Raw genomic sequence first — 55,853 nt, 5'->3', positions numbered from 1 at the left:
TGTGCGCCACGTTCACGTATCCGTGCTGGGCGGCGATCGTCTCCGCCCACTGCTCCACGGCCGGGCCCTCGACCTCCACCGCCTTGCCGCACATCCGGCACACCAGGTGGTGGTGATGGTCGTCCGTCGAACAGCGCCGGTACACCGACTCGCCGTCGCTCGTGCGCAGCACGTCCACCTCGCCCGCGTCGGCGAGCGACTGGAGCGTGCGGTAGACCGTCGTCAGGCCCACCGAGTCGCCGCGGTGCTTGAGCATGTCGTGCAGCTCCTGCGCACTGCGGAACTCGTCCACCTCGTCCAGCGCCGCCGCTACCGCGGCACGCTGCCGGGTGGACCGGCCTCGCACCGGGGCGGTGTTCCCGCCGGTTGGCGCCGTGGTCACAGGAGCCTCCTTGCCTCGCCCGCACAATGTGTCGGGCCATTCTGCCAGGCCCGCGCTCAGACCTTGACGTCGTCACTCGGCCGTCGCGTACCCGGCATGTCCGCTGTGCACTCGGCGCCGCCCGCCGCCGGTTTCGCCCGCAGGCGCGCCAGTGGCAGCGCCAGCGCGGTGAGCACGACGAAGACGGCGATGGCCAGCAGGACAATCGTCGCTCCGGGCGGCACGTCCTGGTAGTAGGAGGTGCTGGTTCCGGTCAGGGCCACGGCGACCCCGATCCCCACCGCGAGCGCGAACGTCGCCCGGAACGAGCGCGTCACCTGCTGCGCGGCCGCCACCGGCACCACCATCAGCGCGCTGACCAGCAGCAGGCCCACGACGCGCATCGCCACGCTGACCGTGACCGCCGCGGTCACCGCGACCAGCAGATTCAGCGCGCGGACCGGCAGGCCGGTCACCCGCGCGAACTCCTCGTCCTGGCTGATCGCGAACAGCTGCCTGCGCAGCCCCAGCGAGACCAGCACCACGAAGCCGGCCAGGATCGCGATGGCCGTCAGGTCCTCCGGCGACACCGTGGACAGCGAGCCGAACAGGAAGGAGCTCAGGTTCGCCGTCGACCCGGTGTCGGAGAGGTTGACGAGCATCACGCCGCCGGCCATGCCGCCGTAGAACAGCATCGCCAGCGCGATGTCGCCGCGCGTGCGCCCGTGGGCGCGGATGAGTTCCATCAGCACCGCGCCGAGCACCGACACCAGCGTCGCCATCCACACCGGGTTGGTGGACAGCAGGAAGCCGAGGCCGACGCCCGTCATCGCGACATGGCCGATTCCGTCGCCCATCAGCGCCTGCCGGCGCTGGACCAGATGAATGCCGACCGCCGGGGCGGTGATGCCGACCAGCAGCGCCGCGAGCAGCGCCCGCTGCATGAACTCGGTTTCCAGGATTTCCATGATCAGGTCAGCAGTCCCGTGCGGAGCGGCTCGTCGGCCGCGTGCGGATGTACGTGGTCGTGGCCCGGCAGGGCGTGCTGGCCCACCGCCGTCGGCGGCGGCCCGTCGTGCACCACACAGCCGTCGCGCAGCACCACGGCCCGGTCGATCAGCGGCTCCAGCGGCCCCAGCTCGTGCAGCACGAGCAGCACCGACGTGCCGCCCGCGACCTGGTCGCGCAGCGTCGACGCGAGGATCTCCTGGCTCGCCAGGTCCACTCCCGCCATCGGCTCGTCCATGATCAGCAGTTCGGGCTCGGAGGCCAGCGCCCGCGCGATCAGCACCCTCTGGTGCTGGCCGCCCGACAGCGCGGTCACCGAGTCCCCGGCCCGGTCGGCGAGACCCACCAGAGCGATGGCCCGCTCCACGGCCGCCTTGTCGGCGCGCGAGGAGAAACCGAAACGGGTGCGGGAGAGGCGGCCCGCGGACACGACCTCCCGCACGGTCGCCGGCACGCCGCTCGCGGCCGTCGTCCGCTGCGGCACGTAGCCGACCCGCGCCCATTGCCGGAAGCGGCGCAGGGGCGTGCCGAACAGCTCGATGGAGCCGCTTGTCAGCGGCACCTGGCCGATCACGGAGCGCACCGCGGTCGACTTGCCGGAGCCGTTGGCGCCGAGCAGCGCCACGACCTCACCGCGCCCGACGGTGAGGTCCACGCCGCGCAGCACGGGGCGCGTGCCGAGCGTGGCCCGGGCACCGCTGACGGATATGACCGGATCGACGGCCGGGTCCGTGACGGGCTCCATGGCGTGTGCCTCCGTTGCGTGCGGGGTGGGTGTCGCGTCGTGCGGGATCACTTCGCGCCGAGAGCCTTCTGCAGCGCGGCGAGGTTGGAGCGCATGACCTCCATGTAGTCATCGCCCTTGGACCTGTCGGTGATTCCCTCCAGCGGGTCGAGGACGTCCGTCCTCAGGCCGGCGTCGTCCGCGAGCGTCTTCGCCGTCCTGTCGCTCGCGAGGGTCTCGAAGAAGACCGTGGTGACCTTCTCCTCCTTCGCGATCGTCTGCAGTTCCTTGATCCGCGCCGGGCTGGGCTCGGACTCGGGGTCGACGCCCGCGATGCCCTCCTGGTCGAGGCCGTAGCGCTCGGCGAGGTAGCCGAAGGCGGAGTGCGTGGTGATGAACGTCTTCGTGGACGAGTTCTTCAGGCCCTGCTCGAAGTCGGTGTTCAGGCCGTTCAGCTTCGAGACCAGGGCGTCGGCGTTCTTCGTGTAGTCGGCGGCGTGGTCCGGGTCGGCCTTGCCGAGGGCCTTGCCCACGCCCTCGGCGACCTCGGCGTACTTCACCGGGTCCAGCCAGATGTGCGGGTCGGCGCCGGCCTCGCTCTCGCCATCGTGGCCGTGCTCGTCCTCGTGGGCGGCCTCTTCGTGGCCGCTCTCCTCGTGCCCGTGGTCGTGGCCGGCCCCGGTGCCGTGGTTCTCCAGCGTCGTCAGCGTGGCGGCGTCGACCTTGTGCTCCACCCCGGACTCGGCGATCGCATCGTCGACGGCGGGCTGGACGCCCTTGAGGTAGAGGATCAGACCGGAGTCGTTCAGCTCGGCGGTCTGGCGGGGCTTGAGCTCGAGGTCGTGCGGCTCGACGCCGGGCTTGGTGAGCGTGGTGACGGAGACGTTGGCGCCACCTATCTGCTCGGCGAGATACTGCATCGGATAGAAAGACGCCACGACCTTCAGCTTGCCGTCGCTGCCGCCCTCGGCAGCGTCGGAGGAGGAGCACGCGGAGACGGCCACGAGGCCGAGCGCGACGGCTCCGGCGACGGCGGTGGTGGGTATGAGGCGTCGTACGTTCATGACAGTCATTTTCAACAAAATCGGAAACGATTGTCAATAAACCTTGTGGCCTGGCCATTCACCGGACCGATTTGATCCGGGGGGTGCGGCCGCCGGTAACCTGAAGCATTCTCCGTTCGTCGTCGTCGTAATGAAGAGAGCACCGTGGCCGCCGACAAGATCGACACCATCGTCAGCCTGAGCAAGCGCCGTGGCTTCGTCTACCCGTGCAGCGAGATCTACGGCGGCCAGAAGGCCGCCTGGGACTACGGACCGCTGGGTGTCGAGCTCAAGGAGAACATCAAGCGCCAGTGGTGGCGCTACATGGTCACCTCCCGCGAGGACGTCGTCGGTATCGACTCGTCGGTGATCCTGGCCACGGAGGTGTGGGAGGCCTCCGGTCACGTCGCCACCTTCACCGACCCGCTCACCGAGTGCACCTCCTGCCACAAGCGCTACCGCGCCGACCACCTGGAGGAGGCCTTCGAGGCGAAGCACGGCCGCCTCCCGGAGAGCCTCGCCGAGGTCAACTGCCCCAACTGCGGCAACAAGGGCCAGTTCACCGAGCCCAAGCAGTTCTCCGGCCTGCTCTCCACCCACCTCGGTCCCACGCAGGACTCCGGCTCCATCGCCTACCTGCGCCCCGAGACCGCCCAGGGCATCTTCACCAACTTCGCCCAGGTCCAGCAGACCTCGCGCAAGAAGCCCCCGTTCGGCATCGCGCAGATGGGCAAGTCCTTCCGGAACGAGATCACGCCGGGCAACTTCATCTTCCGCACCCGCGAGTTCGAGCAGATGGAGATGGAGTTCTTCGTCAAACCGGGCGAGGACGAGCAGTGGCACGAGTACTGGATGGAGCAGCGCTGGAACTGGTACACCGGCCTCGGCCTGCGTGAGGAGAACATGCGCTGGTTCGAGCACCCGGCCGAGAAGCTCTCCCACTACTCCAAGCGCACCGCCGACATCGAGTACCGCTTCCAGTTCGGCGGCAACGAGTGGGGCGAGCTCGAGGGTGTCGCCAACCGCACCGACTACGACCTCTCCGCGCACTCCAAGGCGTCCGGCACCGACCTGTCGTACTTCGACCAGGAGGCCGGCGAGCGCTGGACCCCGTACGTCATCGAGCCCGCGGCCGGTGTCGGCCGCACCATGCTCGCCTTCCTCCTCGACGCCTACAACGAGGACGAGGCCCCCAACGCCAAGGGCGTCATGGAGAAGCGCACGGTCATGCGCCTCGACCCGCGCATCGCGCCCGTCAAGGTCGCCGTGCTCCCGCTGAGCCGCAACCCGCAGCTGTCGCCGAAGGCCAAGGGCCTCGCCGCCGACCTCCGGCAGAACTGGAACATCGAGTTCGACGACGCCGGCGCCATCGGCCGCCGCTACCGCCGCCAGGACGAGATCGGCACCCCGTTCTGCGTCACCGTCGACTTCGACACCCTCGACGACAACGCGGTCACGGTCCGCGAGCGCGACACCATGAAGCAGGAGCGCGTGTCCCTGGACCAGATCCAGGGCTACCTGGGCAGCCGCCTGCTCGGCTGCTGACGTTCGTCCGACGTTCGTCACGAAGCCCCCGGTTCCGGGTACGGAACCGGGGGCTTGTGTGCACACTGGGGCCCATGGTGTCGATGACCACCAGCAAGGTCAGCAGATGGGACGGGCACGGCAGGGAACACGTCGTGCGCGTCCAACGGTCCGGTGTGCAGCGGCAGTTGCGCTGCGACACCTGTGGGTGGCGCAAGAGCGCCCAGTTTCTTCCCTGGCTGAAGGCGGAGGAGCATCTGGTCCGGGAGCACCAGGCGACGGTCGACCCGACGGCCTCCTAGCGGGCGCCGTCAGGCGCGCAGGCCGCGCAGCAGGAGGCCCACCACGGCGTCGAACTCGGCGTCGACGGTGGGCTTCCGCCACTCCGGCGCGTACGCCGGGTCGTGGAAGCGGGTCGTCGCGTCGAACAACGCGCGGGCGGTGGCCGCCGGGTCGTCGGCGGTGAAGTCCCCGGCGCGGACGCCTTCTTCGACGATCTGCCGCAGCTGGCCGATCAGGGCCTCCAGATGCCGGTCCACCACGCCGCTGTTCTCGTCGATCAGCACGCCGTACGTGGCGAAAAGCTCGGGGTCGTCGCCCGCCTTGTGGCGCTTGGCCTCGAAGAGCGCGGAGAGCCAGTCGGCGACCTTCTCCGTGGCGGTGCGGTCCTTCGCCTCGGTGAGCGCGGCGAGAGCGACCTCGGCACGGGCCAGCCAGCGGTCGGTCACCGCCTCGCGCAGCGCCGCCTTCGTGCGGAAGTGGCGGTAGACGCTGCCGTGGGAGACCCCGAGCGCCCGCGCGACGTCGACGACCGTGGCCTTGGCCGGGCCGTAGCGTCGCAGCACCTCCTCGGTGGCTTCGAGGATGCGCTCGGCGGTCAGGGTCTCGGTGGGCATGGTGTGACAGTACCCGGCGTGGCAGCGGGGTCAGCGCTCGCTGTCCAGGTGGGCCATCTGGGCCGCGGGGTAGCGCTCGCCGGCCGCGGCACCGGCCGGAACCGCCTGCTCGACGGCCGCCAGGTCGTCGGCCGAAAGCTCCACGTCCAGCGCGCCCAGCGCCTCGGCCAGGCGCGTACGGGTACGGGCGCCGATCAGCGGCACGATGTCCTCGCCGCGCGAGAGCACCCAGGCGACCGCCGTCTGCGCCACGCTCACACCCTTGTCGTCGGCCACCTTGCGCAGCTGCTCCACCAGGTCCAGGTTCCGCTGGAGGTTGTCGCCCTGGAAACGGGGGCTCATCCCGCGGAAGTCGCCGGGGGCGAAGGAGTGGTCACGGGTGAAGTGGCCGCTGATCAGCCCGCGTGAGAGCACGCCGTACGCCGTGACGCCGATGCCCAGTTCGCGGAGGGTGGGCAGGATCTCCTCCTCGATGCCGCGCGAGATCAGGGAGTACTCGATCTGGAGGTCGGCGATCGGGGCGACGGAGGCGGCCCGGCGGATGGTCTCCGCCCCGACCTCCGACAGTCCGATGTGGCGGACATGGCCGGCCTCGACCAGCTCGGCGATGGCGCCGACGGTCTCCTCGATCGGCACGTCCGGGTCCACGCGGGCGATCCGGTAGATGTCGATGTGGTCGGCGCCGAGGCGCTGGAGGCTGTACGCGGCGAAGTTCTTGACCGCGGTCGGCCGGCCGTCGTAGCCGCTGAAGCCGCCCTCGACGGTGCGCAGCGCGCCGAACTTGACGCTGATCAGGGCCTGTTCGCGCGCGGACGTGCCCGCGCTGCGCAGGGCCTCGTTGATCAGCAGCTCGTTGTGGCCCATGCCGTAGAAGTCGCCCGTGTCGAGGAGCGTGACGCCGGCGTCGAGGGCGGCGTGGATCGTCGCGATCGACTCGGCGCGGTCGGTCTCGCCGTAGAGGGCGGACATGCCCATGCAGCCGAGGCCCAGAGGGAAGACGCGCGGGCCGGTGGTGCCGAGGGGACGGAGGGCGTGCGGGACGGAGGTCATGAGGAGCTCCCGGTTCGTCGGATCTCGTGCTGACGACTATGGCATGACGGATGACAGATTTCAATATCTGTCATTCCAGAGTGGTGCGGAAAATCGGGTGCTCCGGAGCCGGCCGCGCGCTACCGTCCGTGCCATGTCTTCGTTCTTCCAGATCTACGAGTGAGACGGCGGGGCCTGCCCGCCCCCCGGAATCCGAGTCACTTCTCACCCTTCTCACCTGATGGGAGAACCCCATGGCCAAGAGCCGGAACAACCTGCTCGGCGTGGGCGGACAGCGCAAGAAGCTGTCCCGCGCCGACCAGCACGGAAACGGACCCGCGCGCAGCGCGGACCGCAAGGCGGCCGCCGACCAGAAGCAGGAGCTGCTGCGCAAGATGCGCGAGCGCGCCCAGGGCGGCCAGGAGCAGCCGCAGGAGGACGCGTCCTGATCGCATGAAGAGGCCCGGACCGCGAGCTGCGCGGTCCGGGCCTTCGCGTGTCCGGTCTCAGGCCACCGGGCGCGGCAGGCGCAGGCTGAGCAGTGTCGTCGGCACGACGACGCCGGGCTGCGCCGGCGGCGTGACCTACGGCCGCCTGCTCTGCGACCCGTGGCGGGTCACCGGTGGGCGCGGGCGTCCTCGGTGGGAGGCGCGAGGAGCCGGGCCGTGCGGCGAGCGGACTCCTGCGCGCGACGGCCGCTGGTGAGCGCGCCGACGACCAGCACGCACAGGCCGCAGCCCGCGATGATCCACCAGGCGGGCCGGCTCGCGGCGACGAAGCCCTCGCTGGGCGCGGTGGCGGGGACTCCGGCAGCGAGTACGGCCCCGATGACGGCGACGCCGAGCGTCTGGCCGATCTGGCGGCTGGTGGAGGCGACGGCGGCGGCGACTCCGGCCTGGGTGCGGGGCATGCCGGCGACGGCGGTGTCGGTGATCGGCGTGTTGACCATGCCGAAGCCGAGGCCGAACAGCACGAAGGCGGTGAACAGCAGCACCTGTGAGGTCTCGGCCTCGAACGCGGCGAACAGGATTCCGCTCGCGGCCATGGTCGTGCCCGCGATCAGCAGCGGCAGGCGGGTGCCCCGGCTGCCGACGAGCCTGCCCGACAGGGGCGCGGACACCAGGGTGAGGCCCGCCATCGGCAGCATGTAGAGGCCGGTGTGCAGGGCGGAGTAGCCGCGCACGTCCTGCAGATAGAGGGTGTTGACGAAGAGGAAGCCGGCGAGCGCCGCGAACGCGCACACCGCGATGACGGTGGCCCCGCTGAACGGCGTGCTGCGGAAGAAGCGCAGGTCGATGAGGGGATCGCGGCGCCTGGGCTCGTAGAGGAGGAGGCCGGCCAGGGCCGCGGCCGAGAGCACGGCGAAGGCCGGATCGGTCTCGATGATCGCGTACGTGAGCGAGCCGAGCAGCACGATCACGAGGATCTGGCCGACGGGGTCGGCGCGGCGGGGCCGGGGGGCCCGGGACTCCGGGACATAACGCCAGGTGAGCAGGAGGGCGGCGAGGCCGACGGGCAGGTTGACCCAGAAGATGGACCGCCAGCCCACGGAGTCGACGAGCACGCCGCCGACCAGCGGTCCCGCAGCCATGGAGATGCCGACGACGCCGCCCCAGAGGCCGATGGCGCGGGCACGTTCGCGCGGGTCGGTGAAGGTGTTGGTGATGATCGACATGGCCACGGGGTTGAGCATCGAGCCGCCGACGGCCTGCACCATGCGGAACGCGACGAGCAGGTCGAGGCTGGGCGCCAGCGAGCAGAGCAGGGACCCGAGGGCGAACAGCACGAGCCCCGCCTGGAAGACCCGGCGGCGGCCGATGCGGTCGGCGGTGGAGCCGGCGAGCATCAGCAGCGAGGCGAGGACGAGGGTGTAGGCGTCGATCGTCCACTGCATCCCCGCGACGGAGGCGCCCAGCTCGTCGCGCAGAGAGGGGAGGGCGACGTTCAGGACGGTGTTGTCGAGGCTGACGATCAGCAGGCTGGTGCAGCAGATCGCCAGGATCAGGATCCGGTGCCGGCGGCCGATCTCGTCCATGGGCGCATAGTACGGCTGACTGAGGGCCGTTCCGGTGAGCGACAATGGGGCCCATGACCACGCTCGCCCCTGCTGTCGCCACGCTCCGGATCGGGCCGCACACCGTGCAGCCGCCGGTGGTGCTCGCTCCCATGGCCGGAATCACCAACGCCCCCTTCCGCACCCTCTGCCGCGAGTTCAGCGGGGGGAAGGGCCTGTTCGTGAGCGAGATGATCACGACGCGGGCGCTGGTCGAGCGCAACGAGAAGACGATGCAGCTCATCCACTTCGACGCGACCGAGACTCCGCGCTCGATCCAGCTGTACGGAGTGGACCCGGTCACCGTCGGCAAGGCCGTGCGCATGATCGTGGACGAGGACCTGGCCGACCACATCGACCTGAACTTCGGCTGCCCGGTCCCCAAGGTGACCCGCAAGGGCGGCGGCTCGGCCCTGCCGTACAAGCGGCCGCTGCTGCGGGCGATCCTCCAGGAGGCCGTGACCAACGCGGGTGACCTGCCGGTCACGATGAAGATGCGCAAGGGCATCGACGACGACCACATCACATATCTCGACGCGGGCCGTATCGCGGTCGACGAGGGCGTCACGGCGATCGCCCTGCACGGGCGCACGGCGGCGCAGCACTACGGCGGCACGGCCGACTGGGACGCGATCGCGCGTCTCAAGGAGCACGTCCCGGAGATCCCGGTGCTCGGCAACGGCGACATCTGGTCGGCGGACGACGCGCTGCGGATGGTGCGCGAGACCGGCTGCGACGGGGTGGTCGTGGGCCGCGGCTGCCTCGGGCGGCCGTGGCTCTTCGGCGACCTGGTGGCGGCCTTCGAGGGGCGCACGAACGCCTACGCGCGGCCGTCGCTGCGCGAGGTCGCGGACGTGATGCTGCGGCACGCGACGTTGCTGGGCGAGTGGATCGGGGACGAGTCGCGCGGGGTGATCGACTTCCGCAAGCACGTGGCCTGGTACCTCAAGGGCTTCTCGGTCGGTTCGCAGATGCGCAAGAAGCTGGCGGTCACGTCGTCCCTCGACGAGCTCGGCGCTCAATTGAGCGAGCTCGATCTGGACCAGTCCTGGCCGGTGGGCGCGGACGGGCCTCGGGGCAGGACGTCGGGCAACAACCGTGTGGTGCTGCCGGACGGCTGGCTGAGGGATCCGTATGACTGCGCCGGGGTCACCGCCGATGCTGAACTGGACACTTCGGGCGGCTGAGCGCTCGTCGGCGCCTCCCGGGCCGGTCCGGATGATGGAATTCCGTCAGGTTCCCCGGCGTGATCCTCGCCACCCCTGATAGGGGGTGCGCTCAGATGAGCGACAATCGGACGACTGCACCTTTCAAAGGATGGCACTCAGTGCCATCCTTTTGGTCTTCGCCTCCTGGACCCTTCACTTGCTCTCTGTCGATGGCCACGGCAAGAGTTGTCACTCTTTGTTCTGATGACTTCAGGACTTGAAGTCATGCGGCTGCACCTCAGGAGCCCGCGGGCACTTTCGATCTGCTGGCGGACGAGTGGTTAAGGCCGTATGACGCGCAAGTGGACGTACCGAGGTGCCTTCGATCTGGGTATGTTCCTCGCCGTCAGGGCAGCCATCGAGTCCTCGAGGAGTCGAGACCCGTGTCGGAAAACAAAGATCACAAGTTCGTCTACGACTTCACCGAGGGCAACAAGGACCTCAAGGACCTGCTCGGCGGGAAGGGTGCGAACCTCGCCGAGATGACCAACCTCGGTCTTCCGGTCCCTCCGGGCTTCACGATCACCACCGAGGCCTGCAAGGTCTACCTCGAGAGCGGCGAGGAGCCCCCGGCGCTCCGCGACGAGGTGACCGCCCACCTCGAGGCCCTGGAGCAGTCCATGGGCAAGAAGCTCGGCCAGGCCGACAACCCCCTGCTGGTATCCGTACGCTCGGGCGCCAAGTTCTCGATGCCCGGCATGATGGACACCGTCCTCAACATCGGCCTCTCCGACGAGTCGGTGGCGGGCCTCGCCACGCAGGCCGGCGACGAGCGCTTCGCCTGGGACTCCTACCGCCGCCTCATCCAGATGTTCGGCAAGACCGTGCTGGGCGTCGAGGGCGAGCTCTTCGAGGACGCCCTCGACGAGGCCAAGGCCGCGAAGAAGGTCACCGTCGACACCGACCTCGACGCCGCCGACCTGAAGAAGCTGGTCAAGCAGTTCAAGAAGATCGTCAAGGCCGAGGCAGGCCGCGACTTCCCGCAGGACCCGCGCGAGCAGATGGACCTCGCCATCCACGCGGTCTTCGACTCCTGGAACACCGACCGCGCCAAGCTCTACCGCCGTCAGGAGCGCATCCCCGGCGACCTCGGCACCGCGGTCAACGTCTGCTCCATGGTCTTCGGCAACCTCGGCCCGGACTCCGGCACCGGCGTCGCCTTCACCCGTGACCCGGCCTCCGGCCACCAGGGCGTCTACGGCGACTACCTGCAGAACGCGCAGGGCGAGGACGTCGTCGCCGGTATCCGCAACACCGTGCCGCTCGCCGAGCTCGAGTCGATCGACAAGAAGTCGTACGACCAGCTGATGCAGATCATGGAAACCCTCGAGACGCACTACAAGGACCTGTGCGACATCGAGTTCACCATCGAGCGCGGCCAGCTGTGGATGCTGCAGACCCGCGTCGGCAAGCGCACCGCCGGAGCCGCGTTCCGCATCGCCACGCAGCTCGTGGACCAGGGCCTGATCGACGAGGCCGAGGCGCTCCAGCGCGTCAACGGCGCGCAGCTCGCGCAGCTGATGTTCCCGCGCTTCGACGACACGGCGAAGACCGACCTGCTCGGCCGCGGCATCGCCGCCTCCCCGGGCGCGGCCGTCGGCAAGGCCGTCTTCGACTCCTACACCGCGGTCAAGTGGTCGCGTTCCGGCGAGAAGGTCATCCTGATCCGCCGCGAGACCAACCCGGACGACCTGGACGGCATGATCGCCGCCGAGGGCATCCTGACCTCGCGCGGCGGCAAGACCTCGCACGCGGCCGTCGTGGCGCGCGGCATGGGCAAGACCTGTGTCTGCGGCGCCGAGGAGCTGGAGGTCGACACCAAGCGCCGCCGGATGACCGTGGGCGACCAGGTCATCGAGGAGGGCGACGTCGTCTCCATCGACGGCTCCACCGGCAAGGTGTACCTCGGTGAGGTGCCGGTCGTGCCGTCCCCGGTCGTCGAGTACTTCGAGGGCCGCATGCACGCGGGCGCCGACGACGCCGACGAGCTGGTCGCCGCCGTGCACCGGATCATGGCCTACGCGGACCGGGTCCGCCGGCTGCGGGTGCGGGCGAACGCGGACAACGCCGAGGACGCGCTGCGGGCGCGGCGGTTCGGTGCGCAGGGCATCGGCCTGTGCCGCACGGAGCACATGTTCCTCGGCGAGCGCCGCGAGATGGTCGAGAAGCTGATCCTCGCCGACACCGACGACGAGCGCGCCGAGGCCCTGCGGGCCCTGCTGCCGCTGCAGAAGAAGGACTTCGTCGAGCTGTTCGAGGCGATGGACGGGCTGCCGGTGACGGTGCGTCTGCTCGACCCGCCGCTGCACGAGTTCCTGCCCGACATCACCGAGCTGTCGGTGCGCGTCGCGCTCGCCGAGGCCCGCAAGGACCCGCACGAGAACGACCTGCGTCTGCTCCAGGCCGTGCACCGGCTGCACGAGCAGAACCCGATGCTGGGTCTGCGCGGTGTACGCCTCGGCCTGGTCATCCCCGGCCTGTTCACCATGCAGGTGCGGGCGATCGCGGAGGCCGCGGCCGAGCGCATCGAGGCCAAGGGCGACCCGCGCGCGGAGATCATGATTCCGCTCGTGGGCACGGTCCAGGAGCTGGAGATCGTCCGCGACGAGGCCGAGCAGGTCATCGCGGAGGTGCAGGCGGCGACGGGCGTCGAGCTCAAGCTGGCGCTCGGCACGATGATCGAGCTGCCGCGCGCCGCGCTGACCGCCGGTCAGATCGCCGAGGCCGCCGAGTTCTTCTCCTTCGGCACGAACGACCTCACCCAGACGGTGTGGGGCTTCTCGCGGGACGACGTGGAGGCGAGCTTCTTCACGGCGTACCTGGAGAAGGGCATCTTCGGGGTGTCGCCTTTCGAGACGATCGACAAGGACGGTGTGGGCTCGCTCGTGCGCAGCGCGGTGGCGGCGGGCCGGGCCACGCGCCCGGACCTGAAGCTCGGCGTGTGCGGCGAGCACGGCGGTGACCCGGAGTCGGTGCACTTCTTCCACGAGGTGGGCCTGGACTACGTCTCCTGCTCCCCGTTCCGCATCCCGGTGGCGCGCCTCGAGGCGGGCCGGGCGGCGGCCCAGTCGACGGGCAGCGACTCGCGCTGACGCGGGGCGGTGCTCGGCCGATGGCGTCCGAGCACCCCATGCGTCCGAGCGCGGACACATACTTCCGGGGCCGTCATCCGGGAGCGGGGCACGAAAACCCGCAGTCCGGAACCTCGACCCTCACCGGCGTCCCGGTGACGGTCCCGGAACTCCAGCGGAAGGGGCAGGCGCCCTGTGCGAGGCGCCTGCCCCTTCCGCGTTGTCCGTTCGGCCGCTTCGTCCGCCGAGGACTGTCCGAGAGCTGACCGCCGAGCGGCTTGCCCTCCGCCGAGAGCTGACCGCCGAGCGGCTTGCCCTCCGCCGAGAGCCGACCGCCGAGCCGCGTGCCTCCGCCGAGGGCTGTCCGTCGGGCTGCCGGCCTCCGAGAAGCGCGGTCCGTGCCGCCGCGTTCCGGCCCTGCTGACCATTCGTTCATTTGAATTTCGTACGTCCAACGGGAATCGAATTCTCGACATTCTCCGCACGAAGAAACCGGCGGAGCGCGGCCGGCGGATCCCCACCCGCCGACCGCACCCCATTACCCGTGCCGGACACGGAGCCGCAACCTCCGCCACCGCCGCCGGACGCGAAGGCCCCCCACGGTCCTTGCTGCGTCACATCGGTGAAGTAGGTTTCATGCCCGACGCCGTACAGCCTTTCGGTTGCCCCCGTGCTCCCGCGAGGCGTTTCAACTGTGGCTGAAACACCGTGGTAACAACCTGTGATTGCATGCATACTCAGTGATGGGGGCGATTGCAGGTGCAACAAGTGGGGGTTCGGTGCTTCGAATTCATTTCAATGCGGACGACCTGGCGAAAGTGCGCATGGCCGCCAGGCCCGACGCGTTGTGGGAATCCATTCTCAGTTTTCACCGATTGCGCGACCGCAGAGGCGCACTCACCTTCGGTGAATGGCGCTCGGAAGCCCGCGCCCGGTTGAAAGGTGAAACACGCCTGCTCGCACAGCTCGTGCCGCCGCGGGGTTATTTCCCCGACTTTCTGACGCCGGCGGAGGGCCGTGACGGCCTCGAAGCCGGGCTGGAGGCGCTCCGCGCCACTCCGCCCGCACGGCTGCACACCGAACTGGCCCTCGCGGTCGCCCACCGCTCGCCGCTGCGCGTGCTGCCCGCCCGGCTCCTCGCCCTTGCCGAGGGCCGCGCGGAGGCCGTCGCCCGTCTCGTGGCCGCCCTGCGCGCCTACTACCGGTCCGCCGTCGAGCCGTACTGGCCCCACATCCAGGCCCGCGTCGAGGCGGACCGCGCCGTGCGCGGCCGCGCGCTGCTCGACGGGGGCGCGGGCGAGCTCCTCGCCTCGCTGCCGCCCGTACTGCGCTGGCGTGCCCCCGTGCTGGAGGCCGACTACCCGGTCGACCGCGAACTGCGCCTGAACGGGCGGGGACTGCTGCTCCAGCCGTCGTTCTTCTGCCGCGGCACACCGGTCGTGCTGCGCGACGCCTCGCTGCCGCCGGTGCTCGTCTACCCCGTCTCGCACGGGGCCGAGCCGGCCTTCGGCGAGTCGGCCGGCCCCTCCCTGGGCCGCCTCGTCGGCCACACGCGCTCCGCCGTGCTCCAGGCCATCCGCAACGGCTGCACCACCAGCGAACTGGCCCGCAGGGCAGGGGTCTCCCTCGCCTCCGCGAGCCAGCACGCCGCGGTCCTCCGCGAAGCCGGACTCGTCGTGACCCTGCGCCACGGCAACGCGGTCCTGCACACGCTCACCCCGCTGGGCGCCGCCCTGCTGCGCGGCGGCGCCTGTGCGGAGCCCTCAGGGGTGCCCGGCGGATCGTGACCGGCCCCGATCCGCCGGACACCCCCGCGCCGCGCCCTACGCGCGGAACGGTCCGGTCACCTCGTAGGTGATGCCGCCCGAGGAGCTGCCCGTGGTGCCGCGCTGGCTGGAGAAGTACAGCCGGCGCCCGTCGGGCGAGAAGGCCGGGCCGCAGATCTCCGACCCGGACTGCCCGGTGATCCGCAGGAACGGCGCGACGATGTCGTCCGGCGTGATCACGCAGATCTCCATGTTGCCGCCGTCCTCGGCGACGAAGAGGTCGCCGGAGGTGGCCCCCGTCACGTTGTCGACACCGGTCAGCGGGGCGCCGCCGCCGACGACGAGGGAGTCGTCGTAGGCCAGCTCGTAGGTGCTGTTGAGCAGGTTCAGCTGCCACAGGCGGTTGTCGCCCTTGGTGGTGAACCACACGGTGTCGTTGGCGTAGTGGCAGCCCTCGCCGCCGTTGAACAGCTTGGCGCCGGACACCTGGTCGCGGGTGGGGGTCGGGGAGCCGTCGGGGTCCGGCACGGTCGCCCAGGTGAAGGAGCCGGAGGTGCCCGTTCCGGCCTTCAGCACCTGCAGGGTGCCGGAGGACAGATTGCCCCAGGTGGTGGGGACGAACCGGTAGAGGCAGCCGTCGGACGCGTCCTCGGTGAGGTAGATCACTCTGCGCACGGGGTCGGCCGCGGCGGCCTCGTGGTTGAAGCGGCCCATCGCGGAGCGGCGTACGGCGGCGTTCACGCCCCACGGGTCCGTCTCGTAGACGTAGCCGGTGCTGACCTCCTCGCAGGAGAGCCAGGTGTTCCACGGGGTCGCGCCGCCCGCGCAGTTGCGGTTGGTGTTGGACAGGATGCGGTACGCGCCGGTGATCGCGCCGGTCGAGGAGAACTTCACGGCGCTCGCACCGCCGGTGGAGGAGATCTCCGAGTTGGAGACGTAGATCCAGCCGCTGCCGTCCGCGAAACAGGCGCCGCCGTCCGGGGCGTTGTGCCAGACGTACGACGTGGAACCGACCCTCTGGCCGGACCGGGCGATCACCCGGCTGGTGAACCCTGCCGGGAGCTGGATGCCGTTCGCGTCGGCCGCACCGAGCGCCCCGTACGGGCCGGCGCCGGGCTGCGCCGGAGCCGCGGACGCGGCGCCCTGCCACAGGGTGAAGCCGAATGCGGCGGCGGATGTGCCGACGACCGCGCCACGCAGGAAACTACGACGTTCCACTTGTCACTCCAAGGGTGGGATGACCGCCCCGCGGCGCCGGCCGGCGCCACGGGGTCGCGCAGTCGGAGAACCTAGGAGGGGTGAATTGACGCCACGGCAACGGACAGTGACTCGGAGGCGTCGACTCCAGGGAGTACCGGCGCGTTCGTTCCCGGCCGTCCCAGGAGCCCCAGGAGATGGCCGAAACTTTTCCGCGCCCGAGCGATGAGTCCGGACCACCGTCTCCGTCTACCTCTTCGAACACACCGCACGGCGGAGCACCCGACGAGAGCGCACGAGAGAGAGACGGCCATGCCTCAGATGATCTTCGTGAACCTGCCCGTGAACGACCTGGAGACCAGCAAGGCCTTCTGGAGCAAGCTCGGCTACTCCTTCAACCCGCAGTTCACCGACGAGAACGCCGCGTGCATGGTCATCAGCGACACCATCTACGCGATGCTGCTGACCAGGCCCCGGTTCAAGGACTTCACCAAGAAGGAGATCGCGGACGCCGCCGGCTCCACCGAGGTGATCCTCGCGCTGAGCGCCGAGAGCCGGGAGAAGGTCGACGAGTTCGTGGACGCGGCCCTCGCCGCCGGCGGCTCGCCGGCCAACGACCCGCAGGACTACGGCTTCATGTACGGCCGTTCCTTCCAGGACCCCGACCACCACCAGTGGGAGGTCATCTGGATGGACGAGGAGGCCGCCAAGAAGGCCATGGCACAGGGCGAGTGACTCCGGCGGGGGAGGCGGCGGGCCGGTCGTGACGGACGCGTCACGACCGGCCCGCCCGCTGGTACAGCCCCGGTGTCACGCCGAAACAGCGCACGAACCACCGGTGGAAGTGGCTCTGGTCGGTGAAACCCACCGCGACGGCCGCGTCCGCCGCCGGCGTACCGGCCGCGAGCAGCCCGCGCGCCCGGCGCAGGCGCACCAGCCGCTGCCAGTCCGCCGGTGACATCCCGTACTCGGCCCGGAAGGCCCGGTACAGGGCGAACCGGCTGCAGCCCGCCGCCTCGGCGAGCGCCTCGGCCGTCACCCTCTCCCCGTACGCCTCCTCCAGCAGCGCCCGTACCCGGCGCGCCGCGAACCGGGCCGGGCCGTCGCGCACCGGGACGCGTGCCCGCGGCGGGCGTGCCGTGCCACGGGCGACCATGGCGGTGACCGCCGCCGTCAGCCGCTCGTCGCGCACCAGGGGCTCCGCGTCGCCGACGAGCGCGGTGTGCAGCCGCAGCAGGGCCTCGCGCAGCACCGGGTCGCTCAGCGCCGGCTCCGGGAACAGCGGCATGACCGCCCGCCCGCCGGCCATGTCCGCCAGCACCTCGCGCACGACATCGGGGCCGATGTGCACGATCCGGTACTGGTACCCGAGGTCGGCCGCCGCCCGCCCGTCGTGCGGATCGTCCGGGTTGAACGCCATCACCATGCCCGCGCCGCTGGTGTGCGCGCCGCCCCGGCAGCGGAAGCGCTGGGCGCCCGCCTCGGTTATCCCGAACGAGTACGCGTCATGGCTGTGCGGGTGGTAGACGTGGTCGAAGAAGTGGGCGTGCATGGCCTCCAGCGGACGGTGCGCGTCGCGCCAGTAGCGTGCCCATCCGTCGCCGTGCGCGCCCGGTGAGCCGTGAGCTGTGTCCACCGCCTCATTGTGCCCGCACGAATGTACAAGACAGGGGAGGGCGGGACGGGCGACGCTGGGCCCATGAACTCGGCGAAGACGGCGCACCCGGTCAAGGGCAAGGACAACCCGTATCTGCTGCTGACGGTGACGATGGTGCTGTGGGGGAGCGCCTTCAGCAGTTCCAAGGTGGTCGTGGAGCAACTGCCCCACGGTGTCGCGGCGTTCCTCCGCTTCGGCGGCGGCGCGCTCGCCCTGCTGGTCGCCGTGCGCCTCTTCGGCCGGCGCGGCGCACGGGTCGCCCCGCGGGACCGGGGGAGGGCGGCGCTCGCCGGGCTGCTCGGCGTCTTCGCGTACAACCTGAGCTTCTTCTGGGGGCTCTCGCTGGCGCCCTCGATGGACGCCGGCGTGATCGTCCCGGTCATGAGCCCGGTCCTGACGACCGCGTTCCTCCTGCTCACCCGCAGGGAGTCGGCGTCGCCCGCGCGTATCGCGGGGCTCGGCCTGGGCGTGGTGGGCGCGGTGGTCTTCTTCGTCGGGGCGGGCACCGGCGGCGGGGGCGCGACGCGGCTGACCGGGGATCTGCTGTTCCTGCTCAGCGCCGTCTGCTGGACCTCGTTCACGCTCGCGGGACCGCGCGTGCTGGCCGGCATCGAACCGCTGCGGGCCACGACGTACGCGACCTGCACCGGAGCCGTGGCCCTCGGCCTGTTCTCGGCTCCCGAGCTGGGCGACGTGAGCTGGGGCGAAGTGCCCGCCGGGATATGGCTGAACGTGGTGTTCCTCGCCGTCGGGCCGACGGCCCTCGCCAATCTCCTCTACTACCGCGGAGTCGGCGCGGTCGGCCCCGCCTCGGCCTCCGTGATGATGTTCCTCGTGCCCGTCCTCGGCAGCTCGGCGGCCGTGGTCTTCCTGGGCGAGTCCTTCGGCGCCGTCCAGGCGGCCGGCGCCGTGGTGCTGCTCGCCGGCGCGGTGCTCGCCGTCACCCAGGGGCGCCTGCCGGGCCGCCGGGGCCCGGCAGGAGGGGATGGTGCCGCTCACGCGTCGCGAAGAGTCAGGGCAGTGACAGACGACGCGTGAGCGGAGCCGGGTGTGCCCGCCGTCAGTGGAGGCGGACCTCGTAGGCGGTCACCGAGACCGTCTCGTCGTCCAGGCAGCGCCCGGACTCCAGGTCGAACCGCTGCTTGAGCAGCGGGGAGGCGACGAACGGCCGGCCCGCCGCCGTGCCGATCAGGCCGCGCGCCAGCACCTGCGCGCCGGTGAACGGGTCGCGGTTGTCGATCGCGTACGGCACGCCGTCACGGTCCAGGAACAGCCCGGCCTGGCGGCCGTCCGGCAGCAGGGCGGCGACCCCGCGGCCCGGCGTGAGCCGGGACAGCGGGCACACGGCCAGCCACTCGTCGCCGATCCGGAGCTGGATCTGCGTGTCCGTCGACAGCTGCGTCTTCTCAGGGGCGATGGTCATCGGGCGGCAGTACCTTCCAGGGCTTCGTCCAGGGGACGGATGGACAGCAGCGGCAGGTCGGGCTTGACCTGATCGCGCTCGGGCACGAACTTCACCGTCGGGTCCGGCACGTCGGGCGCGTTGACGAACGACACGAACCGCAGCAGCCGCTCCGGGTCGTTCAGCGTCTCGGCCCACTCGTCGCGGTAGCCGGCGACGTGGTCGGCCATCAGGGACTCCAGCTCGGCGCAGATGCCCAGCGAGTCGTGCACGACGACGTCGCGCACATGGTCGAGGCCGCCCTCGATCCGCTCCAGCCAGGTCGAGGTGCGCTCCAGCCGGTCGGCGGTGCGGATGTAGAACATCAGGAACCGGTCGATGAGCCGGACCAGTTCGGCGTCGGACAGGTCCTGCGCCAGCAGGTCGGCGTGGCGCGGGGTCGCGCCGCCGTTGCCGCCGACGTACAGGTTCCAGCCGTTGGCCGTGGCGATCACGCCGAAGTCCTTCGACTGGGCCTCCGCGCACTCGCGCTGGCAGCCGGAGACCGCCGACTTCAGCTTGTGCGGGGAGCGCAGGCCGCGGTAGCGCAGCTCGAGGTCGATCGCCATGCGGACCGAGTCCTGCACGCCGTAGCGGCACCACGTCTGTCCCACACAGGACTTCACGGTCCGCAGCGCCTTGCCGTACGCGTGCCCGGACTCGAAGCCCGCGTCCACCAGCCGCCCCCAGATCTGCGGCAGCTGGTCGACCCGCGCGCCGAACAGGTCGATGCGCTGGCCGCCGGTGATCTTCGTGTAGAGGCCGAAGTCGCGGGCCACCTCGCCGATGACGATCAGCTTCTCGGGGGTGATCTCACCGCCCGGGATGCGCGGCACGATCGAGTACGAGCCGTTCTTCTGCAGGTTGGCGAGGAAGTGGTCGTTGGTGTCCTGGAGCGCCGCCTGCTCGCCCTCCAGCACGTATCCGGAGGCGCCGATCGTGGGCGCCAGCGAGGCGATGATGGAGCCGACGGCCGGCTTGCAGACCTCGCAGCCGTTGGTGCCGCGCGCCGCCTCCCGGCCGTGCCCGTCCAGCAGCTCCTGGTACGAGGTGATGCGCAGGACGCGCACGATCTCGTACAGCTCCTGGCGGGTCTGGGCGAAGCAGCCGCACAGGCCCTTGTCGACCTCGACGCCCGCGGCCTCCAGCTCGGCGTTGACCAGCTGGCCCAGCACCTTGACGCAACTGCCGCAGCCGGTGCCCGCCTTGGTGCACTTCTTGACCTCGGGGACGGTGGTGCAGGAGTGCTCGGTGACGGCGCCGCGGATCGTGCCCTTGGTGACGTTGTGGCAGGAGCAGACGACCGCGTCGTCGGGCAGGGCGGCCGGGCCGAGTGCGACCGGCGCACCGGAACCCGCGGGCAGCACCAGCTGCTCGGGGGAGACGGGCGGCACGGAGCCGGTGAACGCGCGCAGCGTGCCGTACGCCTCCGCGTCGCCCACGAGGATGCCGCCGAGCAGCGTGCCCTCGGGGTCGATGACGAGCTTCTTGTAGACACCGGCGCGGGAGTCCGAGTAGACGACGTCGAGGCAGCCGTCGGCCGCGCCGTGCGCGTCGCCGAAGGAGGCGACGTCGACGCCGAGCAGCTTCAGCTTGGTGGAGGTGTCGGCGCCGGTGAACGAGGACACCTCGCCCTCCAGCGCGGCCGCCGCGGTCTCGGCCATCTCGTAGCCGGGCGCGACCAGGCCGTAGACCCGCCCGTCCGAGGCGAGCGCGCACTCGCCGATGGCGAACACGGCCGGGTCGGAGGTGCGGCACTGCTCGTCGACGACGATGCCGCCGCGCTCGCCGACGGCGAGACCCGCGTCGCGGGCGAGCTGGTCCCGGGGCCGTACGCCCGCGGAGAAGACCACGAGGTCGGTGGGGAGGACCGAACCGTCCGACAGGGCCATGCCGTTCACGGCGCCGTTCTCGCCGGCGGTGACCTCCTGGGTGCCGACGCCGGTGTGGACGGTGAGGCCCATGTTCTCGATGGTGCGCAGCAGCGCGGCGCCGCCGCCCTCGTCGACCTGCACCGGCATCAGGCGCGGCGCGAACTCCACGATGTGGGTCTCCAGGCCCAGCCCCTTGAGCGCGCCCGCGGCCTCCAGACCGAGCAGACCGCCGCCGACGACCGCTCCGACGCGGGCCGTCTTCGCGTACTCCTCGATCGCGAGCAGGTCCTCGATGGTGCGGTAGACGAAACAGCCCTCGGTGTCCTTGCCGGGCACCGGCGGGACGAACGGGTACGAGCCGGTCGCCAGCACGAGCGTGTCGTACGAGAGGGTCAGGCCGGAGCGCGCGGTGACCGTGCGGGCGGCGGTGTCGACCGACTCGGCCGGGTCGCCCAGGTGCAGTTCGATGCCGTGCTTCTCCATGAAGCCGTCCTCGACCATGGACAGGTCCTCGGGCGTGTTCCCGGAGAAGTACGAGGTGAGGCGGACCCGGTCGTAGGCGGGGCGGGGTTCCTCGCACAGCACGACGACCCGCGCCCGGTCGGTGACGCCACGGTCGGCGAGGGCCTCCAGGAATCGCTGGCCGACCATGCCGTGGCCGACGACCACGATGGTGGGGGTGATCGCGGGGGTGGACATCGCAGCCATGTTCAGAGGCCTCCATCATTGGTGAGCAGGTGGAGCAGGGGCACGGAGTCGGGAAGGGCCTCGTCGCCCTCCCAGGCCCGGGCGAGTGCGCCGACCGAGGCGAGATCCCCGAGCAGCACTCCGCCGACGAGTCGGTCCCCGCGGACGACGACCTTGCGGTACGCGCCGCGGGTGGCGTCGGCGAGCTGGACGACGTCGTCGCCGGGACGGGGGGTCGGGTCGCCGAAGGCGGCGAGGTCGAGCGGGCTCGTCGCCGAGGCGAGCGTGAGCCGGGTCAGGGCACGGGTGCCGGTGTAGCGGGCGGTGGCGCCGGACCTGAGCACGGACGCGAGGACGTCGGCCTGTTCGAGGGCCGGGCCCGCGAGTCCGTGGACCACGCCGTTGTGCTCGGCGCAGTCGCCGATGGCGTGGATGTACGGGTCGGAGGTGCGCAGCTCGTCGTCGACGACGATGCCGCGGCGCACCGTGAGCCCCGCGTCCGCCGCGAGCCCGACCCGGGGGCGTACCCCGCAGGCCAGCACCACGAGCTCGGCGTCGAGCGCGAAGCCGTCGGCGAGCACCACGGCGCTGACCGCCTCGTCGGAGTCGGTGCGCAGTCCGCGCACCCGGCACTCCGTGTGCACCTCGACGCCCATGGCCTCCAGGTGGCTGCGCAGCAGCGTCGACGCGGAGACGTCGAGCTGGCGTTCCATGAGGTGCTCGCCCTGCTGGGCCAGCACCACCTTGGCGCCGCGCTCGGCGAGCGCCCGGGCCGCGGAGACGCCGAGCAGCCCGCCGCCGACGACGACCGCCCGGGTGCCGGGACGGACGGCCCGGGACAGGGCCTCGCAGTCGTCCATGGTCCGGAAGGGGTGCACGCCCTCGGGGAGGCCGGGGCCGATGCCGCGCAGCGGCGGCAGCACCGGGTTGGAACCGGTCGCGAGGACCAGCCGGTCGTAGCCGACCTCCGTGCCGTCCGCGCAGTGCACGAGCCGGCGTTCGCGGTCGATGGACGTCGCCCGCACGCCGCGCCGCACAGGCACCTCGGGCAGGGCGATCACCTCGGGCCCGTACCGCCCGGCGAGCACCTCGGCGAGCAGCACCCTGTTGTACGGGGCGTGCTGCTCCTCGCCGATGACGGTGACGCGGGCGCCCGCGCCCAGCTGCCGCGCGAGCCGCGCGCCTGCCGTCCCGCCGCCGATCACCACGATGTCCGAAGTCATGCAAGCAGCGTGCGTCGTCGGTGTTACCCGGCAGGTTCCCTTCTGTTTCCCGTGAGGAACGCTGCCCTCAGCGGGGGCGCCGGGCGGGTGTGAGGGGCCGCCGCTCACAGGTGGCTGCGCACTGGTCACGGAAAGCTCAGGGGACGCTCAAGAAACAGAAGTTCGTTGGACGCTGCACGCACCCCGTCCGTAGGGTCGCCACCGTGCCCGACATATCACTGACCACGCTGGTCGTCCTGTGTCTCGCCGCCGCCGCGGCCGGCTGGATCGACGCGGTGGTGGGCGGCGGGGGACTGCTCCTCCTGCCCGCCCTGCTGCTCGGACTGCCGAACGTCTCGGCCGCCAACGTCCTCGGCACCAACAAGGCCGTCGCCATCGTCGGCACCACGGGTGCGGCCGTCACCTATGTACGCAAGGCGCCCGTCCAGGTGAGAACCGCCGTGCGGATCGGGCTCGCGGCCGTCGCGGGCTCCATGGGCGGCGCCTTCTTCGCGGCCGGGATCAGCAGCGACGTCCTGCGCCCCGTGATCATGGTCGTGCTGCTCGGGGTGGCGGCCTTCGTGATGCTGCGGCCCACGTTCGGGACGGTGACCGACGAGGCGCGGCGTCGCGTGAGCCGGGCCCGCACCGTCGCGGCGATCGTCCTCGTCGGCGGCGGCATCGGCTTCTACGACGGCCTGTTCGGGCCGGGCACCGGCACCTTCCTGGTCCTGGCGCTGACCGCCGTGCTCCACCTGGACCTGGTGACCGCCTCCGCGACCGCCAAGATCGTCAACGTCTGCACCAACGCGGGCGCGCTGGCGATGTTCGCGTACCAGGGCACCGTGCTGTGGCAGCTGGCCGCGGTGATGGCCGTCTTCAACCTGGCCGGCGGCATGATCGGCGCCCGCATGGCCCTGAGGAGGGGCAGCGAGTTCGTGCGTGGTGTCCTGCTCGTCGTCGTCTTCTCCCTGGTCGCCAAGCTCGGCTTCGACCAGTGGAGCGCGTAGGACGGGCCCTCCTCAGGAGCGGTCGGCGGTCTCCGCGAAGACGGCGTTCGCACGCTCGGTGATCTGCAGCAGGACGCGGGCGGCGACGGCCAGGTCCTCCTCGGGGACGGTGCCGTAGACGCGGGGCGCGACCTCGGCCGCGAACGCGGCGAGCCGGGACTGCAGGGCCCGGCCGTCCTCGGTGAGCTGTATGCGGTCCTCCGCCGAGGCGGACGTCTCGACCAGGCCGGATCCGGCCAGCTCCGCCAGGGCCTTCAGCGCCTCGCTCTCGCCGATCTTCGCGGTGAAGGCCATCCGCTCCACGATCGCCTGGCGCGCGGCCGTGCCGCCCTGTGCGGCCAGGGCGTTCAGCGCGATGGAGTGGAAGAAGGTGTTGCCGGTGCGGGCCAGCTCGCGCTCCAGTAGGGCGCGGGCGGCGTAGTGGGCCTGGCCGAGTATCTGGCTGTTCAGCAGGGGCGCGGTGGACATGGCTGCTCCTGGAGGGCTCGACGAAGGGTTGACGAAGGTTCGACGGCGGGCGCACCGGGTGCGTCCGGGAGCAATACCGTACATGGCTACTATGTCCACGGCTAGCTTTTTCTGCCGCGCCCCGCCTCGCCCTGTCGCACCCCGATCAGGTGCCCGTACGCCACCACGTTGCCCTGGTAGCCCGTCTTCTCCGAGAAGCCGCCGCCACAGGTGATCACCCGCAGTTCGGCGCGGTCGCTGGGGCCGTAGACCTTCTCGTCGGGGAACGCGTGCGCCTCGTAGACCTCGATCGCGTCGAGGGTGAACACCGCGGTCCGGCCGTCCTTGCGCGTGATCTCGATCCGGTTGCCCTTCTTGAGCGCGCCGAGTTCGTAGAAGACGGACGGGCCCTCGGCGTTGTCCACATGGCCCGCGACGATCGCCGTGCCCTTCGCGCCCGGCGCGGTGCCGTCCTCGTACCAGCCGGCGAGATTGCGGTCGGCGGCCGGCGGCGGCTGGAGGCTGCCGTCCCGCGCCAGACCGAGACCCCTCACCGGGGCGTCCACGTCGATCTCGGGGATGCGCAGCCGCAGCGGAGTGGACGCGGGCAGGGGATCGGCGGCCGCGTCGGTGTGCTGGTCGGGACCGGCGGCGAACGCCTCGGCGGCCGACGGCATCGGCGGGGTCACGTCCCGCGCGCCGTTCTGGACCAGCCACAGGCCCCCGCACACGGCCAGGACGACACCGAGGCCCTTGGCCCTGGTGCTCATCTCTCCTCCGGAAGGTGGTGGGCAGCCGGATACGGCTCGCACCCCGCCCCCGTCGGCTCGGGGCCGGACGGGAGCGGGGGCTCGGGCGGTGCGGGATCCGGTGGAACCGGCCCGTCAGCTGTCCTGCGCGCCGCTCGCCCGGCGGCGCAGGAGCAGGGTCCCGCCGACGGCGGCCGCGGCGATGACCGCCGTGCCCGCCGCGATCTGGGTGGTGTCCGGTCCGACGCTGCCGCCGACACCGGTCCTCACATGGCCGCTCGGGCCGCCATGACGGATGGTCACGTCGCCGTGGGCCTCCTTGCCGTCCTTGCACAGGACGCCGATCTCGTACGTCCCGGGCCGGGTGTCGTCGGGCACCGTGAACTGGCCCACCGCCAGTTCCTTGTGCGTGCCCGGCGACAGCTTGAACTCGCCCGCTCCCAGATCCCGCGCGTCGCCGGTGCCGCGCCCGTTCTTGCCGCAGGCCTCGGTGCTGACGGTGACCGTGCCGCCCGGTTCGGCCGCCGACGGGTGGACCTCCAGGGAGCCGGAGTCCCCGGCGAAGGACGCCGGGGAGCCGAGACCTGTCGAGGCGATGACCAGCGCGGAGCCGGTCATCAGGCGGGCGATCCTGCGCATGGGGGTCCTCCGGGAGCGCGTAATGCGTGGGTCCTCTGTTTCGAGGAAAGGGCCGGGCCGCGCCGCATGCCTGCTGATGACACATCAGATTCACCGGCCCGGAGCGGCGTGTCGTGCTGGACGCGAGGCGTTGCGGCAGGTCATCGCGGGTGATGGCGCATTCGGATGCCGTGCGCTCCGGACGGTGCCGAACGGGTGACGCGCAGGGGCGCTTGACCTCAACCAAGCTTGAGGTACCACGCTCTTCCCCATGGACCTCACCACGCATGAGAACACGACCGTCACCCCTGCCGACCGGGCCCCGCTGAAGCTCGCCGTCATCGTCGGGAGCAACCGCGAGGGACGCTTCGGGCCCGTCGTCGCCGACTGGTTCCTCTCCCGCGCCGCCCGTCGCGAGGACTTCACCGTCGACCTCGTCGACCTCGCCGAGACGGACCTGCCCACGTCCCTGTCCTACAAGCCGTCGCCCGCCGTCACCGCCGAACTCGCCAAGGTCACGCCCCGGCTGGCCGCCGCCGACGCCTTCGTCGTCCTCACCCCCGAGTACAACCACTCCTTCCCCGCCTCCCTCAAGTCCCTCATCGACTGGCACTTCGGCGAATGGCAGGCCAAGCCGGTCGGCTTCGTCTCCTACGGCGGCATGTCCGGCGGGCTGCGCGCCGTCGAACAGCTGCGGCAGGTCTTCGCCGAGCTCCACGCCGTCACCGTCCGCGACACGGTCTCCTTCCACAACGCCGGCGCCCACTTCGACGACGAGGGCAACCACCGCGACCCCGCCGGCCCCGACGCCGCCGCCAAGACGATGCTCGACCAGCTCGCCTGGTGGGGCGCCGCACTCCGGTCCGCCAAGGCCGCGCACCCCTACGCGGCCTGAGGACCGGCCCGGCAGCGCGGGCGGGCGGCGCGAGGGGCCGGGAGGTGCGTACCGTGGCGGGCACGGGGCCCCGCCCCCGTCCCCCGTGCCCCAGTCGCCTACCGAAGGAGCCCCGCCGTGGAGCAACAGCCCGCCGCGCCTCCGCTGCTCGCCGTGCTGACCACCACCGACAGCGCCGACAAGGCGCACGAACTCGCGCAGGGCGCGGTGGAGGCAAGACTCGCCGCCTGCGCGCAGGTCTCCGCGCCGGTGACCTCCGTGTACCGCTGGCAGAACGCCATCGAGCGCGCCGAGGAGTGGCAGATCCTCTTCAAGACCACGCCGGCCTGCTACGACGCCCTGGAAGCACACCTGACCGCCGCGCACGACTACGACACCCCGGAGATCATCGCCGTCCCGGTGGTGCGCGCGGGCGCCGCGTACACGGCATGGGTACGGGCGGAGACGAAGACGCCGTGACCGAGCAGCTGCCCTTCTTCGTCTACGGCACCCTGCGGCCCGGCGAGCACAACCACGACCTGTTCCTCGCCGGGCGCACGTCCGCCGAGGAGCCCGCGACACTGCCGGGCGCGCTGCTGTACGACGGGCCGGGCTACCCGTACCTGGTCGAGGACGTGCGGGCGGGCGGCGCCGTCGCGGGCGCGTGCGTGACCGCCGTGCCCGGGGAGTACGCCCGCCTGCTGAGGACGCTCGACCAGCTGGAGGACTTCGTCGCCCCCGGCCACCCGCGCAACATGTACGAGCGGGTGGCCCGCGAGGTGATCCTCGCGGACGGCACCGCGATGTGCGCCTGGGTCTACGTCGCCGCCGACGGCCTGGCCCGCGACCTCGCGGCACGCGGGCGGCGCATCGCGGGCGGCGACTGGTGCGGCCGTGCGGGAGCGGCGGGGGTGTGAACGGGAGCCGGTCGGCCGGTTGTCCGCGGACCGCGCGCCCGGTGGCGGGTCAGGCGGCCGGTTCCACGCGGACCGCGCACACCTTGAACTCCGGCATCCGCGAGGTCGGGTCGAGCGCCGGGTTGGTCACGGTGTTCACCCGGCCCTCGCCGGGCCAGTGGAACGGCATGAACACCGTGTCCGGCCTGATCCCGTTGGTGATCCGGGCCGGCCCCACCGCACGCCCGCGCCGCGAGACCACCGCCACCGGGTCGCCGTCCGCGGCGCCGATGCGCTCGGCCAGCTGCGGATGCAGTTCCACGAACGGGCCCGGTGCCGCCGTGTTCAGCTCGTCGACGCGGCGCGTCTGCGCTCCCGACTGGTACTGGGCGACGACCCGACCGGTGGTCAGCAGCACCGGGTACTCGGCGTCCGGCTCCTCGGCGGCGGGCCGGTGCGCCACGGGCACGAACCGCGCCCGCCCGTCGTCCGTGGCGAACCGGTCGAGGAACAGCCGCGGCGTCCCCGGATGGACCTCAGTCCCTTCCTGCGACGCGGGTGCGGGGCATGGCCAGAACACCCCGTCCTCCTCGGCGATCCGGCGGTAGCTGATCCCCGAGTAGTCCGCGGGCCCGCCCGCCGACGCCCGGCGCAGCTCGTCGAAGACATCCTCCGGGTCGGACGAGAAGCCCTTCTCGTGACCCAGCAGCCCCGCGAGGGCGCCGAGCACCTGAAGATCGCTGCGCACGCCGGGCGGCGCGTCGACCGCGCGGCGCCGCAGCAGCACCCTGCCCTCCAGGTTCGTCATCGTGCCGGTCTCCTCCGCCCACTGCGTCACCGGCAGCACCACGTCCGCGAGCGCGGCGGTCTCCGACAGCACCACGTCCGCCACGGCCAGGAAGTCCAGCGACTTCAGCCGTTCCTCGATGTGCGCGGCGCGCGGCGCCGACACCACCGGGTTCGAGCCCATCAGCAGCAGCGACTTCACGTCCGTGCCGAGCGCGTCCAGCAGCTCGTAGGCGCTGCGCCCCGGGCCGGGCAGCGTCTCGGGCGCCACGCCCCACACCTCGGCGACATGGGCCCGCGCGGCCGGGTCGTCCAGCTTGCGGTAGCCCGGCAGCTGGTCGGCCTTCTGGCCGTGCTCGCGGCCGCCCTGCCCGTTGCCCTGACCCGTCAGGCAGCCGTAGCCGGACAGCGGGCGGCCGGCCCGGCCGGTGGCCAGGCACAGGTTGATCCAGGCGCTGACCGTGTCCGTGCCCTTGGACTGCTGCTCGGGTCCGCGCGCGGTGAGCACCATGCCCGTGGGCGCGTCGCAGAACATCCGTACCGCCTCGCGCAGCTGGGGCACGCCGACGCCGGTGAGCCGCTCGACCAGCTCCGGCCAGTGCGCCATCGCCGCGGCGCGGGCGTCCGCCCAGCCGCTCGTCCGCTCCTCGATGAACTGCTCGTCCGTCCGCCCCTCGGCGACGACCAGGTGCAGCAGCCCCAGGGCGAGCGCCAGGTCGGTGCCGGGGCGGGGCGCCAGATGGAGGTCGGCCTGCTCGGCGGTCCGGGTGCGCCGCGGGTCGACGACGATCAGCGTGCCGCCGTTCTCCTTCAGCTCCGTCAGGTACCGCAGCGCGGGCGGCATGGTCTCGGCGAGGTTGGAGCCGACGAGGATCACGCACCCGGTCCGCGGGATGTCCTCCAGCGGGAACGGCAGGCCGCGGTCCAGGCCGAACGCCTTGTTGTGCGCGGCGGCGGCCGACGACATGCAGAAACGGCCGTTGTAGTCGATCTGCGAGGTGCCGAGCACGACCCGGGCGAACTTACCCAGCGTGTACGCCTTCTCATTGGTGAGCCCACCGCCGCCGAAGACGCCCACCGCGTCCGCGCCGTGCGTGTCCCTCGTGCGGCGCAGTCCGTCGGCGATCGTACGCAGGGCCTCCTCCCAGGACGCCGGCTCGAGCCGGCCTGTGGCATGGGATCGGATGAGCGGCTCGGTCAGGCGCACCCGGGAGGAGAGCAGGGCGGGGGAGGTGCGGCCCTTGCCGCACAGCGCCCCCCGGTTCACGGGGAAATCGGGGCGTTCCACCACCTCGACGACCGCATCGGCCGCCTTGCCGCCGCGCAGGTTCATGCCGCACTGCAGGGCGCAGTAGGGACAGTGGGTCGGGATGGTCTCGTCGCGCATGACGCCCAGCGTGGAACATCCGTGTTACGTCGGCGGGCGCGGCGCATTACAAGCGGGGTACGCCGCCCTCCGCGCGCGCCGCCGTCACCGGTGAGGCCGGGGGCGCCGACGCGCCACGGGCGGGGCGCTGACACGCGGCGTCGTGGCACGCTCGCATCCGCGTGCCCGGCGCGCGAGAGTGAGCCGCATGACGAACGACGACGCGGCAGACCTCCTCGCCCGGCACTCCGAGGCGCTCGCCCTCTTCACCGACCGGGTGCACGCGGTGCGCACGGACCAGTGGGACGATCCGACGCCGTGCACCGAGTGGACCGTACGCGACCTGGTCAACCACCTCACGGCCGAGCAGCTGTGGGTTCCCGACCTGGTCACGGGCGGGGCGGCCGTCGCGGACGTGGGCGACGCCCACGACGGCGACGTGCTCGGCGCGCGCCCGCGCGCCGCGTGGGATGCGGCCGCGCGCGCGGCCCGCAAGGCGTTCGCCGCGGACGGCGCGCTGGAGCGGACCGTGCAGCTCTCGTACGGCGAGACACCGGCCGTCGCCTACTGCGCGCAGATGACCGCGGACGCGGTGGTGCACGCCTGGGACCTGTCCCGGGCGATCGGCGCCCCCGAGCGGCTGCCCGACGCGCTCGTGGCCTTCGCGCTGGAGGAGGTCACTCCGTACGCGGACCAGCTGGCCGAATCGGGTCTGTTCGCGCCGCCGATCGAGCCGCCGCCGGGTGACAGCGCCCAGTCCCGGCTGCTGGCGATGCTGGGCCGCCGGGCCTAGGAGCTCCGGCTCAGTGGGCGGTGCCGGAGCCGCAAGATCACGCCCTCTCCCGAGAGGGCGCTAGTTCCCGCGAGGGCGCTCCTGACCGTGGTGGGCCGACTCGAGGGCGTCCCGTACGCCCGGCTCCTTCGCGCCGAGGAACCTCGGGTCGGGCCGCAGCAGGGCGTCGAGCGACCCCTTGCCCGCCGCGAACACCTCCCGGACCCCGCCGTAGTACCAGGTCGCGTCGTGCGGCTCGGCGACGCCGACCCCGTACGACTCGACCCCGGCGGAACGGCACAGGGCGACGGCCCGGCGGATGTGGAAGCCCTGCGTCACCAGCACCGCGCGCTCCACGCCGAAGATCTCCTTCGCCCGGACGCAGGAGTCCCAGGTGTCGAAACCGGCGTAGTCGCTGACGATCCGCCCGTCCGGCACGCCGCGCTCCGTCAGATACGTGCGCATCGCGTCGGGCTCGTCGTACTCGACACGGCTGTTGTCGCCGGTGACCAGGACGACCTTGACCTTGCCCGCCCGGTAGAGCTCGGCGGCGGCGTCGAGGCGATGCGCGAGGTACGGAGTGGGCCGGCCGTTCCACAGTCCGGCCCCGAAGACGACGGCGACGTCCTGCGCGGGCACGTCCGCGACGGCGCGGACGCGGCTGTCGGCGACGGCGTGCATCCACGTCGCGGGCGCGAGCGCGAGCACGCAGCCGAGCATGACGGCCTGGACGGTTCGCCGCTGTCCGCGGCGCGAGATCTTCCCGAAACCCCTCACGGGACCTCAGACGCGGTGCCCGGGAAATCGGTTCGTTGCCGTGACCTTCCTGTTGGCATGATCACTGCCGTGACGAACGACTGGGCGCTGCGAGCGGCCCGCAACAACGCCGCGTGGTGCGAGGCCATGTGCCGCGCACACGGCCGGCCGGGCGCCTTCGCTCCGCGCGCCTGGACGAACCCCCGCCGGACGCCGCCGCTGTATCCGGACGCGGTGACGCTGGCGCCCGACGCGTCCGCCGCCGACGTCCTCGCCGGCATCGACACCTCGGCCGCGGGCGCCTCCGTCAAGGACAGCTTCGCGCGCCTGGACCTGACGGCGGCGGGGTTCGAGGTGCTCTTCGAGGCGCAGTGGCTGTACCGCCCGGCGGACCTGCCCCCGCCTGCGGCGCCGCAGGACACGCGGTGGTCCCCGGTGGCGACGGCCGCGGAACTCGCCGAGTGGGCCACGGCGTGGGACGGCGGCCAGGGCCTCCACGGCGTGTTCCGCACGGAGCTGCTGTCCGACCCGGCGACGACCGTCCTGGCGGCACGCGACGCGGACGGCCGGGTGAGCGCGGGGGCGGTGCTGAGCACGAGCCCGGGAGCGGCGGGGATCTCCAACCTGTTCACCCGGGACGACGACCTGGACGCGGCCTGGGCGGGCTGCCTGTCGGCGGTGGCCTCGCGCTGCCCGGACGTCCCGCTGGTCGGCTACGAACACGGAGACGACCTGGAGGCGGCAGTGCGGTCGGGCTGCGAGCCGGCGGGCCCGCTGAGGGTCTGGCTGCTCACCACGCCCAACGCCTGAGTCGCACCCTGCCGGGCTTCGCCCGGCCCTTTGGTGCGCGCCCCACCGCCTTCCGGGCTTCGCCCGGCCCCCGGTGCGCGCCGCGCCCCTGCCGCTCGGCCCGGAAGCCGCGCGCCGCGCCCCTGTCGGGGCTCCGCCCCGAACCCCGCGCCTCAAGCGCCGGCGCGGCTGGACGTACCCGCCGGTGCGCCGATGCCCGCGACGCGGGCCGGGGCACATGCGCGGCCGCCGGGCCGCAGGGAACTTGTGGACACTGCGCGAAGGGCGACAAAAGGGGTCCGGAGTCCGTCCACCTCGGGGCACAGCAGCCCCATTGACGCGCCTGCGGGGCAGCCGGGCCGACGCCCGCGACGCGGGCCGCGGCCGCCAAGCCGTAGGGGCACCGCGCGAAGCGCGCCAGGGTGCCCGTGCCCGCCGGGCACAGGGCCACGGGGTCTGGGGCGGAGCCCCAGTTCCGGGAAGGGGCGGGGTGGGGGGAACGGCCCCGCGCAGCGGCCACCCGCCCACCTCCCGGGCGCCGCCGCGCAGCGGCCACCCGCCCCACCTCCCGGGCGCCCCCGCGCACCGCCCGTACCCCCAACCGTGAGCCCGGCGAAAACACCCGTCACCCCCGCGCAACACACCGGCAACCTCCGCCCGCCACCATCGGTCCATGACGGAGCCGGAACACCTTCGTGAGTCCCTGCCCCTCCAGCCCGCGATGCCCCACGACAGCGCCGCGCAGTTCGACACCACCGCTCAGCTGCTGACGCGCATCACCGCTCAGCTCGGCACCCAGCTGAGTCACGTCCGACTGAACGGAACCCGCAGCGCATGCCCCAGGCCCACCACCGCCCGCCCCACTCCCACCCGACCCACCGCCGGCCGGCGCTCGTCGCCGTAGCCCACGGCAGTCGCGACCCGCGCGCCCTGAGTACCGTCTCCGCTCTCCTCGAGCGGGTCCGTGAGCTCCGGCCCGGTCTCGACGTCCGGCTCGGGCACATCGAGCTGAACGAGCCGCTGCTCGCCGACACCCTCGCCGGGCTGCGGGGCGCGCCCGCCGTGCTCGTGCCGCTGCTCCTCAGCCGCGGCTACCACGTGAAGCACGACCTGCCGCAGACCGCCGCGGCCGCGCCCGGCGGCGGCGCGGACATCCGCATCGCCCGCCCCCTCGGACCGCACCCCCTGCTGGTCGAGGCCCTGTGCTCGCGGCTCACCGAGGCCGGCTGGCGCGACGCGGACGGCAGCAGCCGCAGCACCGGCGTCGTCCTCGCATCCGCCGGGTCGCGTGACCCCGAGTCCGCCGAGGACACCCGCCGCATGGCGGAGATGCTCGGCGAACGCCTCGGCGGCGTACCCGTCGTCGCCGCGTACGCCTCCGCGCTCGCGCCCACCGTCCCCGCCGCCGTCCGCGCGCTCACCGCCCGCGGCCGGCACCGGATCGCCGTCGCGTCCTACTTCGCCGCGCCGGGGCTCTTCGCGACCCGCAGCGCCGCCGCCGCACCGTGGATCGCCGCCGACCCGCTCGGCACCCACCCGGCGCTCGCCCGCCTTCTGCTCCACCGTTACGACGAGGCGCGGACGCGCCCGTACGCCCTGCGCGAGCAGGAGCTGTCGGCCGCCTGAGCAACCACCGGGGCTGCCTGCGGCCTTCCTGGTCCCCACTGTCGGCCCCGCCGGTTACCTTCGGTGCATGGATGGCACTGGCACCACCGGCACCGACGGCATCACCTGGCCGCCCGACCCCGAGGCACCCACCCCGCACGCCCGTGAGACGCCCGCTCCCGGGACCAGGAACCCGGAGTCGTACGCCTCGGACCCCTCCGCACCCGACGGCTACGGCGCCGCGGACGCCGAGCGCTTCGCGCCCGAGCCCGACAAGCGGCCCGGCCGTACGGCCTTCCAGCGCGACCGGGCCCGCGTCCTGCACTCCTCGGCGCTGCGCCGCCTCGCCGGCAAGACGCAGGTCGTCACCCCCGGCACCCGCAGCCACGCCTGGGACGCCAGCCCCCGCACCCGGCTGACGCACTCGCTGGAGTGCGCCCAGATCGGGCGCGAGCTCGGCGCGGCCCTCGGCTGCGACCCGGACCTCGTCGAGGCGGCCTGCCTCGCCCACGACCTGGGCCACCCCCCGTTCGGCCACAACGGCGAGCAGGCGCTCAACGAATTCGCCGAGGACTGCGGCGGCTTCGAGGGCAACGCCCAGTCGCTGCGGCTGCTCACCCGTATCGAGCCCAAGCGGTTCGTCCCCGTGGCCGGCCACGACGAGCCCGTCAGCGTCGGGCTCAATCTCACGCGGGCCGCGCTGGACGCCGCCACCAAGTACCCCTGGCCGCGCGGCGGGCACCCCACCGACCCGTCCTCGGGGAAGTTCGGGGTGTACGAGGACGACCTGCCGGTCTTCGCCTGGGTGCGCCGCGGCGCACCCGCGCACCGCAAGTGCTTCGAGGCGCAGGTCATGGACTGGTCCGACGACGTGGCGTACTCGGTGCACGACTTCGAGGACGGGCTGCACGCCGGGCACATCGACCCCAACTGCCTGCTGTCCCCGGCCGAGCGCGAGGGGATCTGGGCCGTCGCCGTGGGCCGTTACGTGCCGAAGGACACCGCTCCCGAGGAGCTGTCCGAGGCGCTCGACCGGCTGATCGACGCGCCGTGGTGGCCGCACCACTACGACGGCTCGGCCGTCGCCCAGGCCCGGCTCAAGGACGCGACCAGCCAGCTCATCGGCCGGTTCGCGCTGGCCGCCGAGGGCGCCACCCGCCATGCGTTCGGCGGCGGCGGGCTCACCCGGTACGAGGCGGAGCTCGTCGTCCCGCGCGCCACGCGCAACGAGTGCGCCGTCCTCAAGGCCGTCGCCGACCGCTATGTGATGCAGCGTGCCGAGCAGGAGGCGCTCCGCGCCGACCAGCGCATCGTGCTGGCCGAGCTGGCCGACGCGCTCACCGTGCGGGCACCGGAAGGACTGGAGCCGCAGTTCCGGGCACTGTTCGAGGCCGCGCCCGACGACCGGGCCCGCAAGCGTGTGATCGTCGACCAGATCGCCTCGCTCACCGACGCTTCCGCGCGCACCCTGCACGCCCGGCTGCTCCTGCGCCGCTGACTCCCCGCACCCGGTCCGCCGGGTACGGTGATCGTTTGTCGATTCGTCCGGTTTGACACGCCCGAGGGGCACTCCCTCTTCCGCCGCCACGCTCCGTGCGGGACGCTCGCTGAAGGCCGAGCGGCGCAGAGACAAACAGTGCAGGGACTCTAGGAGGCATCACGTGGTCGACGCACATCGGACCTTCGTCATCGTCGGCGGTGGACTGGCCGGGGCCAAGGCCGCTGAGACCCTCCGTGCAGAGGGGTTCACCGGGCGAGTGATCCTCATCGGCGACGAACGCGACCACCCGTACGAACGTCCGCCGCTGTCCAAGGGCTTCCTCACGGGCAAGGAGGAACGCGACAGCGTCTTCGTCCACGAGCCGGGCTGGTACGCGCAGGCGGACGTCGAACTCCACCTCGGCCAGCCGGTCGTGTCCATCGACCGCGCGGCCAAGTCCGTCCGCCTCGGCGACGGGGCCGTCGTCCACTACGACAAGCTGCTGCTGGCCACCGGCGCCGAGCCGCGCCGTCTCGACATCCCCGGCACCGGCCTCGCCGGCGTCCACCATCTGCGCCGCCTCGCCCACGCCGAGCGGCTGCGCGGCGTCCTCGCCGCGCTCGGCCGGGACAACGGCCACCTCGTCATCGCGGGCGCCGGCTGGATCGGCCTGGAGGTCGCCGCCGCGGCCCGCGGATACGGCGCCGAGGTGACCGTCGTCGAACCGGAGGCCACCCCCCTCCACCAGGTCATCGGGCCCGAGCTCGGCCAGGTCTTCGCCGAGCTGCACCGGGAGCACGGCGTCCGCTTCCACTTCGGCGCCCGCCTCACCGAGATCACCGGCCAGGACGGCATGGTGCTCGCCGCGCGTACGGACGACGGCGAGGAGCACCCCGCCCACGAGGTCCTCGCCGCGATCGGCGCCGCCCCGCGCACCGCGCTGGCCGAGGGCGCGGGCCTCGCGCTCGCGGACCGGGCGCACGGCGGCGGCATCGCCGTCGACGCGAGCCTGCGCACCTCGGACCCCGACATCTACGCGGCCGGTGACGTCGCCGCGGCCCAGCACCCGCTGATCGGCGCCCGCCTGCGCGTCGAGCACTGGGCGAACGCGCTGAACGGCGGCCCGGCCGCCGCCCGCGCCATGCTGGGCCGGGCCGTCACCTACGACCGCGTCCCCTACTTCTTCTCCGACCAGTACGACCTGGGCATGGAGTACAGCGGCTGGGCGCCCCCCGGGTCGTACGACCAGGTCGTGCTGCGCGGCGACGTCGGCAAGCGCGAGTTCATCGCGTTCTGGCTGAGCGGGGGGCGGGTGCTGGCGGGGATGAACGTCAATGTGTGGGACGTCACCGAGAACGTCCAGCAGCTCATCCGCTCCAAGGCGCGCGTGGACGCCCAGGCGCTGGGCGACCCGAGCGTCCCGCTCACGGAGCTCGGCGGCTGAGGGCGCTGTCCCCGCTCCACCGTAGACTTCACGCGTGGCAGGCAGGATCAACGATGACGACGTGAAGGCGGTGCGGGACGCGGTCCCGATCGACGCCGTCGTGTCCGAGTACCTCCAGCTGCGCAACGCGGGCGGCGGCAACCTCAAGGGCCTGTGCCCCTTCCACGACGAGAAGTCACCCTCCTTCCAGGTCAGCCCGAGCAAGGGACTGTTCCACTGCTTCGGCTGCCAGGAAGGCGGCGACACCATCGCCTTCGTGATGAAGATCGACCACCTCTCCTTCTCGGAGACGGTCGAGCGCCTCGCCGCCCAGGCGGGCATCACCCTGCGCTACGAGGAGGGCGGGTACAACCCCACCCACCAGCGAGGGGAGCGCATCCGCCTCGTCGAGGCGCACAAGATCGCCGCCGAGTTCTACGTCGAGCAGCTGGACGGTCCCGAGGCCGAGATCGGCCGGAAGTTCCTCGCCGAGCGCGGCTTCGACCAGGCGGCCGCCCAGCACTTCGGCGTCGGCTACAGCCCGGCCGGCTGGGACCACCTCACCCGTTACCTGCGCGGCAAGGGCTTCAGCGACAAGGAGCTCGTCCTCTCCGGCCTCTCCCAGGACGGCCGCCGCGGTCCCATCGACCGCTTCCGCGGCCGGCTGATGTGGCCCATCCGCGACATCACGGGCGAGGTCGTCGGCTTCGGCGCCCGTAAGCTGCGCGACGACGACAACGGCCCGAAGTACCTGAACACCCCCGAGACCGCGATCTACAAGAAGTCGCACGTCCTGTACGGCATCGACCTCGCCAAGAAGGAGATCGCCCGCACGAGCAGTGCCGTCGTCGTCGAGGGCTACACGGACGTGATGGCGTGCCACCTGGCGGGCGTCACCACCGCGATCGCGACCTGCGGCACGGCCTTCGGCGGTGACCACATCAAGATCCTGCGCCGGCTGCTGATGGACAACGCCACCGCCGAGGTGATCTTCACCTTCGACGGCGACGCGGCCGGGCAGAAGGCCGCGCTGCGCGCCTTCGAGGACGACCAGAAGTTCGCCGCCGAGACGTCCATCGCGATCACCCCCGGCGGTATGGACCCGTGCGAGCTGAGGCTCGCCGAGGGCGACGCGGCGGTGCAGAAGCTGGTCGAATCCCGCACTCCGCTCTTCGAGTTCGCGATCCGGCAGATGGTGGCCCGGCACAACCTGGAGACCCCCGCCGGGCGGGCCGCCGCCCTCGACGAGGCGGCCCCCGTCGTCGCCGGCATCAAGAACATCGCGATCCAGCACGAGTCGGCCGTTCAGCTCGCCGGCATGCTCGGGATCCTCGACACGCAGTTCGTGGTCAAGCGGGTGGCGCAGCTGGCCCGTTGGGCCCGTGAGCGCGGCGGGCGCGGCGGCCCGGAGAGGTCCGGCGCCGCGCGTTCGCAGCAGCAGGTCCAGGCAGCGCCGGCGCCTCAGTACGCGTCCGGGCCCGCGCTCAATCTGCGCAGCCCCGCCCACCGCACCGAGCGCGAACTGCTCAAGCTCGCGCTCCAGTACCCGGCCCTGGTCTCGCCGGCCTTCGACGCCTACGGCGTCGACGAGTTCACCGCCCCGCCGTACGCGGCCGTCCGTCAGACCATCGAGGACGCCGGTGGCGCCGAGCAGGGCGCCGGGGACACCCCCGGCTACCTGGCCCGCGTCCGCGATGCCGCGCCGAACGACACGGTGCGCGCGCTCGTCACCGAGCTGGCGGTGGAGGCGGTCCACGGCAGGACCGTCGACGAGGCGTACGCGGGCGAGCAGCTCGTCCAGGTCCGGCTGCGCGCGGTGGACCGCCGTATCCGCGACATCCAGGGCACGATGGCCCGCCTGGGAAGCAACGCCGAGCCCGAGCGGTACGCGGCCGTGGCCAACGAACTGTGGGTGCTCCAGCAGTACGCCCAGTCCCTGCGCAACCAGGGCGCGGCGGCGCTGTAGCGCCCCGCTCGGCCCGCCTCAGCGGGACGCGAGGGCCGGCGCGAGGCCGATGAGCGGTCCGTGTCGGACGGTTGGAAGGACGGCGATGGTTCTTGAGTTGCTGCCGGAGGTGGGGGTTGCCACGCTCCGGCTCGGCATGTCGGCCGAGGAGGCGGTCGGGGCCGCGCGCGAACTGGGCTTCTTCCCGTCCGGCGCGGACTACGGCGACGCGGCCGGGCAGGTGTTCTGCGGGCACGCGGAGTCCGAGACGGCGTTCACGCTCGGCTTCCCCAAGGGCGCGCTGACCGACATCCACGTGTACCGGTTCCGAATCGAGGACGCGGATGTGACGGCCGTCCTCGACGGGCTCGACGTCTTCCGCACTCCCAGCGACGAACTGCTGGAGCGCCCCCAGGAACGGGGCCACACGGTCGAGCAGAACGACGACGGGGTGGACACTCTTCCCGACCTCAAGGTGATCCTGTCGAACGAGAGCAGCTTCGAGTACCCGATGGACGAGGAGGGCGACCCGATTTATTTCGACTACGCCCTCGTCACCTCGGTGCACTTCCGGGGGCCGCGCGGGGACTGACCCCGGCGGCCGTCGACGTTCCCGCCGGGCTGCCCCCAGAAGTCACCGCTCGTCCGCGAAGGTCGGGGCGAGCGCCGTCAGCAGCCGTTCCACGTACACGCGCTCGTCGTCCGCGAACTGCGGGTAGTCCGCGGCGAAGTGGTCCCACTCGACGTACCCGACGGCCTCCACGACGTCCTCGAACAGGACCGTCTCGCGGTACGGATACGGCCACTCGCCGGTCAGCCGGAACACCTCGTCGAGCAGCTCGTACGACAACGGGTGGCGCTCTGCGAGGAGGGCGGCGTCGTAAAGGTCCTTGCCCTGCGTGCAGACGTCGGTGAGCAGCCACTGGAGCTTCCACGCCAAAGACAGTTCCGGGCTCGCCGCCTGCAGCTCGGTGCCCGCGACCGTCGTGCGGACCGCCTCCCTCGGCAGCCGCTCGTTGAAGACGAAGTCGAGCTGGACCTGACCGCCGGGCAGGCCCGGAACGGACCACGGCAGCACCATCCGCCGCCCCGGCACCCGGTCGTACGTCCAGATGTACTCGGACTCGGCGCCGCTCGCGTCGATCGTCAGCGGGCCGCCCCGCTCCTCGGCCGCGCGCTGCGCGGCCGACGCGATCCCGGCCAGCATGGTGCCGGTGCGCTCCTCCTCGATGTTCCAGTCGGCGGGCACGACCACGAAGTCGAGATCCTTCGGCTCGCGTGCCTCCCCGGGGAACCAGGCCGCCATCGGCATGCTGCCGCGCAGCACCAGCGAATCGGCCCATCCCGATCGCGAGACGGCGTCGAGGACCGTGTCGAGCGCGGTGCGCCGGGCCGACTGCCAGGCCGCGGTATCGGCCGTGACAGCGTCCAACGGCCGGAACGCCCTGCTGAAGTGCTTGAGCGCAGGGTCGAAGACCTGGTGCCGCGCACCCTTGTGGTCCATGCCCACCCGCAGGGTGCGCGGCAGTTCCGTGGTGCGCCGCTCGATGTCCGCCCTGGACTCGGCCAGATCCTCCGGCCCGCCCGGAATCGGCCGCCTGCCTGCCTGCGTCACTGTGCCGCCCCCTCCTCGATCCATCCGTCGTCGACCGACAGATCACTGTCGTGCAGCACGAACTCCCGCTCCTGTGACCGGATTTCGTAGCCCTGCTTCGTCAACTCCGCGACCAGCGCGTCACACGCCACGCCCGCTTCCGCCGCGGAGACCCGGTGGCAGCGCTGCGTCACGAACCGTTCGTGCCGTCCGCCGCCGGACACCCTCCGCGCGTTCCACGACAGGTGCGCCCCGTGCCGCACGGCCAGCGCGGCGAGCGCCTCGCGGTCGAAGTCCCGGTCCAGCAGCAGCTTCACGTGGTGCTCGAAGTACCCGTCCGCTGTCGCCGCCACCTCCGGTGACCAGGGCGTGGTCTCGATCTTCACGCGCACCGGGTCGAAGCCGGCCGACCGCAGCCGTTCCACCAGCCGCTCGGCGGTGGCCCGTTGGGCTGCGAAGCCGTCGCGGCCCTTCAGGGTCAGCATCGGCTGGGAGACCATCCGGCCCCGCGCCGGCTCGATGTGCGTCACCTTCAGCCCGGCCGCGTGCGCCCAGACGTCCAGCCTCTCCTCCCCGCCGGCGCCGCAGCGCACGGTCACATGGGTCTCGTACTCACAGCTCTTGTGCACCGGCAGATGCTCCCAGACTCCCGCACGCCGGGCATCCGAGTAACCGACCGGTCACGCACGGGTCGCAAAAAGTCACCGCACGCCCCTCGTGGCAGGGATGTGTCGTACCCCACACTGGGAGCGGTGCCTGAGCCCTCGGAGTTGCCGCACGCCCCCGACCGGCAGCGATCACCCTGGAGGTCGCCCCCGTGCAGACCCAGACCCTGACCGAGACCGACGCGGCCGTGGCCGTCGCCACGGCCGCCGTCGAGCAGGTGCCCGCGCAGGGCCCGCCGGCGGGGCACCCGGAGGCGGTGCCGGACCCCGTGGACGCGAGCGCGGCCGAGGACGAGGCCGCCGACGAACTCGAACTCCCCGAGCCGCCCCGGCCCGTGGCCCGCGCCGCCGAGGGATCGGGGCCGTCCTCCGACCTGTTCCGCCAGTACCTGCGCGAGATCGGCCGCATCCCGCTGCTCACCGCGGCCGAGGAGGTCGAGCTGGCGCGGCGCGTCGAGGCGGGCCTCTTCGCCGAGGAGAAGCTGGCGAACACGCCCGACCCGGACTCCCGGCTCGCGGTCGACCTCGACCGGCTGGTGGTCATGGGCCGGCTCGCCAAGCGCCGTCTGATCGAGGCCAACCTCCGCCTCGTCGTCTCGGTCGCCAAGCGCTACGTGGGCCGCGGGCTCACCATGCTCGACCTCGTCCAGGAGGGGAACCTGGGCCTGATCCGCGCGGTCGAGAAGTTCGACTACGCGCGCGGCTACAAGTTCTCGACGTACGCGACGTGGTGGATCCGCCAGGCCATGTCCCGAGCGCTCGCCGACCAGGCCCGCACGATCCGGGTGCCGGTCCATGTCGTGGAGCTGATCAACCGCGTGGTCCGCGTCCAGCGCCGGATGCTTCAGGAGCGGGGCTACGAGCCGACGCCCGAGGAGGTCGCCGCCCAGCTCGACCTTCCGCCCGAGCGGGTCGGCGAGGTGCTGCGCCTCGCGCAGGAACCGGTGTCGCTGCACGCGCCGGTGGGCGAGGAGGACGATGTCGCCCTCGGTGACCTGATCGAGGACGGCGACGCCGCGTCGCCGGTCGAATCGGCGGCCTTCCTGCTCCTGCGCGAGCACCTGGAGGCGGTGCTGTCCACGCTCGGCGAGCGCGAACGCAAGGTGGTCCAGCTCCGCTACGGCCTGGCCGACGGCCGCCCCCGCACGCTGGAGGAGATCGGCCGCCTCTTCGGCGTGACGCGCGAACGAATCCGCCAGATCGAGTCCAAGACCCTGACCAAACTCCGCGACCACGCGTTCGCCGACCAACTCCGCGGCTACCTCGACTGACCCGCACGCCGCCGGCCGGGTCCGGGGCGAAGCCCCGGCTCCGGGAAGGGGTGCGTGGGGGCTACTCCACCTCGACCACCGCCTGCGCGAACTGCGCCGCGTACAGCCGCGCATACGTCCCCTCCGCCGCCAGCAGCTCCTCGTGCGTCCCCTGTTCGACGATCGATCCGTCCTCCATCACCAGGATCACGTCCGCGTCCCGGATCGTGGAGAGCCGGTGGGCGATCACGAAGCTCGTGCGGCCGTGGGCCAGGCGGGCCATCGCCTTCTGGATCAGCACCTCCGTACGCGTGTCGACCGAGCTCGTCGCCTCGTCCAGCACCAGGATCACCGGGTCGGACAGGAACGCCCGCGCGATGGTGATCAGCTGCTTCTCGCCGGCGCTCACGCCCGAGCCCTCGTCGTCGATCACCGTGTCGTAGCCGTCGGGCAGCGTGCGGATGAACCGGTCCGCGTGCGCCGCGCGCGCCGCCTCCTCGATCTCCTCACGGGACACCTTCCGCGAGGCGCCGTACGCGATGTTCTCCGCGATCGTGCCGCCGAACAGCCAGGTGTCCTGCAGCACCATGCCTATGCCCGACCGCAGGTCCTCACGGGACATCTTCGCGATGTCGACCCCGTCGAGCGAGATCCGCCCGCCGGTCACCTCGTAGAACCGCATCAGCAGATTGACCAGCGTCGTCTTGCCCGCGCCCGTCGGGCCGACGATCGCGACCGTGTGCCCGGGTTCGACGGTGAGCGACAGGTCCTCGATCAGCGGCTTCTCCGGCTCGTAGCGGAACGCCACCTTCTCCAGCGACACCCGGCCCTCGGACCGCTCGGGCCGCTCGACGGACGGAGCGTCCGGCTCCTGCTCCTCCGCGTCCAGCAGCTCGAAGATCCGCTCGGCGGACGCGACACCCGACTGCACCAGGTTCGCCATGGAGGCGACTTGCGTCAGCGGCATCGAGAACTGGCGCGAGTACTGGATGAACGCCTGCACGTCACCGATGGACAGTGAGCCGGACGCGACCCGCAGCCCGCCGACGACGGCGACCAGCACGTAGTTCAGATTGGAGACGAAGAGCATCAGCGGCTGCATCATCCCGCTGTTGAACTGAGCCCTGAACCCGGCCTCGTACAGCGCCTCGTTCTGCTCGGCGAAGCCCTGCGCCGACTCCTTCTGGCGGCCGAAGACCTTCACCAGCGCATGACCGCTGTACATCTCCTCGACATGCGCGTTCAGCGCGCCCGTCGACTTCCACTGGGCGACGAAGTGCGGCTGCGACCGCTTGCCGACCCGCGTCGCCACGAACACCGAGACCGGCACGGTGACGAGCGCGACCAGCGCCAGCAGCGGCGAGATCCAGAACATCATCGCCAGTACGCCGACGATCGTGAGCAGCGAGTTGATCAGCTGGCCCATCGACTGCTGGAGAGTCTGCGAGATGTTGTCGATGTCGTTGGTGGCGCGACTGAGCACCTCGCCGCGCTTGGCCTTGTCGAAGTACGACAGGGGCAGCCGCGACAGCTTCGCCTGCACGTCCTCGCGCATCCGGTACACGGTCCGGTTGATCACCTTGATCGACAGCCTCGTCGACACCAGCATCAGCAGGCCCGCCGCCACGTACACGACGAGGGCCACCAGCAGCACGTTGCCCACGGCGGTGAAGTCGATGCCCTCGCCAGGGGTGAAGTCCACTCCGGAGAGCATGTCGGCGAGTCCGTCGTCGCCCTTCGCCCGCAGGCCCTCGACCGCCTGCTCCTTGGTCGTGCCGTAGGGCATCTCCCGGCCGACGACGCCGGCGAAGACGAGGTCGGTCGCTGTTCCGAGGATCTTGGGCCCGATCACGTTCAGCGCGACGCTCAGCACACCGGCCGCCAGCATCCACCACAGCGCGGCCCGCTCGGGCGCCAGGTGCCGCAGCAGCCGCTTGCCGGAGCCCTTGAAGTCCATCGACCGCTCGCCGGGACTCTGGCCCGCCATCATCCGTGCAGCAGGTCCCCCGCTCATGCGGCCTCCGCCTCCGTCAGCTGCGAGAGCACGATCTCTCGGTACGTCTCATTGCCCTGCATCAACTCGTGGTGGCTGCCCGCCCCCACGACCCGCCCCTCGTCCAGCACCACGATCCGGTCCGCGTCACGGATCGTCGACACCCGCTGGGCGACGATCACGACCGTCGCCTCGGCGGTCTCGCGCGCCAGCGCCGCCCGCAGCGCCGCGTCCGTCGCGTAGTCCAGCGCGGAGAAGGAGTCGTCGAAGAGGTAGATCTCCGGACGCTGCACCAGGGTCCGCGCGATCGCGAGCCGCTGGCGCTGGCCGCCGGAGACGTTCGTCCCGCCCTGGGCGACGGGCGCGTTCAGACCGCCCTCGAGTCCGCGCACGAAGTCGGCCGCCTGCGCCACCTCCAGCGCCTGCCACAGCTCGTCGTCGGTCGCGTCCGGATTTCCGTAGCGCAGGTTGGTCGCCACGGTGCCGGAGAAGAGGTACGGCTTCTGCGGCACGAGCCCGACCGTGCGGGCCATCAGCTCCTGGTCCAGCTCCCGCACGTCCACGCCGTCGACGAGCACCTCGCCGCCCGTCGCGTCGAACAGCCGCGGCACCAGCCCCAGCAGTGTCGACTTACCGCTGCCGGTCGACCCGATGATCGCGGTGGTCTCGCCCGGCCGCGCCACCAGATCGATGCCGCGCAGCACCGGCTCCTCCGCGCCGGGGTAGCAGAAGTCCACGCCGCGCACTTCCAGATGACCGCGGGCGCGCAGCTCGCGCACGGGCGCGCTCGGCGGAACGACGCTGGAGTCGGTGTCCAGCACCTCCTGGATGCGCTCGGCGCACACCTCCGCACGCGGCACCATCATGAACATGAAGGTGGCCATCATCACGGCCATCACGATCTGCATCAGATACGCGAGGAAGGCGGTCAGGGCGCCGATCTGGATGGCCCCGCTGTCGATGCGGTGCGCGCCGAACCAGACGACCGCGATGGACGACACGTTCACCACGGTCATCACGGTGGGGAACATCAGCGCCATCAGCCGGCCGGTGGACATCGACACGTCCGTCAGCTCGTCGTTCGCCCCGCGGAAGCGCTCCTTCTCGTATGGGTCCCGGACGAAGGCGCGGATCACGCGGTTGCCGGTGATCTGCTCGCGCAGCACGCGGTTCACCGTGTCGAGCCGCTCCTGCATAGTGCGGAACAGGGGGCGCATCGTCTTGACGATCAGCGACACGGCGATGCCGAGCACCGGCACGACCGCCAGCAGCACGACCGACAGCGGCACGTCCTGCCCGAGTGCCATCAGGATGCCGCCGACGCACATGATCGGCGCCGACACCATCAGCGTGAACGCCATCAGCACCAGCATCTGGACCTGCTGGACGTCGTTCGTCGTCCGCGTGATCAGGGACGGCGCACCGAAGTGGCCGACCTCGCGGGCGGAGAAGCTCTGCACCCGAGCGAAAATGTCGGCCCGCACGTCCCGTCCGAGGGCGGCGGCGGTCCGGGCGCCGTAGAAGACGGCCCCGATGTTGCACAGCACCTGGACCACGCTGATGCCGATCATCAGCGCGCCGACGGTCAGGATGTGACCGGTGTCCCCGGTGACGACACCGTTGTCGATGACGTCGGCGTTCAGGGTCGGCAGATAGAGGGTGGCGCTGGTCTGCAGCAGTTGCAGCACCACCAGCAGGGCGATCGGTTTCTTGTACGGACTCAGGTAGGTCCGCAGCAGTCTTATCAGCACGTGCGGTCTCTCGGGCTCGGCAAGATCGGCGGTCACCTCATCTTCCGGCACCCGGCCGCCGAACCCCCAAGGGTTTTCCCCAAGCCCGAGTCAAAAGCAGATCGTCATACCGCGGGGCCGAACGCCCCCGGGTGGATCTGGTCCCGCGTCGCCCCGTACTGCTGGCGCACCGCCTTGCCCACCGCGGCATCCTCGCCCGGCTCGAAGACCTGCGCGGCGGCGCCCTGCCAGGCCGGCGGCGCCTGAGGCGACAGCGTCCTCCGCGCGGCGCCCAGCGCCCATGCCGCCTGCCGGGCCGCGCCCAGGGCCGCGTAGTCCGCCGGCTGCGGCACGACGACCTGCGTCCCGAAGACGGAGGGGGCGATGGCCTGGACGGCCGGCAGTTCGGCGGCCGCCCCGAGCAGGAACACGCGGCGCACGTCGACCCCGCGCCCGCGCAGCACGTCCAGCGCGTCGGCCAGCGAGCAGAGCATGCCCTCGAACGAGGCCCGCGCCAGGTGCTCGGGCTTCATCGACTCACGCCGCAGCCCGCTCAAGGTGCCCGCCGTGTGCGGAAGTTGGGGGGTGCGTTCGCCCTCCAGGTACGGCAGCAGCACCAGGCCGGACGAGCCGGGCGTGGACTTCAGGGCGAGTGCCGACAGCTCGGCCAGGTCGGCCACGCCCAGCAGCTCGGCGGTGCCGCGCAGCGCCCGTACGGCATTGAGGGTGTGCACGACCGGGAGGTGCATCCCGGTCGCGTCGGCGAAGGAGGTGATCATTCCTGTCGGGTCGGCCAGCGCCTCGTGGTGCACGGCCATCACGGAACCGGAGGCCCCCAGCGACACCACCGCGTCGCCGGTGCCGACGCCGAGCCCGAACGCGGCCGCCATGGTCTCCCCGGTCCCCGCCGAGATCAGCAGCCCCTCCGGCGTCGTCCCGGCGGCGTCGGCGGGGCCCAGCACCTCGGGCAGCGCACACGGGTGCCCGAGCGCGAGCTCGACGAGGTCGGGACGGTACGAGCCGGTGCCGGCCGACCAGTAGCCGGTGCCGGAGGCGCCGCCGCGGTCGGTGGTCCGACGGGCGGGGCGGCCGAGCAGCTGCCACACCAGCCAGTCGTGCGGCTGCATCACGGCCGCCACCCGCTGCGCGGCCTCCGCCTCGCTGCGGGCCAGCCAGCGCAGCTTGGCCACGGGCTGGGCGGCCTGCGGAACCGATCCGACGGCCTCCGCCCACGCCTGGCGCCCGCCGAGCGCGTCGATCAGATCGGCCGCCGCGACCTGAGCCCGCTTGTCGTTGCCGAGCAGTGCGGGCCGCACCAGGCCGCCCTGCGCGTCGAGCGTGATCAGGCCGTGCTGCTGGGCGGAGACGCCGATGGCCTCCACGCCCTCCAGCAGACCGCCTCCGGCCGCCTCGCCGAGCGAGAGCAGCCACGCCTGTGGATCGATCTCGGTGGCCTTGGGCTCGACGGGATGCGGCGCGTATCCCTGGCGCAGCACTGCGCCTGTGTCCGCGTCGCAGACGACGATGCGTGTGAACGCGGACGAGCTGTCCAATCCGGCGACTATCCCCATGTCCGGAATTCTGCCGTACGCCGGGAGCGGTCTCGTCACATGTGCCACGGGCAGGCGCCGGAAAACGGCGATGCCGCCGGTTCGCCGGCGGCATCGCGTGTCAGGTGTTGCTCGTTCCCCATTCGTCCTCGGTGCCGGAGCCCCGCTCCCGCAGCGCGCGGACCCGCTCCGCGACCGACTCGGGCACCCGGTCGCCGACCTTGTCGCTCACGGCGTGGAACGCCTTGCCCGCCGCCTCGCGTCCGTTGTGGGCGGCCGACTCCGCGGCGTTGCGCACCGCCGGGTTCTGGGAGAACTGCCGCGCGGACTTCTTGAGCTGCTCGTAGCGCTCGCGGCCGGCCCGTGTGCCGATCACGTAGCCGATCGCCAGTCCCACGACGAACGTGAGCTTGTACCGCATGGGTGTCACCTTCCGTTGCGTCGGTGCTGCCCGCCTACCCGTCGAGGCCCGTGATCACGCGGTGCCGAACCGATTGGCGGAGCACCCCCCTGCTTGCGCTAATGTATGTGTCGCAGCGAGCGCACGCCCTCCGGGAGCACCCCGGCAGGTGCGTTCGGTGCACACGCAGCAATCCCCTGTAGCTCAATTGGCAGAGCAGCCGGCTGTTAACCGGCAGGTTACTGGTTCGAGTCCAGTCGGGGGAGCGCGATCCCCTGTAGCTCAATTGGCAGAGCATTCGGCTGTTAACCGGAGGGTTGCTGGTTCGAGTCCAGCCGGGGGAGCAGAGACGGAAGAGGGCCCCGACGAGGGTCCTTTTTCGCGTTTCCGGGGGTCTTCCATATGTTCAGCGCGACATCCGGAACCGGGCGGCACACAGGGAAGTCCTCATGGTCGAGCGTTGCCGACCGTGCGAGGCAGGAGATCGTATGACCGGCTATGCTGCGGCAGACGGCGCGCACAAATGTGCGCGACGCGCCGTGAGGGGCGGTAGCTCAGCCGGTTAGAGCAGCGGACTCATAATCCGTCGGCCGTGGGTTCGAGTCCCACCCGCCCCACACAGGGATCACGTAGCGGAACCGTTTCTACCTGCGGGGATGTGCGAACGGGGGCCGCCGCACCGATGCGCGGCCCCCTTTCATCCGTTCAGACCAAGATCCATAGCCACAGGGCTCCGGACGCGTCGCGGGCCACGAGGTCCATGCGGCTGTCGCGGTCTCATCGCCTGCGACCGGCAGGGCGAGCCGGATCGGCGAACCGTGCAGACTCCCTACCGACCTGCCGCGGCATGCCGCTCAATGGTGGGGAACCGGGGGTCACCAGGTGCGGCCCGCGTCGAGGAGGAGGTCGCGGACCCGGTTGACGTCGGGGTTGGCGGGCCTGCCGGGGCGCTGGACGAGATAGCCGGTGTTGATGGGCGGGTCGTCCGGTTCGTGCAGGGGCACGAGGGCGCCGGAGGCGAGCTCGTCCTGGCACAGGAAGCGGGGAAGGACGGTGAAGCCCGCTCCCGCGGCGACCGCGGCGAGTACGCCGCGCAGGTCGGGAACGGTGACGGCGGCGGGGCAGGACAGCCGCGTGCCGAAGACGTGGCGCCAGTAGCGGCGGGCGATGGGCAGGTCCTCGGCGTAGGTGACCAGGGGGACGGCGTGCAGCGCGGCCGGGCCGTCGGCGGCCAGCCGTTCCTTCAGACGGCCGGCCCAGGCGGGCGCGGCGACCAGGACGAACTCCTCGTCCATCAGCGGCACGGCGGCCAGCGCCCTCCCGCGCGGCCGGACGGTGGCGATCACCAGGTCATAGTGTCCGGCGCGCAACTCCTCCAGGAGCGGGTCGGTCAGGCCCGTGGTCACGCGCAGCCGTACACCGTCGGCGGCCAGCGGGGCGAGCGTCGGCAGTACCCGGGTGCACAACAGCTCGGCGGGCCCTGCCAGATGGACGGGGGCGGCCGGCTTGTCCGGTGCGGTGCCGTGCCCGGCGACGGCGGCGAGCGCGTCGAGGGGCGCGGCCACGCCGGCCGCGAGATCGTGGGCGACGGGTGTCGGGGCGACGCCGCGTGGCAGGCGCTGGAACAGCTCGCGGCCTGTCTGCCGTTCCAGGGCGCGGATCTGGGTGGTCACCGTGGGCTGGGACAGGCCCAGCAGTCCTGCGGCGGCGGTGAAGGAACCGGAGCGGTACACAGCCAGGAAGGTGCGCAACAGGTTCAGGTCCGGGTGGGGTACCGCAGCGGACTGCGGTACCCCGGTCGGGCCATCGGGATCCTTATGTCTCACGAAGGAATCCTATCCGCTCCCTATGGCAAGGCGGGCTGTGGCGGCGTCCGGATCCTTACGCCCGGAACGCGGCCGGGCGCTCGGGGGACGCCTCGGCCAGGGCCTTCGTCACCTCGGCGACGCCGCCGCGCAGGCCGTAGACGGGGGTGGCGGGCTGCTGGCGCCAGGAGTCGTCGATGCCGCCGGAGTCCACGGTGTCGAAGCCGAGCTCGTCGATGAGGCCGCGGACGATGTTCTTGGCGGTCTCGTCGTCGCCCGCGACCGGCAGCGCCATCCGCTCGGGGTCGTCCTTCGGGCGTGGCTTGTCGAGGATGTCCTGGGCGTAGGTGCCGTTGAACGCCTTGATCACCGGGTGACCGAGGTGCTGCTGGGTCCAGCGGCTCTCGGTGAGCCCCTCGTCCTCGACGGCGGCGATCCTCCCGTCGCGCTCCTTGGGGTAGTAGTTACCGGTGTCGATCACGGCGAAGCCGTCGGCGGCCCCGTTGAACAGGCCGGGCGGAAGGTCGGGGATGTTCTTGAGCGGGATGGTGACCACGACGACCTCGGCGCCGCGGGCCGCTTCGGTCACGGCTACCGGGGTGGCGCCGGTCTCCTCGGCCAGCGCGGTCAGGGTGTGCGGGCCGCGGGAGTTGGCGACGGACACGTCGTGCCCGAGGGCCGTCAGCCGCCGGGTGAGGTTGCCGCCGATGTTGCCGGCGCCGATGATGCCGATCTTCATGGGGAGTCTCCTTGAGTCGGGGGTGCATGGGGAGGACGGGGTGCTGTGCGGGCCGTGTCACACGGCGTCGAACGTCCCTTTCATGGTGAGCCGGATGGGCTGAACCGGGGGCAGGAATGGGCCTGTTCAGCAAGAGGGATGTGCTGACCGTCGAGGTCGGTTGCCGAGGTGTTCAGCGGAGCGGGTTGGGGCGGCACCGACGGAGCCTGGAGGCTGTTGGCCTGTTGCCGCACGATGCGGCTGGGTGCCGTGCCGTTGAAGTCGAGGCCGGTGAGGGCGACCAGGGCGATGAGAGCGAAGGCCAGGGCGCCGAGGGTGAAGACGACGCTGTACTGCGCCTCGGCTGGCAACGCGGGGTTACCGGGCGGGAGATGGGGCAGGGTGTTGGCGGCCAGCAGGATGGTGATGACGGCCGAGCCTGCGGAGCTGCCGACCGAACGGGCGATGGAGTTGATGCCGTTGGCGATGCCGCTCTGGTGGGCAGGCACGCCCGCCGCAATGAACGCGGGAAGGGTGGCGAAGCCGAAGCTGACGGCGATGCCGGTGAGGATGCCCGCGGTGACGACGGATGCCGTGCTGTCGTGGGCGAGGGCAAGCCAGACGAAGCCGGCAACGCCCGAGGCGGCGCCGGCAGCAAGGGTGACGCGGGCGCCGACGCGGCGCACCAGGGTGCCGCCCAGCTGCGCGGCGATCAGTGAGGCGAGGGTGCTGGGCAGCAGGTAAGTGGTCGCGGCGCCCAGCACGGAGGCGGAGAAGCCGTATCCGGCCAGATCCCTGGGGGTTTGGGCCAGGAAGGCGATGCCGATGAACTGGGTGAACATGCCGAAGCCGAGCAGCACACCGGCGATGTTGGTGAAGAGCACCGGCCGGAACACGAACATGGTCATGTCCACCAGGGGCTCGCTGACGTGTCGCTCGACGACCACCCAGACCGTGGCCAAGACGGCCGCGGCGGCGAACAGGATCAGGGTGCGCGGGGAGGCCCAGCCCCAGCTGTTGCCCTGGGAGACGGGCAGCAGGAACAGGACGAGGGTGGCCGCCAGGGTGGCCGCGCCGGCACAGTCGGTGCGGCCGCCAGTGGTCTCGCGGGAGGGCGGGACGGCGGCGATGACGCCCACGAGAGCGATCACGGATAGGGCGGTGGCCATCCAGAAGACGCGGTGGTAGTCGGGATCGGTGCTCTGGGTGAGCAGACCCGCGCCGACCAGGTCGAGCCCGGCGCCGACCGCGAGGGTGCCGCTGATCAGGCCCATGGCGAGCTTTTCGGCGGAGGCGAAGTGGGTGCTGCGGTGGTGCCGCCGGGGATTCCGGGCATGGTGACCGGGGCAGGCCGGGGGCGGTCCGCGGGGGCGCGCGGTCAGTGGGTCGCGACCGGGGCGCCCAGCAGGCCGGACAGGAGCGCGTCGGTCGCGGGCCCCAGCAGCAGCCTGCCGTCGCCCACCGACTCCAGCCCGATCACCAGGGCGATCGCGATATCGGCCGCCTCGCCGGGCTCGACACCGCCCACGGTGCCGGCCTCGGTGAACAGGCCGATCAGCAGGCGGCGCAGGTCCGCGGTGAAGGTGGTGCAGATCCCGCCGAACAGCCGGGCCTCTTCGTCCAGGAGCTCGGCGGTGTGAGGGGAGTCCCCGGCGAGCTGGAGGACCAGGTCGAGCTTGGCGGCCAGGACGCCCCGGACGCGCTCGGCGTACGGGACGTCCTCGGCGGCCGCCGCCTGCCGGGCGCGCTCCAGTGCCTGGGTGTGCAGGCGGTGGGCGAGCTGCCGGAAGGCATCGTCCTTGCTGCGGACGTACTGGTAGACCGCTGACCGGGAGACGCCCATGGTGGTGGCGATGTCGTCCATGGTGGTGCGCCGCACGCCGTACCGGGTCAGGCAGTCGTAGGTGGCGTCCAGGACCTCGCCCAGCCGGTCAGAGCCCATGGCTCAGGCCAGCTTCTTGAGCAGTTCCGCGGCGACGGGGGCGGAGGAGACCGGGTTCTGGCCGGTGACCAGGTTGCGGTCGACGACCACGTTCGGCGCCCACGGCTCGCCCGCCTGCACCTGCACGCCCGCCTCCGTCAGGCGGGTCTCCAGCAGCCACTTCGCCTTGTCGGCGAAGCCGGCCTGCGCTTCCTCGGAGTTGGTGAACGCGGTCACCCGGTAGCCCGCGAAGGCGTTGGACCCATCAGTCCTCACGGCCGCGAGCAGAGCGGCCGGGGCGTGGCAGACCACACCCAGCGGCTTGCCCGCTTCCAGGGTGTCGATCAGCAGCGTGCCGGAGGTGGCATCGACGGCGAGGTCCTCCATCGGGCCGTGACCGCCGGGGTAGAAGACCGCGGCGTAGTCGTCGAGGTTCACGTTCTCGAGGTCGATCGGGTTCTGCAGCTCGGTCATCGCGGCGAGCGCGTTCGCGATCTTGTCGGCGTTCTCCTGGCCGCCGTTGACCTCGGGGGCGAGGCTGGCCTGGTCCACCGTGGGGACGACGCCGCCCGGGGTGGCTACGACGATCTCGTGGCCGGCGGCCCTGAACGCCTCGTACGGGGCGACGGCCTCCTCGGCCCAGAAACCGGTCGGGTGCTTGGTGTCATCAGCCAGCGTCCAGTAGTCGACGCCGGTCATCACGAAAAGGATCTTCGACATGGTGTTTCTCCGAGGGGAGGGGCCCGGCTGGCCGGACCCGGAGGGTGGGTTGCGTATCGCGCGCTCCGAGGTGCTGCGTCCGCTGACACTCTGCGATCGCTGACACATTGAGTGCAGATCGTCAGAACGGCGATGTCCTCGACACTAGGCGGCGGTCCGATAGGTATCCAATGAGGAACGCAATGCCTGCCATCGGAACTCCAATGGCTCTCTGGGAATAGGGCTCAGCCGGTGCCTCCGGCCTCCCAGCGGCCGCGGCGGGCGCACCCGCACTGCCGGCTCTATGCGGCAGCCGGCTCTGGGCCCGGTGGCGTACCGGCGGTGTGTGCTGGGGGCTGTCACCGGGGCGCCGGCGACAAGCAGTGAGCCGACCGGGGCCTCGAGGAGCGGGACTGGGTACTGCTGGGGGAAGCTCCAAGAGGGCCGGCGTGATCTTGTCCATCTCGCAGGGTCCGGAATAGGCTGCAACTAGTCAAGGTTTTGACCGTCAAGTTACTGACTAACTGGTGAGTGACCACCCCCTACGCAGGAGAAGCCTGATGAGTGAGAACCTCTCCCCGACCGGCCGCTTCCACGAGCCGCTGACCCGCGACAACGCGGCACTGCTGCTCGTCGACCACCAGATCGGCCTGTTCACCGGAGTCCGTGACGTCGGTGTCGCCACGCTCAAGCACAACGTGGCCGCTCTGGCCAAGGCGGCTCAGGTGCTCGACATCCCCACCGTGGTGACCACGACCATGGCGGACGGCATGTGGGGCCCGCTCGTACCGGAGCTGGCCGAGGTCCTCCCCTCGGATCTCGAGGTGATCGACCGCGGCACCGTCAACGCCTGGAACGAGCCGCGTGTCCGCCAGGCCGTGGAGGCCACCGGCCGCAAGAAGCTGATCATCGCGGGCATCTCCATCGAGGTGTGCCTCGCCTTCCCGGCGATCTCCGCCACGGCCGCCGGCTATGACGCGTACGCGGTCATCGACGCTTCCGGCACCTTCAGCGAGACCAAGCGCACGGCGGGTCTGCTGCGCATGCAGCAGGCGGGCGTCATCGTCACCGACTACGCCACCACGATGGTCGAAGTCCTCGCCGACAACGCCGACCCCAAGGCCTACGAGGTCTATGGGGCGCTGGACATGCCGTTCGCCACGCTGGTGGGTCAACTGTCCGCCGCTTACTCCAAAAACGGCTGACCCGTCCAGCCCCCTGAACCGCTCCAGCGGCGCCCATCCCCCGTAACGGCTTCGCAGGAGCTCCCCGGGTACCGGGACCTGTCCCCCCGCAAGGCCCGGTACCCGGACCAGGACTCACGGCATCTCGCCCCTGGGGCGCGCCGCGGGCCCGCTGCTTCGAAGGAGAAAGACCATGCCCGCAGTAACCGCCGACTCGCCCCTCGCCCTGCCGCGCATCCCACGCCCGGGAGAAGCCGCCCGGCAGCGCCCCGTCCTCGCCGTGACCGACGCCCCCCAAGGCTTCGAAGGCGAAGGATTCCCCGTGCGCCGCGCCCTGGCGGGAATCGATCTGCGCCACCTCGATCCCTTCCTGATGATGGATCAGATGGGCGAGGTGGAGTACAGCCCCGGCGAACCCAAGGGAACACCGTGGCACCCTCACCGGGGATTCGAGACCGTCACCTACATGATCGATGGCGTCATGGAGCACCGGGACTCCAATGGAGGCGGCGGTGTCATCACCAATGGGGACACCCAGTGGATGACGGCCGGCTCCGGCATGCTCCACATCGAAACACCCCCCGAGCACCTGGTGATGAGCGGTGGGCTGTTCCACGGCTTCCAGCTGTGGGTCAACCTGCCCCGCGACCGCAAGCTGTCGGCACCCCGCTACCAGGACATCCGCGGTTCACAACTCGAACTCCTCGCCAGCGACGACGGCGGAGCCCTGGTCCGGCTGATCGCCGGTGAGTTGGCCGGAAAGCACGGCCCCGGTGCGACGCATACGCCGATCATCCTCCTCCACGCCACCCTCAGTCCCGGTGCGCGGCTGACCCTTCCCTGGCGCCAGGACTTCAATGCCCTCGCCTATGTGCTGGCAGGCCGGGGTGCCGTCGGTGAGGACGCGCGACCGGTGCGCTCCGGTCAGCTCGCCGTCTTCGGCGCGGGCGACGCGCTCAGCGTCCAGGCTGACGAGAAGCAGGAGAGCAGGTCCCCGGCGCTCGATGTGGTCGTGCTCGGCGGTCTGCCGATCCGTGAGCCGGTCGCCTGGAACGGCCCCTTCGTCATGAACACCCGCAGCGAACTCCTGCAGGCGTTCGACGATTTCCAGGCCGGACGGCTCGGCCGGATCCCGGCCGCATGACCCCGTGCCGGACCGCTCGGGGCACCTCACGCGCTTCGCCCGCGAGGTGGTGCCTGCCGTACGGGACATGCTCGGCCAGGCGTCGCTGTCGGCCGGCAGCTGATCCGGCCACTGCCGTTCCCCCACCAACAGGCCTTCACGAAGGCCGCCAACAGGAGTGATCACAGCCATGACCTTGTGGAACGTTACCGTCCCGACCTTGCGCATCGTGGGCGGCGAGGAAGTGCACGGCACCCAGACGTGGGTCGTCCAGGCGCCGCGCAGCGTCGAGGCGGTGCGACAGGTGGTCGCTCGTGTTGCCGCCGAGGACGCCGTCCGGCACCGCCGGGGTGCCGCCATCGACTCCACCGCATTCACCACCACCCGCTGGACGAGTCCAGACGGGCCGCCGGCAGCCACGGTTCCCTGCCCGCTGGACCCGCGGGACGGACAAGTCCGGTGGGACCAGGGCGCGGACACTTCCTCGTCCGCACCCGCTCCGGCCAAGTACGGGACTACTACCGCTGCCTGACAGCCTCGATCCCGACGCTGTCCCCGATCAACGCGCGCCCGCCGGCCAGAGGCACATGGCCTGCTGGAGGCATCGCCGCCGCTCATGAAGCAGTCGAAAGCGGTAGCGCCGTAGGGCCCACCGTGGTCGACCTGCTGGGTCACCTGGCGCGGTCGCCTTCGAGGTCCCACTGTGAGGCGGGATCAGCGACCGGTGCCCTTCCCCGGCTCCCGCCCGCCGGCCGCGACCTCGTCGAACTGTGCCAGCTGCTGTGCGGTGATCTCCCGGAACGCGTCCTTGAACACCGCGTATCTCCGCTCGCCGATCGCCTCTGCGTGCCGCTGCTCGATGGCGGCCGTGATCGCGTCCGACTTCTCCATCTGGTCCCGGCCGCGGCGAGTGGGGACGATCAGCTTGGCCCGCCGGTCCCGGGGGTCGGGCCGGCGCTCCACG

At 71.7% G+C, this 55,853-nt stretch carries 50 protein-coding genes, 3 tRNA genes and 2 pseudogenes (1 of these 55 running past the window's edge); 26 read left to right on the top strand and 29 right to left on the bottom strand.

Going from position 1 to position 55,853, the window contains the following annotated elements; genetic code table 11:
• The 4 genes in view from ACWD0A_RS25755 to ACWD0A_RS25740 are tightly spaced (at most 56 nt apart) and all read right to left on the bottom strand, a layout consistent with a single transcriptional unit that may run on beyond the window.
• Window positions 1–382, bottom strand: partial view of a Fur family transcriptional regulator gene (locus tag ACWD0A_RS25755; RefSeq protein ID WP_177152456.1) — the 5' portion only. 50 nt of this gene lie to the left of the window's left edge; only the first 382 of its 432 coding nucleotides appear in the window; its start codon is at window positions 380–382; the stop codon falls past the left edge of the window.
• Between the two features lie 56 nt (window positions 383–438).
• On the bottom strand, window positions 439–1,329 hold the full coding sequence (locus ACWD0A_RS25750; protein ID WP_451301787.1) for a metal ABC transporter permease: 891 nt from the start codon (window positions 1,327–1,329) through the stop codon (window positions 439–441).
• Between the two features lie 2 nt (window positions 1,330–1,331).
• The gene (locus tag ACWD0A_RS25745; RefSeq protein WP_451301785.1) at window positions 1,332–2,114 is read right to left on the bottom strand and encodes a metal ABC transporter ATP-binding protein; all 783 of its coding nucleotides are present in this window, start codon (window positions 2,112–2,114) and stop codon (window positions 1,332–1,334) included.
• Window positions 2,115–2,161: 47 nt separating this feature from the next.
• Window positions 2,162–3,157: a metal ABC transporter substrate-binding protein gene (locus tag ACWD0A_RS25740; RefSeq protein WP_451301783.1), complete on the bottom strand. Its 996-nt coding sequence runs from the start codon at window positions 3,155–3,157 to the stop codon at window positions 2,162–2,164.
• A gap of 144 nt (window positions 3,158–3,301) precedes the next feature.
• On the opposite strand from ACWD0A_RS25740, the gene ACWD0A_RS25735 reads away from it, so the two are divergent.
• Entirely contained in the window at window positions 3,302–4,681 is a 1,380-nt protein-coding gene (locus ACWD0A_RS25735; protein WP_177152460.1) for a glycine--tRNA ligase, read from the top strand.
• Between the two features lie 74 nt (window positions 4,682–4,755).
• Window positions 4,756–4,962, top strand: a complete 207-nt coding sequence (locus ACWD0A_RS25730) for a hypothetical protein (protein ID WP_307715587.1) — start codon at window positions 4,756–4,758, stop codon at window positions 4,960–4,962.
• Between the two features lie 9 nt (window positions 4,963–4,971).
• Here ACWD0A_RS25730 and ACWD0A_RS25725 read toward each other — a convergent pair whose 3' ends face one another.
• A complete protein-coding gene (locus ACWD0A_RS25725) occupies window positions 4,972–5,556 on the bottom strand; it encodes a TetR family transcriptional regulator (RefSeq protein WP_451301780.1) in 585 nt (194 codons plus the stop codon).
• Window positions 5,557–5,586: 30 nt separating this feature from the next.
• Complete coding sequence (locus ACWD0A_RS25720) at window positions 5,587–6,606, bottom strand: aldo/keto reductase (RefSeq protein WP_451301778.1); 1,020 nt, start codon at window positions 6,604–6,606, stop codon at window positions 5,587–5,589.
• A gap of 233 nt (window positions 6,607–6,839) precedes the next feature.
• Between ACWD0A_RS25720 and ACWD0A_RS25715 the strand changes: the two genes are divergently transcribed.
• On the top strand, window positions 6,840–7,034 hold the full coding sequence (locus ACWD0A_RS25715; protein ID WP_307715590.1) for a DUF6243 family protein: 195 nt from the start codon (window positions 6,840–6,842) through the stop codon (window positions 7,032–7,034).
• A gap of 167 nt (window positions 7,035–7,201) precedes the next feature.
• Here the strand turns inward: ACWD0A_RS25715 and ACWD0A_RS25710 are convergent, their stop codons facing one another.
• Window positions 7,202–8,620 (bottom strand): MFS transporter, encoded by a 1,419-nt coding sequence (locus tag ACWD0A_RS25710; protein ID WP_451301776.1) that lies wholly within the window; start codon window positions 8,618–8,620, stop codon window positions 7,202–7,204.
• A gap of 53 nt (window positions 8,621–8,673) precedes the next feature.
• Here ACWD0A_RS25710 and dusB point away from each other — a divergent pair, with 53 nt between their 5' ends.
• The 3 genes from dusB (at window position 8,674) to ACWD0A_RS25695 (ending at window position 14,704) form a co-directional block, all read left to right on the top strand.
• Window positions 8,674–9,825 carry a tRNA dihydrouridine synthase DusB gene (gene dusB / locus ACWD0A_RS25705; RefSeq protein ID WP_451301775.1) on the top strand — a complete coding sequence of 384 codons (1,152 nt, stop codon included), beginning with the start codon at window positions 8,674–8,676 and terminating at the stop codon, window positions 9,823–9,825.
• A 404-nt stretch (window positions 9,826–10,229) separates the two neighbouring features.
• Complete coding sequence (gene ppdK / locus ACWD0A_RS25700) at window positions 10,230–12,938, top strand: pyruvate, phosphate dikinase (RefSeq protein WP_451301773.1); 2,709 nt, start codon at window positions 10,230–10,232, stop codon at window positions 12,936–12,938.
• Window positions 12,939–13,696: 758 nt separating this feature from the next.
• Window positions 13,697–14,704 (top strand): ArsR/SmtB family transcription factor, encoded by a 1,008-nt coding sequence (locus ACWD0A_RS25695; RefSeq protein WP_451301771.1) that lies wholly within the window; start codon window positions 13,697–13,699, stop codon window positions 14,702–14,704.
• A gap of 36 nt (window positions 14,705–14,740) precedes the next feature.
• Here ACWD0A_RS25695 and ACWD0A_RS25690 read toward each other — a convergent pair whose 3' ends face one another.
• On the bottom strand, window positions 14,741–15,901 hold the full coding sequence (locus tag ACWD0A_RS25690) for an alkaline phosphatase PhoX (RefSeq protein ID WP_451301769.1): 1,161 nt from the start codon (window positions 15,899–15,901) through the stop codon (window positions 14,741–14,743).
• 291 nt (window positions 15,902–16,192) lie between these two features.
• Here ACWD0A_RS25690 and ACWD0A_RS25685 point away from each other — a divergent pair, with 291 nt between their 5' ends.
• Window positions 16,193–16,615, top strand: a complete 423-nt coding sequence (locus tag ACWD0A_RS25685; protein ID WP_451301767.1) for a VOC family protein — start codon at window positions 16,193–16,195, stop codon at window positions 16,613–16,615.
• 40 nt (window positions 16,616–16,655) lie between these two features.
• On the opposite strand, the gene ACWD0A_RS25680 is transcribed toward ACWD0A_RS25685, so the two are convergent.
• Window positions 16,656–17,432: an AraC family transcriptional regulator gene (locus ACWD0A_RS25680; RefSeq protein ID WP_451301815.1), complete on the bottom strand. Its 777-nt coding sequence runs from the start codon at window positions 17,430–17,432 to the stop codon at window positions 16,656–16,658.
• Between the two features lie 147 nt (window positions 17,433–17,579).
• Here ACWD0A_RS25680 and ACWD0A_RS25675 point away from each other — a divergent pair, with 147 nt between their 5' ends.
• Window positions 17,580–18,575, top strand: coding sequence for a DMT family transporter (locus ACWD0A_RS25675; protein WP_451301765.1), 996 nt, complete (start codon window positions 17,580–17,582; stop codon window positions 18,573–18,575).
• A gap of 22 nt (window positions 18,576–18,597) precedes the next feature.
• Here the strand turns inward: ACWD0A_RS25675 and nirD are convergent, their stop codons facing one another.
• The 3 genes from nirD to ACWD0A_RS25660 are packed head-to-tail and all read right to left on the bottom strand — an operon-like array spanning window position 18,598 to window position 22,762.
• Window positions 18,598–18,960 (bottom strand): nitrite reductase small subunit NirD, encoded by a 363-nt coding sequence (gene nirD / locus ACWD0A_RS25670; protein WP_307715600.1) that lies wholly within the window; start codon window positions 18,958–18,960, stop codon window positions 18,598–18,600.
• Window positions 18,957–21,560 carry a nitrite reductase large subunit NirB gene (gene nirB, locus ACWD0A_RS25665; protein ID WP_451301763.1) on the bottom strand — a complete coding sequence of 868 codons (2,604 nt, stop codon included), beginning with the start codon at window positions 21,558–21,560 and terminating at the stop codon, window positions 18,957–18,959. Before nirB ends, nirD begins: the two co-directional genes overlap by 4 nt.
• Before the next feature lie 2 nt (window positions 21,561–21,562).
• Entirely contained in the window at window positions 21,563–22,762 is a 1,200-nt protein-coding gene (locus ACWD0A_RS25660; RefSeq protein WP_451301761.1) for an NAD(P)/FAD-dependent oxidoreductase, read from the bottom strand.
• 203 nt (window positions 22,763–22,965) lie between these two features.
• On the opposite strand from ACWD0A_RS25660, the gene ACWD0A_RS25655 reads away from it, so the two are divergent.
• Window positions 22,966–23,751: a sulfite exporter TauE/SafE family protein gene (locus ACWD0A_RS25655; RefSeq protein WP_451301759.1), complete on the top strand. Its 786-nt coding sequence runs from the start codon at window positions 22,966–22,968 to the stop codon at window positions 23,749–23,751.
• A 12-nt stretch (window positions 23,752–23,763) separates the two neighbouring features.
• Here the strand turns inward: ACWD0A_RS25655 and ACWD0A_RS25650 are convergent, their stop codons facing one another.
• The 3 genes from ACWD0A_RS25650 to ACWD0A_RS25640 all read right to left on the bottom strand — a co-directional run bounded on the left by ACWD0A_RS25650 (window position 23,764) and on the right by ACWD0A_RS25640 (window position 25,586).
• Window positions 23,764–24,219 (bottom strand): hypothetical protein, encoded by a 456-nt coding sequence (locus ACWD0A_RS25650; protein WP_451301757.1) that lies wholly within the window; start codon window positions 24,217–24,219, stop codon window positions 23,764–23,766.
• A 101-nt stretch (window positions 24,220–24,320) separates the two neighbouring features.
• Window positions 24,321–24,968, bottom strand: a complete 648-nt coding sequence (locus tag ACWD0A_RS25645) for a class F sortase (protein ID WP_451301755.1) — start codon at window positions 24,966–24,968, stop codon at window positions 24,321–24,323.
• A 114-nt stretch (window positions 24,969–25,082) separates the two neighbouring features.
• The gene (locus ACWD0A_RS25640) at window positions 25,083–25,586 is read right to left on the bottom strand and encodes a hypothetical protein (RefSeq protein WP_451301753.1); all 504 of its coding nucleotides are present in this window, start codon (window positions 25,584–25,586) and stop codon (window positions 25,083–25,085) included.
• 250 nt (window positions 25,587–25,836) lie between these two features.
• Between ACWD0A_RS25640 and ACWD0A_RS25635 the strand changes: the two genes are divergently transcribed.
• From ACWD0A_RS25635 to ACWD0A_RS25625, 3 genes are all read left to right on the top strand, one after another.
• Window positions 25,837–26,460, top strand: a complete 624-nt coding sequence (locus ACWD0A_RS25635) for an NADPH-dependent FMN reductase (protein ID WP_451301751.1) — start codon at window positions 25,837–25,839, stop codon at window positions 26,458–26,460.
• Between the two features lie 117 nt (window positions 26,461–26,577).
• Window positions 26,578–26,919 (top strand): divalent-cation tolerance protein CutA, encoded by a 342-nt coding sequence (gene cutA, locus ACWD0A_RS25630; protein WP_451301749.1) that lies wholly within the window; start codon window positions 26,578–26,580, stop codon window positions 26,917–26,919.
• Window positions 26,889–27,356, top strand: a complete 468-nt coding sequence (locus tag ACWD0A_RS25625; protein ID WP_451301747.1) for a gamma-glutamylcyclotransferase family protein — start codon at window positions 26,889–26,891, stop codon at window positions 27,354–27,356. Before cutA ends, ACWD0A_RS25625 begins: the two co-directional genes overlap by 31 nt.
• A 49-nt stretch (window positions 27,357–27,405) precedes the next feature.
• Here ACWD0A_RS25625 and ACWD0A_RS25620 read toward each other — a convergent pair whose 3' ends face one another.
• Complete coding sequence (locus ACWD0A_RS25620) at window positions 27,406–29,508, bottom strand: molybdopterin oxidoreductase family protein (RefSeq protein ID WP_451301745.1); 2,103 nt, start codon at window positions 29,506–29,508, stop codon at window positions 27,406–27,408.
• Between the two features lie 187 nt (window positions 29,509–29,695).
• Between ACWD0A_RS25620 and ACWD0A_RS25615 the strand changes: the two genes are divergently transcribed.
• The gene (locus ACWD0A_RS25615) at window positions 29,696–30,280 is read left to right on the top strand and encodes a TIGR03086 family metal-binding protein (RefSeq protein ID WP_451301743.1); all 585 of its coding nucleotides are present in this window, start codon (window positions 29,696–29,698) and stop codon (window positions 30,278–30,280) included.
• A 60-nt stretch (window positions 30,281–30,340) separates the two neighbouring features.
• Here ACWD0A_RS25615 and ACWD0A_RS25610 read toward each other — a convergent pair whose 3' ends face one another.
• On the bottom strand, window positions 30,341–30,979 hold the full coding sequence (locus ACWD0A_RS25610; protein WP_451301813.1) for a SanA/YdcF family protein: 639 nt from the start codon (window positions 30,977–30,979) through the stop codon (window positions 30,341–30,343).
• A 114-nt stretch (window positions 30,980–31,093) separates the two neighbouring features.
• On the opposite strand from ACWD0A_RS25610, the gene ACWD0A_RS25605 reads away from it, so the two are divergent.
• From ACWD0A_RS25605 to ACWD0A_RS25580, 6 genes are all read left to right on the top strand, one after another.
• The gene (locus tag ACWD0A_RS25605) at window positions 31,094–31,825 is read left to right on the top strand and encodes a hypothetical protein (RefSeq protein WP_451301741.1); all 732 of its coding nucleotides are present in this window, start codon (window positions 31,094–31,096) and stop codon (window positions 31,823–31,825) included.
• An 813-nt stretch (window positions 31,826–32,638) separates the two neighbouring features.
• Window positions 32,639–33,430: a sirohydrochlorin chelatase gene (locus ACWD0A_RS25600; protein ID WP_451301739.1), complete on the top strand. Its 792-nt coding sequence runs from the start codon at window positions 32,639–32,641 to the stop codon at window positions 33,428–33,430.
• A 67-nt stretch (window positions 33,431–33,497) separates the two neighbouring features.
• On the top strand, window positions 33,498–34,907 hold the full coding sequence (locus ACWD0A_RS25595) for a deoxyguanosinetriphosphate triphosphohydrolase (RefSeq protein ID WP_451301737.1): 1,410 nt from the start codon (window positions 33,498–33,500) through the stop codon (window positions 34,905–34,907).
• A gap of 163 nt (window positions 34,908–35,070) precedes the next feature.
• On the top strand, window positions 35,071–36,333 hold the full coding sequence (locus ACWD0A_RS25590) for an NAD(P)/FAD-dependent oxidoreductase (protein WP_451301735.1): 1,263 nt from the start codon (window positions 35,071–35,073) through the stop codon (window positions 36,331–36,333).
• Window positions 36,334–36,367: 34 nt separating this feature from the next.
• Window positions 36,368–38,278: a DNA primase gene (gene dnaG, locus ACWD0A_RS25585; RefSeq protein WP_451301733.1), complete on the top strand. Its 1,911-nt coding sequence runs from the start codon at window positions 36,368–36,370 to the stop codon at window positions 38,276–38,278.
• Between the two features lie 85 nt (window positions 38,279–38,363).
• Window positions 38,364–38,849 (top strand): hypothetical protein, encoded by a 486-nt coding sequence (locus ACWD0A_RS25580; protein WP_451301731.1) that lies wholly within the window; start codon window positions 38,364–38,366, stop codon window positions 38,847–38,849.
• A gap of 42 nt (window positions 38,850–38,891) precedes the next feature.
• On the opposite strand, the gene ACWD0A_RS25575 is transcribed toward ACWD0A_RS25580, so the two are convergent.
• Both ACWD0A_RS25575 and ACWD0A_RS25570 read right to left on the bottom strand, forming a co-directional pair.
• A complete protein-coding gene (locus tag ACWD0A_RS25575) occupies window positions 38,892–39,872 on the bottom strand; it encodes a nucleotidyl transferase AbiEii/AbiGii toxin family protein (protein WP_451301729.1) in 981 nt (326 codons plus the stop codon).
• Window positions 39,869–40,480, bottom strand: coding sequence for a hypothetical protein (locus ACWD0A_RS25570; RefSeq protein WP_451301727.1), 612 nt, complete (start codon window positions 40,478–40,480; stop codon window positions 39,869–39,871). Before ACWD0A_RS25570 ends, ACWD0A_RS25575 begins: the two co-directional genes overlap by 4 nt.
• Window positions 40,481–40,668: 188 nt before the next feature.
• Here ACWD0A_RS25570 and ACWD0A_RS25565 point away from each other — a divergent pair, with 188 nt between their 5' ends.
• Window positions 40,669–41,787, top strand: coding sequence for an RNA polymerase sigma factor (locus tag ACWD0A_RS25565; protein ID WP_451301725.1), 1,119 nt, complete (start codon window positions 40,669–40,671; stop codon window positions 41,785–41,787).
• A 61-nt stretch (window positions 41,788–41,848) separates the two neighbouring features.
• Here the strand turns inward: ACWD0A_RS25565 and ACWD0A_RS25560 are convergent, their stop codons facing one another.
• From ACWD0A_RS25560 to ACWD0A_RS25545, 4 genes are all read right to left on the bottom strand, one after another.
• Entirely contained in the window at window positions 41,849–43,780 is a 1,932-nt protein-coding gene (locus ACWD0A_RS25560; protein ID WP_451301723.1) for an ABC transporter ATP-binding protein, read from the bottom strand.
• Window positions 43,777–45,510, bottom strand: coding sequence for an ABC transporter ATP-binding protein (locus ACWD0A_RS25555; RefSeq protein WP_451301811.1), 1,734 nt, complete (start codon window positions 45,508–45,510; stop codon window positions 43,777–43,779). Before ACWD0A_RS25555 ends, ACWD0A_RS25560 begins: the two co-directional genes overlap by 4 nt.
• Before the next feature lie 104 nt (window positions 45,511–45,614).
• On the bottom strand, window positions 45,615–47,060 hold the full coding sequence (locus ACWD0A_RS25550) for an FGGY family carbohydrate kinase (protein WP_451301721.1): 1,446 nt from the start codon (window positions 47,058–47,060) through the stop codon (window positions 45,615–45,617).
• A gap of 100 nt (window positions 47,061–47,160) precedes the next feature.
• Window positions 47,161–47,460 carry a YtxH domain-containing protein gene (locus ACWD0A_RS25545; RefSeq protein WP_451301719.1) on the bottom strand — a complete coding sequence of 100 codons (300 nt, stop codon included), beginning with the start codon at window positions 47,458–47,460 and terminating at the stop codon, window positions 47,161–47,163.
• 172 nt (window positions 47,461–47,632) lie between these two features.
• On the opposite strand from ACWD0A_RS25545, the gene ACWD0A_RS25540 reads away from it, so the two are divergent.
• The 3 genes from ACWD0A_RS25540 (at window position 47,633) to ACWD0A_RS25530 (ending at window position 48,056) form a co-directional block, all read left to right on the top strand.
• Window positions 47,633–47,705: transfer RNA gene (locus ACWD0A_RS25540), tRNA-Asn, on the top strand.
• 5 nt (window positions 47,706–47,710) lie between these two features.
• A tRNA-Asn gene (locus ACWD0A_RS25535) sits at window positions 47,711–47,783 on the top strand.
• Between the two features lie 199 nt (window positions 47,784–47,982).
• Window positions 47,983–48,056 (top strand) — tRNA-Ile (locus tag ACWD0A_RS25530).
• Window positions 48,057–48,314: 258 nt separating this feature from the next.
• On the opposite strand, the gene ACWD0A_RS25525 is transcribed toward ACWD0A_RS25530, so the two are convergent.
• The 5 genes and pseudogenes from ACWD0A_RS25525 to ACWD0A_RS25505 form a co-directional block, all read right to left on the bottom strand.
• Window positions 48,315–49,265, bottom strand: a complete 951-nt coding sequence (locus ACWD0A_RS25525) for a LysR family transcriptional regulator (RefSeq protein ID WP_451301717.1) — start codon at window positions 49,263–49,265, stop codon at window positions 48,315–48,317.
• Window positions 49,266–49,320: 55 nt separating this feature from the next.
• A pseudogene (locus ACWD0A_RS25520) lies at window positions 49,321–49,989 on the bottom strand (NADPH-dependent F420 reductase); the annotation flags it as partial.
• 74 nt (window positions 49,990–50,063) lie between these two features.
• Entirely contained in the window at window positions 50,064–51,236 is a 1,173-nt protein-coding gene (locus tag ACWD0A_RS25515; protein WP_451301715.1) for an MFS transporter, read from the bottom strand.
• Between the two features lie 104 nt (window positions 51,237–51,340).
• Entirely contained in the window at window positions 51,341–51,904 is a 564-nt protein-coding gene (locus ACWD0A_RS25510) for a TetR/AcrR family transcriptional regulator (RefSeq protein WP_451301713.1), read from the bottom strand.
• Between the two features lie 3 nt (window positions 51,905–51,907).
• Window positions 51,908–52,603 (bottom strand): type 1 glutamine amidotransferase domain-containing protein, encoded by a 696-nt coding sequence (locus ACWD0A_RS25505; RefSeq protein ID WP_451301711.1) that lies wholly within the window; start codon window positions 52,601–52,603, stop codon window positions 51,908–51,910.
• A gap of 539 nt (window positions 52,604–53,142) precedes the next feature.
• On the opposite strand from ACWD0A_RS25505, the gene ACWD0A_RS25500 reads away from it, so the two are divergent.
• The 3 genes from ACWD0A_RS25500 (at window position 53,143) to ACWD0A_RS25490 (ending at window position 55,421) form a co-directional block, all read left to right on the top strand.
• Complete coding sequence (locus ACWD0A_RS25500; RefSeq protein WP_451301709.1) at window positions 53,143–53,787, top strand: isochorismatase family protein; 645 nt, start codon at window positions 53,143–53,145, stop codon at window positions 53,785–53,787.
• Between the two features lie 172 nt (window positions 53,788–53,959).
• The gene (locus ACWD0A_RS25495) at window positions 53,960–54,910 is read left to right on the top strand and encodes a pirin family protein (RefSeq protein ID WP_451301707.1); all 951 of its coding nucleotides are present in this window, start codon (window positions 53,960–53,962) and stop codon (window positions 54,908–54,910) included.
• A 169-nt stretch (window positions 54,911–55,079) separates the two neighbouring features.
• On the top strand, window positions 55,080–55,421 hold the full coding sequence (locus ACWD0A_RS25490) for a hypothetical protein (RefSeq protein ID WP_451301705.1): 342 nt from the start codon (window positions 55,080–55,082) through the stop codon (window positions 55,419–55,421).
• A gap of 182 nt (window positions 55,422–55,603) precedes the next feature.
• Here the strand turns inward: ACWD0A_RS25490 and ACWD0A_RS25485 are convergent.
• Window positions 55,604–55,853, bottom strand: a pseudogene (locus ACWD0A_RS25485) (MarR family transcriptional regulator); the annotation flags it as partial.

It is taken from the genome of Streptomyces sp. NPDC002867 (assembly GCF_053591895.1).
Note: the sequence above shows the minus strand (reverse complement) of the source record. Positions and strands in the feature narration are given on the sequence as shown.

Excerpts from the sequence above, each read along its gene's own strand:
- ACWD0A_RS25730 (WP_307715587.1), top strand. The coding sequence starts at position 4,756 with ATGGTGTCGATGACCACCAGCAAGGTCAGCAGATGGGACGGGCACGGC.
- ACWD0A_RS25640 (WP_451301753.1), bottom strand. The coding sequence starts at position 25,586 with ATGCGCAGGATCGCCCGCCTGATGACCGGCTCCGCGCTGGTCATCGCC.
- nirB (WP_451301763.1), bottom strand. The coding sequence starts at position 21,560 with ATGGCTGCGATGTCCACCCCCGCGATCACCCCCACCATCGTGGTCGTC.
- ACWD0A_RS25510 (WP_451301713.1), bottom strand. The coding sequence starts at position 51,904 with ATGGGCTCTGACCGGCTGGGCGAGGTCCTGGACGCCACCTACGACTGC.
- ACWD0A_RS25725 (WP_451301780.1), bottom strand. The coding sequence starts at position 5,556 with ATGCCCACCGAGACCCTGACCGCCGAGCGCATCCTCGAAGCCACCGAG.
- dusB (WP_451301775.1), top strand. The coding sequence starts at position 8,674 with ATGACCACGCTCGCCCCTGCTGTCGCCACGCTCCGGATCGGGCCGCAC.
- ACWD0A_RS25620 (WP_451301745.1), bottom strand. The coding sequence starts at position 29,508 with ATGCGCGACGAGACCATCCCGACCCACTGTCCCTACTGCGCCCTGCAG.
- ACWD0A_RS25580 (WP_451301731.1), top strand. The coding sequence starts at position 38,364 with ATGGTTCTTGAGTTGCTGCCGGAGGTGGGGGTTGCCACGCTCCGGCTC.
- ACWD0A_RS25635 (WP_451301751.1), top strand. The coding sequence starts at position 25,837 with ATGGACCTCACCACGCATGAGAACACGACCGTCACCCCTGCCGACCGG.
- ACWD0A_RS25650 (WP_451301757.1), bottom strand. The coding sequence starts at position 24,219 with ATGTCCACCGCGCCCCTGCTGAACAGCCAGATACTCGGCCAGGCCCAC.
- ACWD0A_RS25595 (WP_451301737.1), top strand. The coding sequence starts at position 33,498 with ATGGATGGCACTGGCACCACCGGCACCGACGGCATCACCTGGCCGCCC.
- ACWD0A_RS25560 (WP_451301723.1), bottom strand. The coding sequence starts at position 43,780 with ATGAGCGGGGGACCTGCTGCACGGATGATGGCGGGCCAGAGTCCCGGC.
- ACWD0A_RS25615 (WP_451301743.1), top strand. The coding sequence starts at position 29,696 with ATGACGAACGACGACGCGGCAGACCTCCTCGCCCGGCACTCCGAGGCG.
- ACWD0A_RS25710 (WP_451301776.1), bottom strand. The coding sequence starts at position 8,620 with ATGGACGAGATCGGCCGCCGGCACCGGATCCTGATCCTGGCGATCTGC.
- ACWD0A_RS25720 (WP_451301778.1), bottom strand. The coding sequence starts at position 6,606 with ATGACCTCCGTCCCGCACGCCCTCCGTCCCCTCGGCACCACCGGCCCG.
- ACWD0A_RS25545 (WP_451301719.1), bottom strand. The coding sequence starts at position 47,460 with ATGCGGTACAAGCTCACGTTCGTCGTGGGACTGGCGATCGGCTACGTG.
- ACWD0A_RS25675 (WP_451301765.1), top strand. The coding sequence starts at position 17,580 with ATGAACTCGGCGAAGACGGCGCACCCGGTCAAGGGCAAGGACAACCCG.
- ACWD0A_RS25660 (WP_451301761.1), bottom strand. The coding sequence starts at position 22,762 with ATGACTTCGGACATCGTGGTGATCGGCGGCGGGACGGCAGGCGCGCGG.
- ACWD0A_RS25645 (WP_451301755.1), bottom strand. The coding sequence starts at position 24,968 with ATGAGCACCAGGGCCAAGGGCCTCGGTGTCGTCCTGGCCGTGTGCGGG.
- ACWD0A_RS25740 (WP_451301783.1), bottom strand. The coding sequence starts at position 3,157 with ATGAACGTACGACGCCTCATACCCACCACCGCCGTCGCCGGAGCCGTC.
- ACWD0A_RS25680 (WP_451301815.1), bottom strand. The coding sequence starts at position 17,432 with ATGCACGCCCACTTCTTCGACCACGTCTACCACCCGCACAGCCATGAC.
- ACWD0A_RS25685 (WP_451301767.1), top strand. The coding sequence starts at position 16,193 with ATGCCTCAGATGATCTTCGTGAACCTGCCCGTGAACGACCTGGAGACC.
- ACWD0A_RS25600 (WP_451301739.1), top strand. The coding sequence starts at position 32,639 with ATGCCCCAGGCCCACCACCGCCCGCCCCACTCCCACCCGACCCACCGC.
- ACWD0A_RS25750 (WP_451301787.1), bottom strand. The coding sequence starts at position 1,329 with ATGGAAATCCTGGAAACCGAGTTCATGCAGCGGGCGCTGCTCGCGGCG.
- ACWD0A_RS25495 (WP_451301707.1), top strand. The coding sequence starts at position 53,960 with ATGCCCGCAGTAACCGCCGACTCGCCCCTCGCCCTGCCGCGCATCCCA.
- ACWD0A_RS25605 (WP_451301741.1), top strand. The coding sequence starts at position 31,094 with ATGATCACTGCCGTGACGAACGACTGGGCGCTGCGAGCGGCCCGCAAC.
- ACWD0A_RS25490 (WP_451301705.1), top strand. The coding sequence starts at position 55,080 with ATGACCTTGTGGAACGTTACCGTCCCGACCTTGCGCATCGTGGGCGGC.
- ACWD0A_RS25625 (WP_451301747.1), top strand. The coding sequence starts at position 26,889 with ATGGGTACGGGCGGAGACGAAGACGCCGTGACCGAGCAGCTGCCCTTC.
- ACWD0A_RS25610 (WP_451301813.1), bottom strand. The coding sequence starts at position 30,979 with ATGCTCGGCTGCGTGCTCGCGCTCGCGCCCGCGACGTGGATGCACGCC.
- ACWD0A_RS25715 (WP_307715590.1), top strand. The coding sequence starts at position 6,840 with ATGGCCAAGAGCCGGAACAACCTGCTCGGCGTGGGCGGACAGCGCAAG.
- ACWD0A_RS25500 (WP_451301709.1), top strand. The coding sequence starts at position 53,143 with ATGAGTGAGAACCTCTCCCCGACCGGCCGCTTCCACGAGCCGCTGACC.
- ACWD0A_RS25515 (WP_451301715.1), bottom strand. The coding sequence starts at position 51,236 with ATGGGCCTGATCAGCGGCACCCTCGCGGTCGGCGCCGGGCTCGACCTG.
- ACWD0A_RS25550 (WP_451301721.1), bottom strand. The coding sequence starts at position 47,060 with ATGGGGATAGTCGCCGGATTGGACAGCTCGTCCGCGTTCACACGCATC.
- ACWD0A_RS25745 (WP_451301785.1), bottom strand. The coding sequence starts at position 2,114 with ATGGAGCCCGTCACGGACCCGGCCGTCGATCCGGTCATATCCGTCAGC.
- nirD (WP_307715600.1), bottom strand. The coding sequence starts at position 18,960 with ATGACCATCGCCCCTGAGAAGACGCAGCTGTCGACGGACACGCAGATC.
- ACWD0A_RS25505 (WP_451301711.1), bottom strand. The coding sequence starts at position 52,603 with ATGTCGAAGATCCTTTTCGTGATGACCGGCGTCGACTACTGGACGCTG.